At 66.9% G+C, this 57,240-nt stretch carries 50 protein-coding genes and 1 tRNA gene (1 of these 51 only partly in view); 23 read left to right on the top strand and 28 right to left on the bottom strand.

All coding sequences use genetic code 11. The features are described from left to right. The 3 genes from G8O29_RS11895 to hflX form a co-directional block, all read left to right on the top strand. Positions 1-208 carry the 3' end of a potassium transporter TrkG gene (locus G8O29_RS11895; RefSeq protein ID WP_207623792.1) on the top strand. 1,307 nt of this gene lie to the left of the window's left edge, so the window shows 208 of its 1,515 coding nt (coding positions 1,308-1,515); its start codon lies off the left edge, out of view; the stop codon is at positions 206-208. Between the two features lie 171 nt (positions 209-379). Then, the gene (gene hfq, locus G8O29_RS11890) at positions 380-613 is read left to right on the top strand and encodes an RNA chaperone Hfq (RefSeq protein WP_008028786.1); all 234 of its coding nucleotides are present in this window, start codon (positions 380-382) and stop codon (positions 611-613) included. Between the two features lie 32 nt (positions 614-645). After that, the gene (gene hflX / locus G8O29_RS11885) at positions 646-1,944 is read left to right on the top strand and encodes a GTPase HflX (protein WP_242679094.1); all 1,299 of its coding nucleotides are present in this window, start codon (positions 646-648) and stop codon (positions 1,942-1,944) included. Here the strand turns inward: hflX and G8O29_RS11880 are convergent. The 3 genes from G8O29_RS11880 to G8O29_RS11870 all read right to left on the bottom strand — a co-directional run bounded on the left by G8O29_RS11880 (position 1,941) and on the right by G8O29_RS11870 (position 6,520). Next, complete coding sequence (locus G8O29_RS11880; protein WP_166403463.1) at positions 1,941-3,149, bottom strand: CoA transferase; 1,209 nt, start codon at positions 3,147-3,149, stop codon at positions 1,941-1,943. The genes hflX and G8O29_RS11880 overlap by 4 nt on opposite strands. Beyond that, positions 3,146-3,964 (bottom strand): HTD2 family dehydratase, encoded by an 819-nt coding sequence (locus tag G8O29_RS11875; RefSeq protein ID WP_166403462.1) that lies wholly within the window; start codon positions 3,962-3,964, stop codon positions 3,146-3,148. Before G8O29_RS11875 ends, G8O29_RS11880 begins: the two co-directional genes overlap by 4 nt. 93 nt (positions 3,965-4,057) lie before the next feature. Continuing rightward, positions 4,058-6,520 (bottom strand): penicillin acylase family protein, encoded by a 2,463-nt coding sequence (locus G8O29_RS11870; RefSeq protein ID WP_166403461.1) that lies wholly within the window; start codon positions 6,518-6,520, stop codon positions 4,058-4,060. A gap of 93 nt (positions 6,521-6,613) precedes the next feature. Between G8O29_RS11870 and G8O29_RS11865 the strand changes: the two genes are divergently transcribed. Continuing rightward, a complete protein-coding gene (locus tag G8O29_RS11865) occupies positions 6,614-7,477 on the top strand; it encodes an NAD(P)-dependent oxidoreductase (protein WP_166403460.1) in 864 nt (287 codons plus the stop codon). Between the two features lie 213 nt (positions 7,478-7,690). Here the strand turns inward: G8O29_RS11865 and G8O29_RS11860 are convergent, their stop codons facing one another. Both G8O29_RS11860 and G8O29_RS11855 read right to left on the bottom strand, forming a co-directional pair. Next, on the bottom strand, positions 7,691-8,260 hold the full coding sequence (locus G8O29_RS11860; protein ID WP_437440807.1) for a lipid-binding SYLF domain-containing protein: 570 nt from the start codon (positions 8,258-8,260) through the stop codon (positions 7,691-7,693). 108 nt (positions 8,261-8,368) lie between these two features. Next, positions 8,369-8,959, bottom strand: coding sequence for a sulfotransferase family protein (locus G8O29_RS11855; protein ID WP_166403459.1), 591 nt, complete (start codon positions 8,957-8,959; stop codon positions 8,369-8,371). Positions 8,960-9,164: 205 nt separating this feature from the next. Here G8O29_RS11855 and recA point away from each other — a divergent pair, with 205 nt between their 5' ends. The 6 genes from recA (at position 9,165) to G8O29_RS11825 (ending at position 16,201) form a co-directional block, all read left to right on the top strand. Continuing rightward, positions 9,165-10,235 (top strand): recombinase RecA, encoded by a 1,071-nt coding sequence (recA, locus tag G8O29_RS11850; protein ID WP_166403458.1) that lies wholly within the window; start codon positions 9,165-9,167, stop codon positions 10,233-10,235. A 26-nt stretch (positions 10,236-10,261) separates the two neighbouring features. Beyond that, the gene (locus tag G8O29_RS11845; protein WP_166403544.1) at positions 10,262-10,780 is read left to right on the top strand and encodes an MOSC domain-containing protein; all 519 of its coding nucleotides are present in this window, start codon (positions 10,262-10,264) and stop codon (positions 10,778-10,780) included. A gap of 102 nt (positions 10,781-10,882) precedes the next feature. Continuing rightward, positions 10,883-13,537 carry an alanine--tRNA ligase gene (gene alaS / locus G8O29_RS11840; protein ID WP_166403457.1) on the top strand — a complete coding sequence of 885 codons (2,655 nt, stop codon included), beginning with the start codon at positions 10,883-10,885 and terminating at the stop codon, positions 13,535-13,537. Positions 13,538-13,540: 3 nt separating this feature from the next. Continuing rightward, the gene (locus G8O29_RS11835; RefSeq protein ID WP_166403456.1) at positions 13,541-13,831 is read left to right on the top strand and encodes a DUF1330 domain-containing protein; all 291 of its coding nucleotides are present in this window, start codon (positions 13,541-13,543) and stop codon (positions 13,829-13,831) included. 111 nt (positions 13,832-13,942) lie between these two features. Then, positions 13,943-14,737, top strand: coding sequence for a class II glutamine amidotransferase (locus G8O29_RS11830; RefSeq protein WP_166403455.1), 795 nt, complete (start codon positions 13,943-13,945; stop codon positions 14,735-14,737). A 183-nt stretch (positions 14,738-14,920) separates the two neighbouring features. Continuing rightward, positions 14,921-16,201: a DUF3422 family protein gene (locus G8O29_RS11825; protein ID WP_166403454.1), complete on the top strand. Its 1,281-nt coding sequence runs from the start codon at positions 14,921-14,923 to the stop codon at positions 16,199-16,201. A 64-nt stretch (positions 16,202-16,265) separates the two neighbouring features. Here G8O29_RS11825 and G8O29_RS11820 read toward each other — a convergent pair whose 3' ends face one another. The 5 genes from G8O29_RS11820 to G8O29_RS11800 form a co-directional block, all read right to left on the bottom strand. Then, positions 16,266-17,177 carry an ABC transporter permease gene (locus G8O29_RS11820; RefSeq protein WP_166403453.1) on the bottom strand — a complete coding sequence of 304 codons (912 nt, stop codon included), beginning with the start codon at positions 17,175-17,177 and terminating at the stop codon, positions 16,266-16,268. After that, positions 17,170-18,177, bottom strand: coding sequence for an ABC transporter permease (locus tag G8O29_RS11815; protein WP_166403452.1), 1,008 nt, complete (start codon positions 18,175-18,177; stop codon positions 17,170-17,172). Before G8O29_RS11815 ends, G8O29_RS11820 begins: the two co-directional genes overlap by 8 nt. Before the next feature lie 68 nt (positions 18,178-18,245). Further along, entirely contained in the window at positions 18,246-19,949 is a 1,704-nt protein-coding gene (locus G8O29_RS11810; RefSeq protein WP_166403451.1) for a peptide ABC transporter substrate-binding protein, read from the bottom strand. Then, positions 19,946-21,007, bottom strand: a complete 1,062-nt coding sequence (locus G8O29_RS11805; protein ID WP_166403450.1) for an ABC transporter ATP-binding protein — start codon at positions 21,005-21,007, stop codon at positions 19,946-19,948. Before G8O29_RS11805 ends, G8O29_RS11810 begins: the two co-directional genes overlap by 4 nt. After that, positions 21,000-22,022, bottom strand: coding sequence for an ABC transporter ATP-binding protein (locus G8O29_RS11800; RefSeq protein ID WP_166403449.1), 1,023 nt, complete (start codon positions 22,020-22,022; stop codon positions 21,000-21,002). The genes G8O29_RS11805 and G8O29_RS11800 overlap by 8 nt, the downstream gene beginning before the upstream one ends. A gap of 250 nt (positions 22,023-22,272) precedes the next feature. Between G8O29_RS11800 and argE the strand changes: the two genes are divergently transcribed. Continuing rightward, positions 22,273-23,430, top strand: coding sequence for an acetylornithine deacetylase (gene argE, locus G8O29_RS11795; RefSeq protein WP_166403448.1), 1,158 nt, complete (start codon positions 22,273-22,275; stop codon positions 23,428-23,430). Next, positions 23,427-24,767: an NAD(P)/FAD-dependent oxidoreductase gene (locus tag G8O29_RS11790; RefSeq protein ID WP_166403447.1), complete on the top strand. Its 1,341-nt coding sequence runs from the start codon at positions 23,427-23,429 to the stop codon at positions 24,765-24,767. Before argE ends, G8O29_RS11790 begins: the two co-directional genes overlap by 4 nt. Here G8O29_RS11790 and G8O29_RS11785 read toward each other — a convergent pair. Then, positions 24,764-24,961 carry a heavy-metal-associated domain-containing protein gene (locus G8O29_RS11785; RefSeq protein WP_166403446.1) on the bottom strand — a complete coding sequence of 66 codons (198 nt, stop codon included), beginning with the start codon at positions 24,959-24,961 and terminating at the stop codon, positions 24,764-24,766. The genes G8O29_RS11790 and G8O29_RS11785 overlap by 4 nt on opposite strands. Before the next feature lie 237 nt (positions 24,962-25,198). Here G8O29_RS11785 and G8O29_RS11780 point away from each other — a divergent pair, with 237 nt between their 5' ends. The 7 genes from G8O29_RS11780 to G8O29_RS11750 all read left to right on the top strand — a co-directional run bounded on the left by G8O29_RS11780 (position 25,199) and on the right by G8O29_RS11750 (position 38,000). Beyond that, a complete protein-coding gene (locus tag G8O29_RS11780; RefSeq protein WP_242679080.1) occupies positions 25,199-27,607 on the top strand; it encodes a glycogen/starch/alpha-glucan phosphorylase in 2,409 nt (802 codons plus the stop codon). A 30-nt stretch (positions 27,608-27,637) separates the two neighbouring features. After that, positions 27,638-29,809 carry a 1,4-alpha-glucan branching protein GlgB gene (glgB, locus tag G8O29_RS11775; RefSeq protein WP_166403444.1) on the top strand — a complete coding sequence of 724 codons (2,172 nt, stop codon included), beginning with the start codon at positions 27,638-27,640 and terminating at the stop codon, positions 29,807-29,809. A 37-nt stretch (positions 29,810-29,846) separates the two neighbouring features. Beyond that, positions 29,847-31,118, top strand: a complete 1,272-nt coding sequence (gene glgC, locus G8O29_RS11770) for a glucose-1-phosphate adenylyltransferase (RefSeq protein ID WP_166403443.1) — start codon at positions 29,847-29,849, stop codon at positions 31,116-31,118. Between the two features lie 63 nt (positions 31,119-31,181). Continuing rightward, on the top strand, positions 31,182-32,606 hold the full coding sequence (gene glgA / locus G8O29_RS11765; protein WP_166403442.1) for a glycogen synthase GlgA: 1,425 nt from the start codon (positions 31,182-31,184) through the stop codon (positions 32,604-32,606). Next, on the top strand, positions 32,603-34,738 hold the full coding sequence (gene glgX / locus G8O29_RS11760; RefSeq protein ID WP_367890168.1) for a glycogen debranching protein GlgX: 2,136 nt from the start codon (positions 32,603-32,605) through the stop codon (positions 34,736-34,738). The genes glgA and glgX overlap by 4 nt, the downstream gene beginning before the upstream one ends. After that, positions 34,735-36,366, top strand: a complete 1,632-nt coding sequence (locus tag G8O29_RS11755; protein ID WP_166403440.1) for an alpha-D-glucose phosphate-specific phosphoglucomutase — start codon at positions 34,735-34,737, stop codon at positions 36,364-36,366. Before glgX ends, G8O29_RS11755 begins: the two co-directional genes overlap by 4 nt. A 101-nt stretch (positions 36,367-36,467) precedes the next feature. After that, entirely contained in the window at positions 36,468-38,000 is a 1,533-nt protein-coding gene (locus tag G8O29_RS11750; RefSeq protein WP_166403439.1) for a trimethylamine methyltransferase family protein, read from the top strand. Between the two features lie 39 nt (positions 38,001-38,039). On the opposite strand, the gene G8O29_RS11745 is transcribed toward G8O29_RS11750, so the two are convergent. The 3 genes from G8O29_RS11745 to G8O29_RS11735 all read right to left on the bottom strand — a co-directional run bounded on the left by G8O29_RS11745 (position 38,040) and on the right by G8O29_RS11735 (position 40,262). Then, a complete protein-coding gene (locus G8O29_RS11745; RefSeq protein WP_166403438.1) occupies positions 38,040-38,861 on the bottom strand; it encodes a metallophosphoesterase family protein in 822 nt (273 codons plus the stop codon). Then, positions 38,858-39,631 carry a diacylglycerol/lipid kinase family protein gene (locus tag G8O29_RS11740; protein WP_166403437.1) on the bottom strand — a complete coding sequence of 258 codons (774 nt, stop codon included), beginning with the start codon at positions 39,629-39,631 and terminating at the stop codon, positions 38,858-38,860. The genes G8O29_RS11745 and G8O29_RS11740 overlap by 4 nt, the downstream gene beginning before the upstream one ends. Positions 39,632-39,797: 166 nt before the next feature. Then, a complete protein-coding gene (locus tag G8O29_RS11735) occupies positions 39,798-40,262 on the bottom strand; it encodes a lytic transglycosylase domain-containing protein (protein ID WP_166403436.1) in 465 nt (154 codons plus the stop codon). Between the two features lie 313 nt (positions 40,263-40,575). On the opposite strand from G8O29_RS11735, the gene G8O29_RS11730 reads away from it, so the two are divergent. The 4 genes from G8O29_RS11730 (at position 40,576) to pgi (ending at position 44,979) form a co-directional block, all read left to right on the top strand. Then, positions 40,576-41,160 (top strand): HNH endonuclease, encoded by a 585-nt coding sequence (locus G8O29_RS11730; RefSeq protein ID WP_166403435.1) that lies wholly within the window; start codon positions 40,576-40,578, stop codon positions 41,158-41,160. A 102-nt stretch (positions 41,161-41,262) separates the two neighbouring features. Next, the gene (zwf, locus tag G8O29_RS11725; RefSeq protein ID WP_166403434.1) at positions 41,263-42,711 is read left to right on the top strand and encodes a glucose-6-phosphate dehydrogenase; all 1,449 of its coding nucleotides are present in this window, start codon (positions 41,263-41,265) and stop codon (positions 42,709-42,711) included. Beyond that, entirely contained in the window at positions 42,708-43,379 is a 672-nt protein-coding gene (pgl, locus tag G8O29_RS11720; RefSeq protein WP_166403433.1) for a 6-phosphogluconolactonase, read from the top strand. The genes zwf and pgl overlap by 4 nt, the downstream gene beginning before the upstream one ends. Before the next feature lies 1 nt (position 43,380). Beyond that, positions 43,381-44,979 carry a glucose-6-phosphate isomerase gene (gene pgi / locus G8O29_RS11715; RefSeq protein ID WP_166403432.1) on the top strand — a complete coding sequence of 533 codons (1,599 nt, stop codon included), beginning with the start codon at positions 43,381-43,383 and terminating at the stop codon, positions 44,977-44,979. A gap of 75 nt (positions 44,980-45,054) precedes the next feature. Here pgi and G8O29_RS11710 read toward each other — a convergent pair whose 3' ends face one another. The 14 genes from G8O29_RS11710 to G8O29_RS11645 form a co-directional block, all read right to left on the bottom strand. Continuing rightward, the gene (locus G8O29_RS11710; protein WP_166403431.1) at positions 45,055-45,408 is read right to left on the bottom strand and encodes a RidA family protein; all 354 of its coding nucleotides are present in this window, start codon (positions 45,406-45,408) and stop codon (positions 45,055-45,057) included. A gap of 61 nt (positions 45,409-45,469) precedes the next feature. Then, complete coding sequence (locus G8O29_RS11705; RefSeq protein ID WP_166403430.1) at positions 45,470-45,778, bottom strand: hypothetical protein; 309 nt, start codon at positions 45,776-45,778, stop codon at positions 45,470-45,472. Positions 45,779-45,880: 102 nt separating this feature from the next. Further along, positions 45,881-45,954, bottom strand: a tRNA-Gly gene (locus tag G8O29_RS11700). Positions 45,955-46,029: 75 nt separating this feature from the next. Next, positions 46,030-46,353: an ArsR/SmtB family transcription factor gene (locus G8O29_RS11695; RefSeq protein WP_166403429.1), complete on the bottom strand. Its 324-nt coding sequence runs from the start codon at positions 46,351-46,353 to the stop codon at positions 46,030-46,032. Positions 46,354-46,374: 21 nt separating this feature from the next. Continuing rightward, the gene (locus G8O29_RS11690) at positions 46,375-46,578 is read right to left on the bottom strand and encodes a YgaP family membrane protein (RefSeq protein WP_166403428.1); all 204 of its coding nucleotides are present in this window, start codon (positions 46,576-46,578) and stop codon (positions 46,375-46,377) included. 54 nt (positions 46,579-46,632) lie between these two features. Beyond that, positions 46,633-49,845 carry an efflux RND transporter permease subunit gene (locus tag G8O29_RS11685; protein WP_166403427.1) on the bottom strand — a complete coding sequence of 1,071 codons (3,213 nt, stop codon included), beginning with the start codon at positions 49,843-49,845 and terminating at the stop codon, positions 46,633-46,635. Next, the gene (locus G8O29_RS11680) at positions 49,838-50,848 is read right to left on the bottom strand and encodes an efflux RND transporter periplasmic adaptor subunit (RefSeq protein ID WP_437440806.1); all 1,011 of its coding nucleotides are present in this window, start codon (positions 50,846-50,848) and stop codon (positions 49,838-49,840) included. The genes G8O29_RS11685 and G8O29_RS11680 overlap by 8 nt, the downstream gene beginning before the upstream one ends. A gap of 269 nt (positions 50,849-51,117) precedes the next feature. After that, the gene (locus tag G8O29_RS11675) at positions 51,118-51,981 is read right to left on the bottom strand and encodes a phosphatase PAP2 family protein (RefSeq protein ID WP_166403426.1); all 864 of its coding nucleotides are present in this window, start codon (positions 51,979-51,981) and stop codon (positions 51,118-51,120) included. After that, a complete protein-coding gene (locus G8O29_RS11670; protein WP_166403425.1) occupies positions 51,978-53,627 on the bottom strand; it encodes an ArnT family glycosyltransferase in 1,650 nt (549 codons plus the stop codon). Before G8O29_RS11670 ends, G8O29_RS11675 begins: the two co-directional genes overlap by 4 nt. Next, entirely contained in the window at positions 53,624-54,370 is a 747-nt protein-coding gene (locus G8O29_RS11665; protein ID WP_166403424.1) for a phosphatase PAP2 family protein, read from the bottom strand. The genes G8O29_RS11670 and G8O29_RS11665 overlap by 4 nt, the downstream gene beginning before the upstream one ends. After that, a complete protein-coding gene (locus G8O29_RS18280; protein WP_367890171.1) occupies positions 54,367-55,629 on the bottom strand; it encodes a glycosyltransferase family 39 protein in 1,263 nt (420 codons plus the stop codon). The genes G8O29_RS11665 and G8O29_RS18280 overlap by 4 nt, the downstream gene beginning before the upstream one ends. A gap of 3 nt (positions 55,630-55,632) precedes the next feature. Next, positions 55,633-55,848: a hypothetical protein gene (locus tag G8O29_RS11655; RefSeq protein WP_166403423.1), complete on the bottom strand. Its 216-nt coding sequence runs from the start codon at positions 55,846-55,848 to the stop codon at positions 55,633-55,635. Next, positions 55,808-56,131 carry a lipid-A-disaccharide synthase N-terminal domain-containing protein gene (locus G8O29_RS11650; RefSeq protein WP_166403422.1) on the bottom strand — a complete coding sequence of 108 codons (324 nt, stop codon included), beginning with the start codon at positions 56,129-56,131 and terminating at the stop codon, positions 55,808-55,810. Before G8O29_RS11650 ends, G8O29_RS11655 begins: the two co-directional genes overlap by 41 nt. Further along, positions 56,124-56,957, bottom strand: a complete 834-nt coding sequence (locus G8O29_RS11645; protein WP_166403421.1) for a glycosyltransferase family 2 protein — start codon at positions 56,955-56,957, stop codon at positions 56,124-56,126. Before G8O29_RS11645 ends, G8O29_RS11650 begins: the two co-directional genes overlap by 8 nt. Positions 56,958-57,240: the final 283 nt, after the last annotated feature.

Below are 57,240 nucleotides of genomic sequence, written 5' to 3'. Positions count from 1 at the left end.
CGGGGTCAAGTTCGAGCCCGCCATGGTCCTGGCCATTGCCAGCCTGACGACCACCGGCCCGTTGGCCGAGATCGGCGCCGCCCAGCCGATCGCCTATGCCACGCTCTCGGACCCGGTGAAGCTGATCCTGGGCTTTGCCATGGTTCTGGGGCGGCTCGAGACGCTTGCCCTTCTGGCGCTGATCCTGCCCGGAACCGACCGGCGCTAGGTCGGCACCGGGACCGGGGCCGGAAGGCTGCGTTCAACAGCCTGATTTTTGCGCTGGAAACTCCCGTGCCGCCGCTACATACTCGACCTGCCGTTCCGGGCGGCAAAGACAGGGCAACAAGAACGACCACGACGCGACAGTGAAGCGATAGAAAAACAAGGCAAAACACTGATGGCCGCTGACAAGCAAAACCTGCAAGACGCCTTTCTCAACCATGTCCGCAAAGCCAAGGTACCGGTCACGATCTTCCTGATCAACGGCGTCAAGCTTCAAGGCGTGATCACCTGGTTCGATAACTTCTGCGTGCTGTTGCGTCGCGATGGTCAATCGCAGCTTGTCTACAAGCATGCGATCTCGACCATCATGCCCGGCGCGCCGATCAGCCTGTACGAAGGGGAAGACTGATCGCACAGGATCCGCAGGATGCGACCGATCTGCTGTCCGACCGGACGGGAAAACGCCTGCGCGATACGGCCACCGCGGCCACCCGGACCTGGGTCCTGCATCCGGCGCTGAAATCGGCTTATTCCCGCCGCCTGCCCGAACATGGTCTGGCCGAGGCCGTGGCGCTGGCCGCCGCGCTGCCCGAGCTTCAGGTCTGCGGCTCCGAGGTCATCCGCCTTTCCCGCACCCATCCCGGCACGCTGCTGGGGTCGGGCAAGCTGGCCGAGCTGAAGGCGCGCTTCAAGGCCGACCGCATCGACCTGGTGATTGTCGATGGCGCGGTCTCTCCGGTGCAGCAGCGCAATCTGGAACGGGAATGGGGGGTCAAGCTGCTCGACCGGACCTCGCTGATCCTTGAAATCTTCGCCGACCGGGCCCGGACGCGCGAGGGCGTGTTGCAGGTGGAACTTGCCGCGCTGTCCTACCAGCGCACGCGGCTGGTGCGCGCCTGGACGCACCTTGAACGCCAGCGCGGCGGCTTCGGCTTTGTCGGCGGCCCGGGCGAGACGCAGATCGAAAGCGACCGCCGGGCCATCGACGACCAGGTGGTGCGGCTGCGCCGGCAGCTGGACCAGGTGGTCAAGACGCGCGAACTGCACCGCGCCGCCCGCGCCAAGGTGCCGTTTCCGGTGGTGGCGCTGGTGGGCTACACCAACGCCGGCAAGTCCACGCTGTTCAACCGCATCACCGGGGCCGAGGTCATGGCCAGGGACATGCTGTTCGCCACGCTCGACCCGACGATGCGCGGGGTGGTGCTGCCTTCAGGGGCCAAGGTGATCCTGTCGGACACCGTGGGTTTCATCTCGGACCTGCCGACCCAGCTGGTCGCCGCCTTCCGCGCCACGCTGGAAGAGGTACTGTCGGCCGACCTGATCCTGCATGTCCGCGACATCAGCCACCCCGAGACTGTGGAACAGGCCGCCGATGTGACCGACATCCTGGCCAGCCTCGGCGTCAAGGAAGAGACGCCCGTCATCGAGGTCTGTAACAAGCTTGATCTCGTCGATGCCTCGCAGCGCGAGGCCCTGACCGCGCAGGCGGCGCAACGGCCGTTGGTGCTGCCGGTCTCGGCCCTGACTGGCGAGGGGGTGGAGTCCCTGCTTACGCTTGTGTCGCGCGTCCTGGACGAAGAGCGCAGCGAGGCCCTTCTGCGCGTGCCCTTCGACCAGGGCCGTCGCCGCGCCTGGCTGCACGACCAGAACGTCGTGCAGCAGGAAACCCAGGGCGAGGACGGCTGGCAGATCACGGTCCGCTGGACGGCACGGCAGGAAAACCGCTGGCAGAGGCTCTAGACGGCTGCCACCACGCCCGCTGCCACCAGCCGCCCGATCTGTCCGGTCGTCATCCCCAGCACATCGGCCAGCACGGCCTCGGTGTGCTTGCCCAGAACCGGCGCCGGGGCAGGGGGCGTGCGCGGGCAGGCGCCCCAGTTCACCGGCGAACCGGGCACCGGATAGGGCCCGATCCCCGGCTGGTCCAGGATCGAGAACATCGGATTGTCCGGTGACAGGTCCGGGTCCTCGTGCACCGCCTCGGCAAAGCTGCGAAAGACCGACCAGGTCAGCCCCGCCGCATCGAACAGCGGGCCGACCTCCTCCAGCCGGCGCGCGGCGAACCAGGGGGCGAACAGCGCCGTGATCGCCTCGCGTCCGTGCCAGCGGTCGCCTTCGCGGGCGAAGTCCAGCCCCAGCCGCGCGGCCAGTTCCGCCAGCGGTGCGGCCATGTCCAGCACCCGCACCAGCTCGCGCCATTGGCGGTCGGTCAGGCCGACGACCATGACCCGCCGCCCGCAGGCCAGCAGGAAATCCTGCCCGTAGGCCCCGTAAAGCGCATTGCCGACCTTGGGCCGGTCCACGCCGTTCACCGCCACTTCGCCGATGATGCCCAGATGGCCCAGCAGGGCCGCCGCCACATCCTTCAGCGCCAGTTCCGCCAGTTGGCCCCGCCCGCTGCGCAGCCGCATCCGCTCGGCCGCCAGCAGCGTGCCCACCAGCATCTGTCCGGCGATACAGTCGAAGGCGGGCAGCACATGCGCCACCGGCTCGCTGCCCGGACTGCCGGTCGCCATCGGAAAGCCGATGCCGGGGTTGACCGTGTAGTCCACCGCCGGCTCGCCGCGGCGCGTGCCGGTCAGGCTGACCATGATCAGGTCGGGCCTCTGCGTGACCAGCGCCGGGTAATCCATCCAGCCGCGTACCCGCAGATTGGTCAGGAACAGCCCCGCATCGGGACCGGGCGCGGTGATGAGCGCGGTCACGATCTCGCGGCCCTCGGGGCGGGACAGGTCCACCGCCACCGACCGCTTACCCTTGTTCAGCCCGGCCCAGAACAGGCTTTCGCCGCTGGCCGTCACCGGCCAGCGCTTCGCGTCAAGCCCGCCCTTCAGCCGGTCGAAGCGGATCACGTCGGCGCCCATCTCGGCCAGGGTCATCCCGGCGAAGGGCACCGCCACGAAGGCCGAGCCCTCGACCACCCGCAGTCCCGCCAGGGGCTTCATGCCGGCCACCCGATCTCTGCCTGCATGCAGACCCAGCCTTCCGCCGTGACCGTGCTCAGCCGGTTGCTCGCGCCCTGCAAGTGCAGCCGGTCGTGCAGGAAGGCCGGCCGGACGCCACGGAAGCGATAGCTCTGCGGCAGGGTATCCTTCCGAGCCAGGGCCGCCTGCATCAGCAGCATCGCCTGGAGGGGACCATGCACCACAAGACCCGGATAGCGTTCGACCTCTGTCGCATAGGGCAGGTCGAAATGGATGCGATGCGCGTTGAAGGTCACGGCCGAAAAGCGGAACAGGCGCACCGTATCGATGGCCACCGGCTCCTGCCAGTCGGGCGCTTCGGCCGCCACGGGCGGCGGCGGGACATAGGTCTCGGGCATGGCGACATAGACGATGTCCTGTTCCTCGCGGATCGCCAGCCCTTCCGCGCCGTGCACCTCATGGCCCACCGTGACAAAGACCATGCGCCCGGTGCTGCCCGTCTTTTCGGCTACGTTCAGGATGGTCGAGCGCCGCAGCATCGTCTCGCCGACATGCAGGGGGGCGAGAAACTCCAGCCGCCCGCCGGCCCACATCCGCCGTTCCAGCGGCACCGGCGGCAGAAAGCCCCCACGTGCCGGATGCCCGTCGCGATCCAGCCCCGACATCGGCGTCTCGGGCGTCCAGCCGATCCAGTGCCACAACGGCGGCAGGGGATCTCCCGCCGCAAACCGCCCCGGAACTTCCAGCGTCGCCGCCAGTTGCCAGGCCTGACGCAGCGTCACGCAGTCCTCGGCCTCTTCCGTGCGCCCCACCCAGTCGCCGAAGGTTTCGGTCATTTTATTTCCATTCTGCGCCGCAATTTGGAATTTGGTTGCGCCAACAGAATATCGATTCTCCCTCCGGTCAAGCGTCCATCGCGGGCTGGGCGATTACGTCGCAGGTTTAAGCACCATCACCCCCGCCGCCGCCGCGCGGGCAAGGTCGGGATCCAGCGACATCGGGATGTATTCGCCCCGCCGCCACAACTCTCCCAGATCGTCGTAATGCCGGCTCAACGGATGCCCGGACTGGCCTGTCGCGGTGATGAAGACCGAACTGTCGGGATCGGCAAAGTCATAGACCCCGCGATAGCCGGCCGAGTGCACGTTCTGATAGGGCTCCTTCCCCTCGCCCCGCGTCACCCCCCGCATCAGCGTATCGTCCCCGCCGCTGGTCGATTGCCGGATGTTCACGAAGTACTTGATGAACGGCACATCCCCCAGCACCGGATGGTCATGCACCGCCTGGTGCGCGTCCCCCCAGCGCCAGCTTTCCAGGTTGGGTCCGTAGCGTTCCGTCAGCTCCACCAGCGCATCGTCCAGCGCGATCCGCGCGATGTCGGTGCAGCTTTCCACCGCCGCCGACTGGATCACGTCGCACCACACGCTCGCCCCGCCGACATTGCGGTAGACCCGCTCGATGAAGACCGGAGAGATATGGGTGAAGCTCTCCGCCATCGCGCCAAGCTCGTCCAGGATCAGCCGCTTTTGCAGCGCGCGCAGCCAGGCCTCGGCGATCAGCGGCTCGGGCAGATGCTCGTTCATCTCGCCGTTCCATTCCGCCAGCAGGATCAGCGCCCGCTGCCGCAGCCTCTCCGGCGTGCCCTCGGGCGCCGCCTCGCCGGTGAACCACAGATCCGCCCCGATCAGCGGCAGAAGCGCCCGCGCCGTCGGGTTCACCGTGTCCAGCTGCGCCTCGATGAAGCTTTCCCGCGTGTGCACCTCGCGCGCCTTCATCAGGGCCAGCCAGCGCTGGATGCGCTGCGTGTCGCCCCAGTCGAAACTGACATGGTTCGGAAAGGGTCGGTCCACCGTCTTGTTGTTGGTGTTGCCCAGAAGACCCGAGGCGGGATCGCGGAAGCTCGGGTTCTCCTCATAGGGCAGGATGCCCTTGAACCCCACCGCCGGGTTCGACCCCAGCGCCGGAAGCCTGCCCTTCGACGGATGATCCGGGTCGCGCGCCGGGATTGCCCCCATCACCTGCATCGCGATGCCTGACCCATCCGCCAGCATCACGTTCTGCGCCGGAGCGATGACCTTCCGCCCCGCCTCCATGGCCTCGGGGATCGACCGCGCCTTCATCAGCGCCATCGCGCCGCTGATCGAGGTATCGGCCCCCGACAGCGCCGTCCAGCTGATCGCCGCCACATGGCCCGCCGGCGTGATCGAGCCAAGGTCGTAATGCCCGCCCGGCAGGATCGGCCCGTTGTGCGACCAGCGCAGCGTCAGCGTCACCGGATCGGCCCCCTTGACCTTGATGATCGACTGGCGGCTTTCGAACCGGGCCCAGCCGTCCGGGGTGCGGTATTCCTCGGGGTTTTCCGGGTTCAGCGCCTCGATCACCACGTCCTGGTCGTCCACATAGGCCGTGGTCAGCCCCCAGCCCAGGGCTTCGGACCGGCCGACCAGCACCAGGGGCGTCCCCGGAATCGTGCCGCCGATCACGCCGCCCGATTGCAACTCCAGCCGCGCCAGGTACCAGATCGTCGGCGCGGTCAGACCCAGATGCGGGTCGTTGGCCAGGAGACTGCCCCCCGCCGCCGACCGGCCCGGCATCGCCGCCCAGGCATTCGAGGCCCCCGCCATGCCTGGGTCCGCGACGGGCGACAGGGGGCCAAGCGCGAAATCGACCGGGGCGAAACTCGGCTGCACGCCAGGGACCAGGCTGGCATAATCGGGCAGGGCGGCCACCCCCTGTCCGGGATCGTCGGGCAGGATGTCGGCCAGCCGGTCGGCCGACAAGAGCAGCGAGACCCGCGCCCGCAGCACCTCGGATTGCAGCGCGCCCGACAGTTGCAGCGCCATCAGCTTCAGGATCGCGATCGAATCCGCCGGGGCCCAGGCGGAAATCTCCGGCTCGAACAGGAAGAACTCCGGCGCCCCCCGGCCGCGCGCGCCCTTGTTCACCTCGCCGATCCAGGCATTGACCCCCGCGGCATAGGCCTCCAGCGCGCGGCGCGTGGCCGGGTCCTGGGCCGCGACCGATTGCAGCGCCAGCCCGTAAAGGTCATAGCGGCGCATCAGCTCGTCCACCTTGACGGTGGCCGGGCCGAACAGTTCCGACAGCCGTCCCTGTGCCGTGCGCCGCAGCATCGTCATCTGCCACAGCCGGTCCTGGGCATGGGCAAAGCCAAGGGCGAAGAACACGTCCTCGTCGGTCTGGCCGAAGATATGCGGCACGCTGTCGTTGTTGCGCACCACCTCGACCGGGGCCGAGATCCCGGCCAGGGTGAAATCCTCGTCATAGTCGATCAGCGACCGCGACAGGATGTAATAGGCCAGAAGCGCCGCGACCAAACCAAGAACGGTCAGGCCGGTGACGATCCGGATCAGCCAGCGAAAGGCGGTCAGCATCTGGGCCTGCTCCTGGGCACCTGTCCTTGACGAAAGACTGCGGATCGGTCCTAGTCCAAGCGCCGGTCAAGGGCAATGCGCAGGGGGGCGTCGATGGCGAAAGTGTCATTTCTGGGTCTCGGGGTCATGGGCTTCCCGATGGCGGGGCATCTGGCCGCGAAGGGGCATGAGGTGACGGTCTACAACCGCTCGCCGGCCAGGGCCGAGGCCTGGGTCGCCCGCCATCCGGGCCGCCTTGCCACCACTCCGCGCGCGGCGACCGAGGGGGCCGAGTTCGTCATGGCCTGCGTCGGCAATGACGATGACCTCGCCCAGGTCTGCCGCGGCCCGGACGGTGCCTTCGCGGGCATGTCGCCCGGTGCGCTCTTCGTCGATCACACGACGGTGTCCGCCACCATCACCCGCAAGCTGGGTGCCGAAGCCGCGGCGCTGGGGCTGGGCTTCGTCGATGCGCCGGTCTCGGGCGGGCAGGCGGGGGCCGAGAACGGCCAGCTGTCGATCATGTGCGGCGGCCTGCCCGAGGATTATGCCCGGGCCGAGCCGGTGCTGGCGTCCTACGCCCGGATCTGCCGCCGGATCGGCGATCTGGGGGCCGGGCAGCTGGCCAAGATGATGAACCAGATCTGCATCGCGGGCCTGATGCAGGGCCTGTCCGAGGCGCTTGCCTTCGGCCAGAAGGCGGGCCTGGACGGCGAGAAGGTGGTCGAGGTCATCAGTCAGGGTGCCGCGGGTTCGTGGCAGATGGTCAACCGCCACAAGACCATGCTTAGGGATGAATTCGACTTCGGCTTTGCGGTGGACTGTATGCGCAAGGACCTGGGCATCTGCCTTGCCACCGCCGACGAGATCGGCGCGCGTCTGCCGGTCACCGCGCTGGTGGATCAGTTCTACAAGGACGTGCAGCTGATGGGCGGCGGGCGGAACGACACCTCCAGCCTGATCCGGCGGCTCAGGTAACCCCTGGCCACCCTCTTGCCCATGTCCCAAATACTCCCGCCGGAGGCGCAGATGCGTCGCGACGGGGCCAACGGCAGATCATTGGAAGCGGCCGGTCGGACGGCGCGCATCGCCCCGCCTCCCGACCAGCGGCAAAGCTTAACCGTTCCTGAACGCCCGCAGGCAACCCATTGACGACAAAGGCTGCGCAAGACTGTCCACGCGTGGTCAGGCTCAGGGGATGATCCGGGTATACTTGACGCCTGCCAGCGAGGCCCCCGCGATCAGGCCCTGCTGGCCGAAGACCAGGGCGATCACGTCGTCCAGCTCGGTCGTCTGCTTGCCGATCGAGGCGCCTTCCTCGGGGCTGGCATAGCGGATGTCCCCGCTGACCGCCCAGCCCGAGGAGCGGCGGAACTTCTCCAGCGCGGCGGGGGTCATGAAGAACAGGGCATGGGCATATTGCTGCGCCCCGATCTGCAAGCCGAACGAACCCTTTGCGGCGGAATAGTAGTCCACCGTGACCCCCTGGATCCGCAGCGCACCCCGTCCAAACGCTCCGCCGAAGCCGGCGCCGACCTCGGTCATCAGCGGCATGTACAGCACGCCCGCCGCGCGGGAAGCCAGGTCGCGCGTCCCGGGATACTGCGCGAACAGGAAGCTCTCCGTCGCCGAAACCCGCGCCTCGATCTGGCTGGCCCCGTTCGAGCCGACCCCGTTGTTGCACCCTGCCAGCCCGCCGGTCGCGACAGTGGCCCCCGCGCCAAGCAACAACCCGCGCCGCGTCATCCTCGTGTCGGTCATCTGATCCGCCCTCTCATGCCTCATGGGGTCTCAAGGCCCCTTGCCGCGCAGCCTAACCGCTTTCCGGCCGCCTGTCATGCCCGTTGCGACGAGCCGGCGGCCGCCTGCCTAGCCGCACAGCGTGGCGTAGAGGGCGAAATCCTCGGCGGCCACCTGCCGCAGCAGCTCTGCCGTTGCGACCGACAGCCGCGTCGAACCGCTGGGCGAGACGTTCAGGCGGGGCAGGGTGATCTCGCAGTCCAGCCGCTCTTCCAGGAACCGGACGAAGCTGTCGATGTCTTCATAGCGGAACAGCCGGTCCACGCCGACCCCCTGCCGGGGCCGTAGAAATCTGGCCTGGCTGCCCACATCCGCGAAATCGGGCCGCGGATCGGAACACCAGGCGCGGACAAAGTCGTCAAAGCTCATGTCCCGCGTCGATTTTCCCGCATCCGTCTCCTCCCGCTGGCGGAAACGGTACCACGATCCCAGCCAGTCGGTCGGCTCGCGCATCAGGGCGACGAGAGTGAAGGTGTCCTTGGAGGCGGCCTCGAGAAAGGGGCCGATGAAGCGGCGGTAGCGATGGACAGTGGTGTGCTTCAACAGCGGAGGACGCTGGATCGACACCGCCGCCAGCGATTCGAGCGCCGCCGCAATCGCGGTGGAGCCGGTCTTCGGCGTGGCCAGAAACGCCAGTCTTTGCTCCCAGAAGACCAACATGATCGCCTCATTCACCAGAATTATACGCGCCGCGCCAGGTTGCCGCGGCCTTGCGTCAACACTCCCTTAACCAAAGCCGTAAAAAACTGCCATCAGGAGATTAAGGTTGAAATGTTCCCTGTTTGTGCGCATAAGTGCAAGAACACTTGGGGAACAAAGGCTGTGGATTGCCGCCATGTTGCGGCTGTGAAATAAGGAGAACGACATGGCAGTGGCGAACCTTCTCGACCTCGGGGGCAAACGGGACATGGACAAGTCGAAGGCGCTTGAGTCGGCGCTGGCACAGATCGAACGGCAGTTCGGCAAGGGCTCGATCATGCGGCTTGGCGCCGACAGCCCGGCGATGGATATCGAGGCGACCTCGACCGGGTCCCTGGGTCTGGACATCGCGCTGGGGATCGGCGGCTTGCCGAAGGGCCGGATCATCGAGATCTACGGGCCGGAATCCTCGGGCAAGACCACGCTGACCCTGCATGTCGTCGCGGAAGAGCAGAAGAAGGGTGGTGTCTGCGCCTTCGTCGATGCCGAACACGCGCTTGACCCGCAATATGCCAAGAAGCTGGGCGTGAATCTGGACGAGCTTCTGATCTCGCAGCCCGACACCGGCGAACAGGCGCTGGAGATCGTGGATACGCTGGTGCGCTCGGGCGCGGTCAGCCTGGTGGTCGTCGACTCGGTCGCGGCCCTGGTGCCGAAATCGGAAATCGAAGGCGACATGGGCGACATGCAGATGGGGTCGCAGGCCCGCCTGATGAGCCAGGCGATGCGCAAGCTGACGGCCTCGATCGGCCGGTCGAACTGCATGGTGATCTTCATCAACCAGATCCGCCAGAAGATCGGCGTGATGTTCGGCAACCCCGAAACCACCACCGGCGGCAATGCGCTGAAGTTCTACGCTTCGGTCCGCCTGGATATCCGCCGGATCGGCGCGATCAAGGACCGCGAAGAAGTCGTCGGTAACACCACCCGCGTCAAGGTGGTGAAGAACAAGGTCGCCCCGCCCTTCAAGCAGGTGGAATTCGACATCATGTATGGCGAAGGCATCTCGAAGATGGGCGAACTGGTGGACATCGGCGTGAAGGCCGGCGTCGTGGAAAAGTCGGGCGCCTGGTATTCGTTTAAGGACGAACGTATCGGCCAGGGGCGCGAAAACGCCAAGGCCTTCCTCAAGCAGAACCCTTCCGTCGCGCTGGAGATCGAGGACAAGATCCGCGCGGCCAACGGGCTCGACTTCACCATGGCGGGTGAGGATTCGGGCGATGTGCTGGACGAGTGACCGGCCCGGTCACCCATGACGAGCTGATGGCTGCGCTGCCGGGGGTGCTTTCGGCCCCCAAGACCGGCAGCGCGGTCGAGTACCTGTGCCTCCGTCCCGACTATGGCCAGCGCCGCTTTGTCGAGGCGATTGCTGTGACGAAAGCGCAAGGCATCCCCGGCGAACGGTGGGGCAAGGCGCCGTGGCTGAAACTGCCCGACGGCGCCGGCCACCGCGGTATCCAGGTCTCGATCCTGCCGCGCCGGGTGCTGGACCTGATCTGGCGCGACCGGGCAAACGTCGTCCATCCCGGCGACACCTTTGTCTGCGACCTTGACATGACCGAGGCGAACTTGCCGGCCGGAACCCATCTGTCGGTCGGCACGGCGGTCCTTCGGGTGTCGGAGGTCTGGAACGACGCCTGTGCCAAGTGGAAGGTCCGCCACGGCGCGGCCGCCTTCGATTGGGTGCGCGCCCACCCCGAGCTGCGCCTGCGCGGTGTTCTTTGCTCGATCGAACAGGACGGCGTGATCCGCAACGGCGACGCGGTGGAAGTGCTGCGCTAGACGGCTTTTTTCCCCGCGCGAAGTCCCGCCTGTGGACAGGCCCCGCACGGGGGGCTACATGGGGGACCGAATTTCCGCATCCTTCCCAAGGACCGCCCCGACATGCCCTCGCTGAACGACATCCGCTCCACTTTCCTCGACTTCTTCCGCCGCAACGATCACCGGGTGGTGGAGTCAAGCCCCCTGGTGCCGCGGAACGACCCGACGCTGATGTTCACCAACTCTGGCATGGTGCAGTTCAAGAACCTGTTCACCGGGGTCGAGACGCGGGACTACAAGCGCGCCACCACCGCGCAGAAATGCGTCCGTGCGGGCGGCAAGCACAACGATCTTGACAACGTGGGCTATACCGCGCGGCACCATACCTTCTTCGAAATGCTGGGGAATTTCAGCTTCGGCGACTATTTCAAGGACCAGGCCATCGCCTTTGCCTGGGAGCTTCTGACCAGGGACTTCGGTCTGTCCAGGGACAAGCTGCTGGTCACGGTCTACCACACGGACGACGAGGCGGCGGCGATCTGGAAGAAGGTCTCGGGCCTTTCGGACGACCGGATCATCCGCATCGCCTCCGACGACAACTTCTGGCGGATGGGCCCCACCGGACCCTGCGGCCCCTGCACCGAGATCTTTTACGACCATGGCCCGCACATCTGGGGCGGGCCTCCGGGCAGTGCAGAGGAAGACGGCGACCGCTTCATCGAGATCTGGAACAACGTCTTCATGCAGAACGAACAGTTCGCCGACGGGCGGCTGGTTCCGTTGGAGATGCAGTCGATCGACACCGGCATGGGGCTGGAGCGGATCGGGGCGCTCTTGCAGGGTAAGCACGACAACTATGACACCGACCTCATGCGCAGCCTGATCGAGGCCAGCGCGAATGTCACCTCGCAAGACCCTGACGGGCCGGGGAAAATCCACCACCGGGTGATCGCCGACCACCTGCGCTCGACCTCGTTCCTGATCGCCGATGGCGTGATGCCCTCGAACGAGGGGCGCGGCTATGTGCTGCGCCGGATCATGCGGCGCGCGATGCGCCATGCCCATATGCTGGGTGCGCAGGACCCGGTGATGCACCGCCTGGTGCCTGCGCTGGTGCGGCAGATGGGCGGGGCCTATCCGGAGTTGTCGCGGGCGCAGGCGCTGATCGAAGAGACGCTGCGGACGGAGGAGACGAAATTCAAGCAGACGCTCGACCGTGGGTTGCGGCTTCTGGACGACGAGCTTGCGGGCCTTCCCGAAGGCGCCGCGCTGCCGGGCGCCGCGGCGTTCAAGCTCTATGACACCTACGGCTTCCCGCTGGATCTGACGCAGGATGCGCTGCGCGAGAAGGGGCGCGAGGTGGACGTTCAGGGCTTCGACGCAGCGATGGCGGAACAGAAGGCCAAGGCGCGGGCGGCCTGGTCGGGCACCGGCGCTGCGGGCGACGCGAAGATCTGGTTCGATCTGGCAGAGGAGCACGGGGTCACCGAGTTCCTCGGCTATGACACCGAGACCGCCGAGGGCGTCATCACCGCGTTGGTCCGCGACGGGTCTGTCGTGGGGCAGGCCGAGACGGGCCAGACCGTGCAGGTCGTGGTGAACCAGACCCCGTTCTATGCCGAAAGCGGCGGTCAGGTGGGGGATGCGGGCCTGATCCGCACCCAGACCGGTCTTGCCGAAGTGACCGATGTGAAAAAGGCCGCAGGGGTCTTCATTCACATCGCAAAGGTCATGGAAGGCACGGTCATCAAGGGACAACCTGCGAAGCTGGAGGTGGCGCATGCCCGCCGCGCGGCGATCCGCGCCAACCATTCGGCGACGCACCTGCTGCACGAGGCGCTGCGGCGGAAATTGGGCGAGCATGTCGCGCAACGCGGTTCGCTGAACGCGGCCGACCGTCTGCGCTTTGACTTCAGCCATTCCGCGGCCATCGCCCCGGATGACCTTCATGCGATCGAAGCCGAAGTGAACGCCTTCATCCGCCAGAACGCGCCCGTCGAGACCCGGATCATGACCCCCGACGACGCCCGCGCCATCGGGGCGCAGGCGCTGTTCGGCGAGAAATACGGCGAGGAAGTCCGCGTCGTCTCGATGGGGGTGCTCGAAGGCTCGGGCAAGGGCAGCGATGGCAAGACCTACAGCATCGAGCTGTGCGGTGGCACACATGTCAGCCGCACGGGCGACATCGGCGCCATGGTGATCCTGTCGGAAAGCGCCTCCAGCGCGGGTGTCCGCCGGATCGAGGCGCTGACCGGGCAGGCGGCGCTGGACCACCTGCGTCAGCAGGACGCGCGGCTGAACGACATCGCGGCGATCATAAAGGCCCCGCCGGCCGAACTGGCCGAGCGAATCCGCGCGCTGTTCGAGGAGCGCAAGGCATTGGCGAACGAGGTCGCGCAACTGCGCCGGGAACTGGCGATGGGCGGCAAGGCCGCTGGCCCGGAGGCCAGGGAAATCAACGGGGTGAAGTTCATTGCTCAAGTCTTGTCCGGCGTTTCGGGCAAGGATCTTCCGGCGCTGATCGACGAGATGAAGGCCCGGCTCGGGTCGGGGGCTGTCCTCCTCATCGCCGACACCGGCGCGAAGCCTGCCGTTGCCGCAGGTGTCACGCAGGACCTGACCGGGAGGCTTTCGGCCGTCACGCTGGTCAAGGCCGCGGCCGAGGCGATGGGCGGCAAGGGCGGCGGTGGCCGTCCCGACCTTGCCCAGGCCGGGGGCGCAGACATCGGCCGGGCCGAGGCAGCGATCCAGGCGGCCGAAGCCGCGATGGAGGCGTAGACCGTGCCGACCGCCCTCTGGATCGCCCATGTCCACGTCACCGACGCCGAGGCCTACGCGAAGTATGCCAAGGGCGCGACCGAGGCCATCGCGGCCCATGGCGGCGTCTTCCTCGCGCGCGGCGGCCGCTATGTGCAACTGGAAGGCAACGGCCGCCCGCGCAACGTGGTGGCCCGCTTCCCGAGCCTCGAAAAGGCGGTGGAGTGCTACAACTCTCCCGCCTATCAGGCAGCCCTTGCCCATGCGAAGGGCGCAAGCGTGCGCGACCTGATGGTCGTCGAGGAGATCGAGTAGGGTTTTCCTTGAATTGATTGGATTTTCACTCCCGACTCTGCGGATTTCTGCTAGGTTTCGTGCAAAAGAAGGCATGAGCAGATGATCCAGTCCATCACGGGGACGGGCTAGATGTGCCGCTGGGCCGCCTATACCGGCGCACCGATCTTCCTGGAGGAGATCGTCAGCCGCCCCGGTCATTCGCTGATCCACCAGTCGCACTGCGCGACGCAATGCCATACCGCGATCAACGCCGACGGGTTCGGGATCGCCTGGTATGGCGCCAGGCCGGAACCGGGCCTTTTCCGCGACGTCCTGCCTGCCTGGTCCGACCCGAACCTGAAAAGCCTGACCGCGCAGGTCCAGTCGCACCTGTTTCTCGCCCATGTCCGCGCCTCGACGGGCACGGCGACCAGCCGCAACAACTGCCACCCTTTCACCCACGGCCGGTGGAGCTTCATGCACAACGGCCAGGTCGGGGGATACGAGGCGTTCCGCCGGGATGCCGACATGATGATCCCCGAGGATCTCTACCCGTACCGCAAGGGCGCCACCGACAGCGAGGCTCTGTTTCTCGTCGCCCTTGCCGAAGGGCTGGAGGATGATCCCAGGGGTGCGCTTGAACGTGCGGCGGCGCGGTTCATCCGTCTGGCGCGCGACAAGGGCGCAGCCCCGCATCTTCGCATGACCGCGGCCTTGTCGGACGGCCAGCGCCTCTATGCTGTCCGCTATGCCACAGATGCCGCCGCCCCTTCGCTGTATCATCGCTGGTCCGACAGCCGTCGGGGCCGGGCCGTGGTGTCCGAGCCGCTGGAAGCCGAGGAGGGGGGCTGGGAAGAGGTGCCCCCCTACAGCTTCTGCACCTTCGACGGCGAAGCCGCGCGGGTGGAGGAATTCATGCCCTGCCGGCTGGCGGCAGCGGCCTGACACGAAGCCGCGCCCAATTTCCGGCAGAGGGCGGATCGGGCAGTCCGTCGGCTGGTCGGCCCGGAAATCGGGCATATTCGGCCCGGTCGCACCGGTATGCGGCGGCATGCCGATAAAACCATGGAGTTCCAAGGAAAATCTCGGTATGCGCGAAGCGATCCCTTTTGCGCCGGACCTCGAAAGATGCCGATTATCGACCATCCTCTGCGCTATGCCACAGTGAACGAGCTGCATGCGCGGCCCTTCCCGTCGCTGGAAGTGCCATCGACGGCCGTCTATCTGGCGATCAAGGAACCCGTCCAGGCCCATAACCGCGACCGGGACCGCGACCGTGCGCATCTGCTGGCGCTGCTGGACCGGTACGGCTCTGCCCATCCCCAGCCTGGTGCGACGCATTTCCATGGGCCGATTGGCCGCGCCGAACTGAAATGGGAAAGCCATACCGAATTCGTGACCTATACTGCCTTTACCAAGGGTTTGTCGGCCCGACCCTTCGACCCGGCCGAGGCCGAAGTCCTGCCCGAAGACTGGCTTGCCGCCGCCCCGGGCAAGCGGCTGACGTCGGTGCTGATACGGGTAGAGCAGATGCCGTCGAGCCAGGACGAGCTTCTGCGCAGGCTGGATGAGTGGTTCGTGCCCGAAAGCCTGGCGGTCAGCCAGGTCGTGGAAGGGGCCGCCGTGGTGGCGGGCGATTTCCGGATCGATCCCGGCGGCCATATGCGCTTTGCCGTCTTCGTGGCGCCGGGGATGGGGCCGCGAAGGGTGGGACGGATCGTGCAGCGGCTGTGCGAGATCGAGACCTACCGGGCGATGTCGATGCTGGGGCTGATGCGGTCGCGCGACCTTTCGGGACGGCTGAATGCGCTGGACCCGAAGCTTTCGGCGCTGGTCTCGGGCCTGGAAAATGCCGAACCGGCGCCCGAGGCGGCGCTGCATGATCTGTTGTCCATCGCGGCCGAACTGGAGAGCCTTGCGGTGCAGTTCTCGTTCCGCTTCGGGGCGACGGCGGCCTATGAGGCGATCGTCAACCAGCGGATTCAGGTTCTGCGCGAGCAGCAAATCGAGGGACGCCAGACCTTTGCCGAGTTCATGATGCGCCGCTATGAACCGGCGATGCGGACGGTGAAATCGGCCGAGAACCGGCTGGCCGCCATGGCCGAGCGGGCGGAGCGCGCGGCAGAGCTGTTGCGGACCCGGGTTGACGTGGAACGTTCCGCGCAGAACCAGAAGCTCCTCGAAAGCATGGACCAGCGCGCCGATCTGCAACTGCGGCTGCAACGGACGGTCGAGGGGCTGTCGACCGTGGCGATCAGCTATTACGCGGTGAACCTGGCCGCCTATCTGCTGGAGCCCGCGGCCCATGCCCTGCACATCAGCCATGGGGTGCTATTGGCCGGTCTGGTGCCCGTGGTGGTCCTGGCGGTCTGGCTGATGGTGCGGCGGATCCGCAAGACCCTGCACTGACATTGCTCCTCGTGCGCCTTCGGCTTCTCGTCGCAGCGAAGAGCGCCGAAGGCGGCGACGCGCGTCACCGCCCGCGGATGCGGGGGTCCAGCGCGTCGCGCAGGCCGTCGCCGATGTAATTCACCGACAGCACGGTCAACGAAATGGCAAGTCCGGGCCAGATCACCCGTTCCGGGTAGACCTGCATGTATTGCAGCCCGTCGAACAAGAGTCGGCCCCAGGTGGGGAAGTCGGGCGGAAAGCCCAGCCCGAGAAAGCTGAGCACGCTTTCGGTGATGATCGCCTCGGCCACGCCGAGGGTTGCCGCGACCATCACGGGTGAGACCACGTTCGGCAGGATGTGGCGCAGGATGATACGGTTCGGCCGCGCCCCAATAGAGCGGGCGGCCAGCACATATTCGCGTTCCTTCAGCGTCAGCACCTCGCCGCGGACGATCCGGGCGGTGGCCATCCAGGAGGTGATGCCGATGGCAAAGACGATCAGGGTGAAGGCGCCGAGTTCGGGGCCGATCATCCCGGCGATGCGGTCACGGAACAGCATGACCATGACAAGAAGAAGCGGGATCAGCGGTAGCGCCAGGAACATGTCGGTCAGCCGCATCAGCGGACTGTCGAGGCGGCGGAAATAGCCGGCCAGGATGCCGATGAAGGTGCCGAAGACGATGGCGATCGTCATCGCGACCAGGCCCACCGCCAGCGAGACGCGGCCCGCCAGCAGCATCCGGTACAGCATGTCGCGTCCAAGCTGGTCGGTGCCAAGCGGGAAGCGCAGGCTTGGTCCCTGGTTCTTCAGCTTGATCGCCTCGGCCACGGTCAGCTTCTCGGGCACCCAGAGATAGGGGCCGATCAGGACGGCCAGGATCAGGCTTCCCAGCACGATCAGCCCGAACAGGGCGCCCTTGTGGGTGCTGAACTGGCTCCAGATGTCGCGCAGCTGACTGGCCGGTTTCGGCGGGGTGCTGCTGGCGTCAGTCATAGCGGATCCGGGGATCAAGAAGGCCGTAGAGGATGTCGGCGATCAGGTTGAACAGCACGATCAGCACCGCGAAGATGAAGGCCAGCGTCTGGACCATGGGCAGATCGCTGGCGCGGATCGCCCCGATCAGCGCCGCGCCGATGCCGTTCACGCCGAAGAGGTTCTCGGTGATGATCGCGCCGCCGAAGATCGAGGGGATGCCCAGCGCGATCACCGTCACGACAGGGATCAGCGAATTGCGCAGCACATGCTTCAGGACGACCGTGCGTTCGCTCATGCCCTTGGCGCGGGCGGTGCGCACATAGTCCATCGTCATGTTGTCCAGCATTGACGAGCGCATGTAGCGGCTGATCGCGGCCGCATTGGCCAGGCCCAGCGTCATCACCGGCAGGGCCATCTGCTTGACCTGCTTGACGAAGCTTTCCCAGTCGTTGACCACCAGCTGCGTGTCGTACTTGGTGGGAAACCAGCCAAGCCAGACCGCGAAGATGATGATGAACAGCGTGCCCGAGAAGAAGGTCGGGACCGAGAAGCCGATCATCGCGAACAGGGTCCCGCCCTGGTCGAACAGCGAATACTGGCGATAGGCCGAGTAGATGCCGATCGGCAGCGCGATCAGGATACCGACGAGATAGGCGGTGCCGATGACGGTCAGGGTCTGCGGCAGGCGCTGGCCGATGATGGTGAAGACGGGGCTGCGCGACTGCCAGGACAGGATGCGCTGCTCGCCTGCGGCGAGGCTGGTGCCGAACCAGTGGTCGATGACATAGGCGGGCTCGACCCAGAAGAACTGGCGCAGCCAGAGGAAATAGCGCACGAAGACCGGCTGGTCGGCCCCGAGCGCCTCGATCATCTTCTGGCGCACGTCGGGCGGTACGGTCAACGGGATCTCGGACATCGGCGAACCGGGGGCCAGATCCACAAGCAGGAAGATCACCAGGCTGATCACCAGCAGGGTGGGTATGGCCAGGAGAAGCCTGCGAAGCGTGAAGGTGAGCATGCGGCTGGAGTCCGGGGGGGGCGAACGAAGCTGCGGGGCCGGGCGGTTCCGGCCCCGCGGGGATCAGGTCACTTGACGCGGAACCAGTCGGCGACGTTCCACATCTCGGTGTCCCATGCGTTGATCTGCACACCGCCAAGGGCCAGCGAATGGGCCGACAGCGTCCCGCGGTGGACCAGCGGGATGACGATCATGCTGTCCTTCGTCACCATGTCGTTCAGCTTCTTCGCGATCGCCTGCCGTTCGGCGATGTCGGTGGTGGTGGCAAGCGTAGCATAGAGCGCGTCGTATTCCGGGTTGCAGAAGCGGTTGATGTTCTCGCCCTGCCACTGGGTTTCCGGGGTCGGCGCGTTCTTGCACTGGTACTGGCCCAGATAGCTTTCCGGGTCCGGGCTTTCCGAGTTGTTGGCATACATCTCGATGTCGGCGTAGAACTTCTGGAAGGTGTCGGGCGAACCCGGGTCACCGCCGAAGAAGACGCCCGGGTCGATGGCCTTCAGCTCGACCTCGACGCCCAGTTCGGTCCACCAGTCCTTGATCAGCGCCTGGAAGTCCTGCCGGATCGGGTTGACCGTGGTCTGATACAGCAGTTTCAGCTTCTTGCCGTCCTTGTCGCGCACGCCGTCGCCGTTGGTATCGATCCAGCCGGCCTCGTCCAAGAGCGCCTTGGCGCCTTCCATGTCCTGCGCGATGCAGCCGTCGTTGTCCGAAGCCCAGCCCTCCGGCCCGGGGATCACGTTGCAGGTCGGCTTGCCGCCGGCGCCGTAGCCGACCTCGACCAGGATCGACCGGTCGATGGCCTTGGACAGCGCGGTGCGTACGCGGATGTCCGACAGGATCGGATGGGGGTGCTTGGCAGTCGAACGTTCGCCTTCCGGCAGGGCCGGATCCGGGTCGGTGGTGTTGGTCTCAAGCCGCTCGACCAGGGTGCCGAAGGCCACCACGAACTGGCCCTTGCCGGCGGCGGCCATCGCGGCCTGGCTGTCGGGCGGGATCTGGGTGTTCCAGGCATAGTCGAACTCGCCCGTCTCCATCACCGCGCGGGCCGAGCCTTCGGCGTCGCCGCCGCCCTTGATGACAGCCGTCGCGAAGGCAGGCTTGGCCGGGTCGCGGTAGTTCGGGTTGGCGGCCAGCGACACGGTGTCGTTCACCGCAAAGCCGGTCACCATGAACGGGCCGGTCCCGATCGGCATGTTGTTGGCATCGGTGCAGGTCGGGGCCGCCGCGCCAAGGCAGGACTCGAACTGGGACTTCTGAAGAACCGGCGACAAGGCCGAGACGAAGGCGGTGTAGGGGTTTGCCTTCGGACCGTCGAAGGTGACCTTGATCGTCGAGGCGTCAAGGGCCTCGACCGACGCCACGCCTTCGAACTTGGTGGCCTGCGAGCAGCCCCCTTCAGGATGGGTGCAATACTGCCAGGTGAAGACGGCGTCCTCGGCGGTGACGGGCGTCCCGTCCGACCATTTCAGGTCGGGAAGGAGTTTCCAGGTGATCGAGGTGCGGTCCTCCGACACCCCGCCGTTTTCCAGCGTCGGGATCTCGGTCACGAGCTTCGGGATCAGCACGCCTTCGGGGTCGAGGCCCGCCAGCGGTTCCAGCACCATCGAGGAGGCATAGATGTCCTTGGTCCCGCCCGAGAGGTAGGGGTTCATGATCGACACGGCCTGCGGGAAGGTGAGCTTCACCTCACCATCGGCGCCGCGTTCGGCAAAGGCCGCGGGGGCAAGCCCCAGCACGGCCACGGCGCCCATCAGGGCGGTTCTCAGTTTCATCGGTTCTCTCCTTGTTGGTTGCGCTCTTGATTCTTGCGTTCGGGTGCCTCGGACGCGCCGGTTGATCCGGCGGCTGTATATAGGTGGCAGGCGACCATGCGGCCCGGTTCGACCTCGACCAGGTCGGGCTTCACGGTCTTGCAGATGTCCATGACCTTCGGGCAGCGGGTGCAGAAGTTGCAGCCCTTGGGCGGATTGGCGGGGGAGGGGACATCGCCCTTCAGGATGATCCGCTTGCGACGGAGGGCGAGTTCCGGGTCGGGCTCGTTCACCGCCGACAGCAGAGCCTCGGCATAGGGGTGCAGCGGACGGCTGTAGAGGTCCGTCGAGGGCGACAGTTCGGCGATCCGGCCAAGATACATTACCGCCACCCGCTGCGCGAGATGGCGCACCATCGACAGGTCGTGGCTGATGAAAAGATAGGTCAGGCCCAGCTTTTCCTGAAGGTCTTCCAGCAGGTTCACAACCTGCGCCTGGATCGAGACATCCAGCGCCGCGATGGGCTCGTCGCAGACGATGAAACGCGGTTTCAGCGCCAGCGCACGGGCAATGCCGATCCTCTGGCGCTGCCCGCCCGAGAATTCATGCGGAAAGCGGTTCACGAAGCGGCGGTTCAGGCCGACCTGGTCCATCAGCTCGTAAACCCGCTCCAGCTTCTGCGCGCGAGTCCAGTCGGTATGTTCGTGCAGCGGCTCGCTGACGATGTCGGCCAGTGTCATGCGGGGGTTGAGGCTGGCCTGCGGGTCCTGGAAGACCATCTGCATCGAGGGCCGCTTCTTGCGCAGGGCCTCGGGCGGAAGGCTGGCCACATCGTCGCCGTCGATGATGACCCGCCCTGCGGTCGGCTCGTACAGCCGCAGCATGGTTCGGCCTACGGTGGACTTGCCGCAGCCGGATTCGCCGACCAGTCCCAGCGTCTGGCCCGCCTGGATCTGGAATGACACCCCATCGACCGCCTTCACGTCCCCGGTGTGCCGCCGGAAGAGGCCAGTGTAGATCGGGAAATGCATCTTCAGGTCCTGGACCTGAACCAGCGGTGCCGGACCGGCGTCAAGCATGGGCCGCCTCCCGGCCTGCGGGCGCGTGCCAGTGGCAGGCGACATCGTGGCCCTGACCCACCGGCAGGCCGTCGATGGCGCGGCGCGGGGGATTGGCCGCGTCGCAGGCATCGTGGCGGAACTCGCAGCGCGCGCGGAACGGGCAGGCCGTCAGCGGCGCGTTCAGGATCGGCGGCTGGCCCTCGATCACCTTCAGCCGCGCTTCTCGCGGGCCGGAAATGCGCGGGATCGTCTGCAACAGGGCCCGGGTATAGGGATGCTGCGGGTTTGCGAACAACTCGCGCACCGGCGCCTGTTCGACCACCTGGCCGCCATACATCACCATCACCCGGTCGGCGATGCCCGCGATGACGCCAAGGTCATGCGTGATCCAGATGATCGCCATGCCCAGCTTCTGGCGAAGTTCCTGCACCAGTTCCAGGATCTGCGCCTGAATCGTCACGTCCAGCGCCGTCGTCGGTTCGTCCGCGATCAGCACGTCCGGGTCGCAGGCCAGCGCGATGGCGATCATCACCCGCTGGCGCATGCCCCCGGAAAACTGATGCGGATACTGATACAGCCGGCTGCGCGCATCGGGGATGCCCACGAGTTCAAGCAGTTCGACCGCCCGGGTCTCGGCCTGGGCTTTCGACATCCGCAGGTGCTTGATCAGCGGCTCCATGATCTGGTTGCCCAGGGTGAACACCGGGTTCAGGCTGGTCATCGGATCCTGGAACACAAAACCGACCCTGGCGCCCCGGACCGAGCGCAGGTCCTCGTCGCTCATCGACAGAAGGTCGCGCCCGTCCAGCAGCGCCTGACCGCCGCGAATCTCGGCCGGTGGCATCGGCAGAAGGCGCAGCAGCGACATCATCGTCACCGACTTGCCCGACCCGCTTTCACCCACCACGCCCAGCAGCTCTCCGCGGCGCAGGTGGAAGCTGACGTCATTCACGGCGTGGATTTCGCCACCGCGGGTGCGGAAAACGGTCCTGAGGCCCCTGACTTCAAGGACAGACGCGGCCAGATCGGCCATTCAATACTCCCCGCGACGTTCTTGGGTCTTGTTATTGTTGGCTGATTTCTCAGCCATTCAGCTTGTGGTTGCCGCCGTTCCAACAACTCTTTCCGATTCTCGGGCTTCTATCAATCCCGATTTGGCGCGCGATTCCAGACTGTTCATCCGGCAGAATGACCGAAGCTTTCGTCACTTTGCCAGATATTGACTTGCCCGCGACCCGGCGACAGGCTGGCCACAACATCTAGTCGGGGCAAGGGAAATCGCGATGACCACGCTGACGCCGCGTCAGATTCTGGATGGGCTGGTCAGCTTTCCGACCGTCAGCCGCGATTCGAACCTGGCGCTGGTCGATTGGCTGGAAAGCTATCTCGCAGGCCACGGTGTCCGCTGCTTCCGGCACTGGAATGAGGACCGCTCGAAGGCGGCCCTGATCGCCCATGCCGGCCCCTGGGTGCCCGGGGCGGTGGTGCTTTCGGGCCATTCGGACGTGGTGCCGGTCGACGGTCAGCCATGGTCAACCGATCCCTGGACGGTGGTCGAACGCGACGGTCGGCTCTATGGGCGCGGAACCTGCGACATGAAGGGCTATGTCGCGCTGGCCGCCTGGGCGCTGGCCGAGGCTCTGGCGCGAGGAGTGGCGCGGCCGCTGCAACTGGCGCTGTCCTATGACGAGGAGGTGGGCTGCACCGGCGCGCCGCCGATGATCCGGACCATGCAGGCGGTGGTGCCGAAAGGCGAGATCGCGCTGATCGGCGAACCCTCGCGGATGAAGGTGATCACCGGGCACAAGGGCGGCACGGGCTATGCGGTGCATGTGAAGGGCCATGAGGTCCATTCCTCGCTTCTGCCCGAAGGCGTGTCGGCGGTGATGGAGGCCGCGCGGCTGATCGGCTGGGTGAACGACCGGAACGACCAGATCCAGGCCCGCCCTCCCGGCCCGGTCGGTGCGCGCTTTCATCCGCCGTTCACCACGCTGCATGTCGGGCGCATCCAGGGCGGAACGGCGGACAACATCACGGCGAGGGATTGCCGCTTTGCGGTGGAGATGCGCTGCGTGCCGGATGACGACATCGAGGCACATGCCGGGGCGTTTCGTGACGCCGCCATGGCGCTGGACCGGGCGCTGAAGGCGCGGCGGCCCGGGGCGGGGGTGTATCTGGACAGGTTCTTCGATGTCTCTCCCCTGCGGCCGGAAGCGGACGGGGCGGCCGAGGCGCTGGCCCGGGCCCTGACCGGGGACAATGCGACCGGGGTGGTGTCCTATGGCACCGAGGCCGGGCAGTTCCAGGATGCCGGCTATTCGGCGGTCGTGGTCGGGCCGGGCGATATCGCCCAGGCGCATCAGGCCGACGAATATCTTGAGGTTTCCCAGTTTCAGGCCGGCCAGCGTTTCATGGAGAGGCTTCTGGAGCGATTGGCATGAGCTTTCCGATCTCTGAGACCGCGCCGGTCCGGTTTGCCGCCGCCCTGCCGGCGCGCGCGGATGTGGTCGTGGTGGGCGGCGGCGTGATCGGGATCATGACGGCCTGGTTCCTGCGCGAGCGCGGCCTTTCGGTCGTCGTCTGCGAGAAGGGCCGCATTGCCGGCGAACAGTCGGGGCGGAACTGGGGCTGGGTCCGGCAGCAGGGCAGGGACCCCTCCGAACTGCCGATCATGGTGGAAAGCCTGTCGATCTGGAAGGCGCTGGCCGCCCGGATGGGCGATGGTCTGGGGTTCCGGCAGACCGGGGTCCTGTATCTGGCAAAGACCGAGAAAGAGATCGAGGGCTTCGAGGCCTCGATGGAAAATGCCCGCGCGCATCAGCTGGACACCCGACTTTTGACCTCGGGCGAGACGCTGGCGATGCTGAAAGGGGCGGTCGCGCCTTGGAAAGGCGCGCTCTGGACCGCCTCTGACGCGCGAGCCGAGCCCTGGGTCGCCGTTCCGGCGCTGGCGGCAGTGGCCGAGGAAAAGGGCGTGCTGATCCGCGAGGCCTGCGCGGTGCGCGGGCTGGACCTGGCAGGCGGAAAGGTCGCGGGCGTGGTGACGGAAGCCGGGCGGATCGCCTGCGATCACGTCGTCGTGGCCGCGGGGGCCTGGTCGCGCCTGTTCCTTGGCGCGCAGGGAATCGGGATTCCGCAGCTTTCGGTCCTCGCTTCGGTCGCGGCGACCGAACCCATGCCAGAGATCTTTCCCGGCAATGCGGCGGATGACGACTTTGCCTTCCGGCGGCGGACAGACGGAGGCTACTCGATCGCCCCCGGCGCCCGGCACGACTTCTACATCGGCCGGGATGCCTTTCGCAGCATTGGCGTCTATCTGCCTGTGCTGAAAAAGGATTTCCGATCCACGACCTTCCGCTTGGCCGCCCCCGCCGGCTTTCCGGACGCTTGGGGCACACCCCGTCGCTGGGCCCTGGATCGACCCACGCCGTTCGAACGCCAGCGCGTCCTGAACCCGGCTCCGAACATGGCCACGCTGGCCGAGGTGCAGGACAGCTTTGCCAAGGCCTTCCCCGCCCTGGGCCGCCCGAAGCTGAAATCCGTCTGGGCGGGGATGATCGACAGCCTGCCCGATGTCGTGCCCATCGTCGATCACGCGCCGGTCGCGGGCCTGACCATCGCCACGGGGATGAGCGGGCACGGCTTCGGCATCGGCCCCGGCATGGGCCGCGTGATTGCCGATCTCGTCACCGGACGGGCGGTCGGCCATGACCTGTCCCGCTTCCGTCTGTCGCGGTTCACCGACGGCAGCCCGATTCGGCCGGGGCCGAGCCTTTAGACGACCTGCGCCGGGTAGCCGGCCCGATCCAGCGCCTGCAAGACATCGGCCAGCGGCGCAGGGCCGGACAGGGTGACAGTCCGGCTGGCAAGGTCGATCGATACCGCGCCGATCTGCGGTACGGCGGAGAGTGCTGCTTCTACCGCGGCCTTGCAGTGGCCGCAGCTCATGTCGGGGACGGAAAGTGTGGTCATGGGATGGCTCCTTGGCCCCCTGATAGACCCAGACCTTCGCCCCCGGGTCAAGGGTGCCCCGGCATCCTGTGGCTTCCCCGGCGATCTGGCGGAATTTTTGGCGAATCACGTTCTCAAAACGCTTTAAAGCGCCTATTCATGGCCAATGTTTGCGGTAACGGCCGCATTCCGACCCGCCGACCCGAAAGCCCGCTTGACCGCCGCGATGCGGCGCTTAGGCTTTCCAAGGAGATGACCTTGCTGGACAAAGCCGTGACCGACCTCAGCGTGACCCCGAACCTTCTACAGGCCGATATCCTGCGCCATCTGACCTTCACGGTGGGGAAGGATGCCCCGCATGCCTCTGTGCATGACTGGCGTCTGGCGCTGTCGCATGCGATCCGCGACCGGATCGTCGAGCCCTGGTTCGCCTCGACCCGGCGGACCTGGGCCGAGGACCGGAAGCGTGTCTATTACCTGTCGATGGAGTTCCTGATCGGCCGCATCCTGGAAGATGCGACGATCAACCTGGGCCTCTACGACGCCGCGGCCGAGGCGATGGCCGCAGTCGGAGTCGACCTCCGCGCGGTGATCGACGACGAGCCCGACGCGGCGCTGGGGAACGGGGGGCTGGGGCGGCTGGCGGCCTGTTTCATGGAATCGATGGCGACGCTTGGCTGCCCGGCCTACGGCTACGGCATCCGCTACGAACACGGGTTGTTCCGCCAGCATTTCGACCATGGCCGCCAGATCGAGACACCCGAGAACTGGCTGGCCCAGGCGCATCCGTGGGAATTCGCGCGGCCGGAAAGCGCCTATACTGTGGGTTTCAAGGGGCATGTCGAAAGCCGGGACGGGCGCGAGATCTGGTATCCGCAGGAAACGGTGACCGCCGAGGCCTTCGACACTCCGATCATCGGTTGGCAGGGGAAATGGGCCAATACGCTGCGGCTCTGGGGGGCAAAGGGGACGACGAACTTCGACCTCGAACGCTTCAACCGGGGCGACTATACGGCAGCGGCAGAGCCCGAGACCCTGGCGCGGACGCTCAGCCGGGTGCTGTACCCCGATGACACCACCTATCAGGGCAAGGAGCTGCGGCTGAAGCAGGAATTCTTCCTGACCTCGGCCGCGCTGCAAGACATCCTGCGGCGCTACCTTTCCAGCCACTCCGACCTGCGTGCCCTGCCGAAACATGTCGCGATCCAGATGAACGACACGCACCCGGCCATCGCGGGGCCCGAACTGATCCGGCTTCTGGTGGACGACCACGGGCTTGCCTTTGACGAAGCGCTGACCATCGCGCGGGCCTGCCTGGGCTACACGAACCACACCCTTCTGCCGGAAGCCCTTGAAAGATGGGCGACTTACACCTTCGGCAACGTCCTGCCGCGCCACATGCAGATCGTCGAACGCATCGACAGCTGGCACCGCCGCGCCTATCCGAACCGGCCGCATTATGTGGGTATCGTCAAGCACCAGGAAGTGCGGATGGGGGAACTGGCCTTCATCATGAGCCACAAGGTCAACGGCGTCTCGGCCCTGCATACCGACCTTGTGAAGCAGACCCTGTTCCCGGAGCTGAACCGTCTGCATCCGGGGCGGATCATCAACCTGACGAACGGGGTGACGCCGCGACGTTGGCTGCGGATGGCCAACAAGCCGCTGGCCGGCCTGATCACCGACAGCATCGGCGCAGGATGGGAAGCCGATCTCGACCGCCTGCGTGGGCTGGAGCCGCATGTCGAGGATGCCGGGTTCCGGGAGCGGTTTGCCGCCGCCAAGCGCACGAACAAGGTCGCGCTGTCGAACTGGATCGGGCGCGAGATGGGGGTCCGGGTCTCGCCCGATGCCGTGTTCGATGTGCAGATCAAGCGGATCCATGAATACAAGCGCCAGCTTCTGAACATCCTGGAAACCATTGCGCATTGGCATCGCCTGCGGTCCAGCCCGGCGGCCGGCTGGATTCCGCGGGTGAAGATCTTTGGCGGCAAGGCCGCGCCCGGCTATGCTGTTGCCAAGGAAATAATCCGACTTATCAATGATGTGGCAGAGGTTGTTAACAATGACCCGGTAACGGGCGATCTGTTGAAGATCGTGTATCCGCCAAACTACAACGTCTCGATGGCGGAACGGGTCATCCCGGCGGCGGATCTGTCGGAACAGATCTCGACCGCTGGGAAAGAGGCCTCCGGCACCGGCAACATGAAGTTCATGATGAACGGCGCCCCCACCATCGGGACGCTGGACGGTGCGAACGTGGAGATCCTTCAGGAAGTGGGGGCAGAGAACTTCTTCCTGTTCGGTCTGACCGCGGAAGAGGTCGCGCGGCGACGCGAGGATCCCGACCATGCCAGGAAGGCGATCGAGGCCAGCCAGCCCTTGATGGATGTCCTTCAGATGATCGCGGAAGGGCGCTTTTCGCCGGATGAGCCGGAGCGGTATCATCAGCTGGTGCACCGGGTCTGGCACCACGACTATTTCCTGGTTGCCTCGGACTTCGAGGCCTACCATGTGGCGCAGGCAGAGGTGGACAAGGCCTATGCCGACCCCGCCCGCTGGTGGCGCATGGCGGCACTGAACACCGCACGGAGCGGTTTCTTCTCCTCTGACCGGACGATCCGGAGCTACATGGATGAGATCTGGCAGGTGACATCCGCGCTTTAGGCGCTCCGGCAGGCTTTCGGGGAGGAGAGCATGGCTGAGACGACACTCGACAGGGGCGCAGCCGAGGCGATTGCCGGGGGATGGCACGGGGATCCGTTCGGCGTTCTGGGGCCGCACAAGGTGGCCAGGGGGTGGGAGGTCCGCGCCTTCGTGCCCGGGGCCGAGCGGTTGTGGCTGGTCACCGGCAGGACCGAGGTCGAGGCGATGCCCTATCCGGGCCTGCCGGGCCTGTTCACCTGCACCCTGGCGCGGAAGGCAACTTACAGGTTCCGCGCGGAAGGCCATGGCAATACCTGGCAATTCGACGATCCCTATCGCTTTGGCCCGGTTCTGGGCGAACTGGACGAATATCTGCTGGGCGAGGGCAGCCATCGTCGCCTGTGGCAGGCGCTTGGCGCGCATGTGATGTGCCATGAGGGCGTCGATGGCGTGCACTTCGCCGTCTGGGCGCCGAATGCCGAACGGGTTTCGGTGGTGGGGGATTTCAACGTCTGGGACGGGCGCCGCAACCCGATGCGGCGGCGCGGGGCGACGGGGGTCTGGGAGATCTTCATGCCCGGCCTCGGCGAGGGTGTCGCCTACAAGTACGAGATCAGGGGGCCGGGCGGCGCGGTGATGCCGCTCAAGGCCGATCCGGTTGGGTTCGGGTCTGAACATCCGCCCGCAACGGCCTCTGTTGTCAGGACAATCCGGGGTGACTGGCACGACAAGGTCTGGATGGACAGCCGGGCTGCCAGACACGGCATCGACGCGCCGATTTCCGTCTACGAGGTCCATCTCGGCTCGTGGCGGCGCGCGCCCGGGAACCGGATGCTGAGCTATCTGGAACTGGCCGACCAGCTGGTGGACTACGCCGCCGAAATGGGCTTTACCCATATCGAATGCCTGCCGGTCAGCGAATATCCCTTTGACGGCTCCTGGGGCTATCAGCCGGTGGGCATGTTCGCCCCGACGATCCGCCACGGCACGCCATCCGAATTCCGCGCCTTCGTCGATGCGGCGCACCGCAGGGGGCTGGGGGTGATCCTGGACTGGGTGCCGGGGCATTTCCCCACCGACCCCCATGGCCTGGGCCGGTTCGACGGCACCGCGCTTTATGAACACGAGGACCCGCGCGAGGGGTTCCACCAGGACTGGAACACGCTGATCTACAATTACGGCCGGGTCGAGGTGAAGAACTACCTCGTCAGCAACGCCTTGTATTGGCTTGAGGAATACCACATCGACGGGCTGCGGGTCGATGCGGTGGCGTCCATGCTTTACCGCGACTACAGCCGCAAGCCTGGCGAATGGATCCCGAACAAGGACGGCGGCCGCGAAAACTATGAGGCGATCGATGTTCTTCGCAGCATGAACGTTACGGCCTATGGCGACTGTCCCGGCATCATGACCATCGCCGAGGAATCGACGGCCTTTCCAGGCGTGTCCCGGCCCGCGAACTGGGGCGGGCTGGGCTTCGGGTTCAAGTGGAACATGGGGTGGATGAACGACACCCTGTCCTACATGCAGAAGGACCCGATCTACCGCAAATACCACCATCACCAGATGACCTTCGGCCTGGTCTACGCCTGGTCCGAGAATTACATCCTGCCGATTTCCCATGACGAGGTGGTGCACGGCAAGGGCAGCATGCTGTCGAAGATGCCGGGCAACGCCTGGGAAAGGTTCGCCAACCTGCGCGCCTATTACGGCTTCATGTGGGCGCATCCCGGCAAGAAGCTTCTGTTCATGGGGCAGGAGTTCGCGCAAGGAGCCGAGTGGAACCACAACCGGAGCCTTGACTGGCATCAGCTTGATATTGCGGAACATCGCGGCATGCAGTCCCTGGTGCGCGACCTGAACCGGATCTACCGCGAAACCCGCGCCTTGCATGTGAACGACACGCGGCCCGAAGGTTTTGCCTGGATCGAGTCGAACGATGCCGAGGCCGGGGTCTATGCCTGGGTCCGCAAGGGCGAAGAGGGCGACAGGCCGGTGGTGGCGGTGGTCAACATGACTCCGCTGGAGCGGCAGTATCGGCTGGGTCTGCCGCATCCCGGCAAATGGACCGAGATCCTGAACACCGACGCCGCAATCTACGGCGGGGGCAACCGTGGCAACCTGGGGGGGGTGACCACGGAACCGACGCCCTGGCACGGCCTGCCGCAATCGGCGCTTGTCACGCTGCCGCCGCTCTCGGCAGTGTATCTGCAACAGGGATGAGAACCGGCGGTTGCACCGCCCTGGGGGAGGGACGTCGATGAAAGCAAGACCGAACCAGCGCCTGTCGTCGCAGGCCATGGCCTTTGTCCTGGCAGGCGGTCGGGGGTCGCGGCTGAAGGAACTGACCGACCGCCGCGCGAAGCCGGCGGTCTATTTCGGCGGCAAGACGCGGATCATCGACTTTGCGCTCTCGAACGCGCTGAACTCGGGCATCCGCAAGATGGCGATTGCGACGCAGTACAAGGCCCACTCCCTCATCCGCCACGTCCAGCGCGGCTGGGGCTTCTTCCGGGCGGAACGCAACGAATATCTGGACATCCTTCCTGCCAGCCAGCGGATGGACGAGGTGAACTGGTATCGCGGCACCGCCGATGCCATCGCGCAGAACATCGACATCGTCGACAGCTACGGCGTGAAGTATGTGATCGTCCTGGCGGGCGACCACATCTACAAGATGGATTACGAGGTGATGCTGCACCAGCATGTCGAGGCTGGGGCCGACGTGACCATCGGCTGCCTGACCGTGCCGCGGATGGCGGCGACGGCCTTCGGCGTGATGCATGTGGACAAGACCATGCGGATCACCGCCTTCCTGGAAAAGCCGAAAGATCCCCCTGCAATTCCCGGCGACCCGGATCACGCGCTGGCGTCCATGGGGATCTATGTCTTCGACTGGGCCTTCCTTCGCGACCTTCTGATCCGCGACATGCAGGACGACAATTCGACCCACGACTTCGGCTTCGACCTGATCCCCGAGATCGTGAAAAAGGGCAAGGCCGTCGCCCACAGGTTTTCCGACAGCTGCGTGACCAGCGGGCTGGAAACCGAACCCTACTGGCGCGACGTAGGCACCATCGACGCCTTCTGGCAGGCCAACATCGACCTGACCGATTTCGTGCCGAAACTGGACCTCTACGACAGTTCCTGGCCGATCTGGACCTATGCCGAGATCGTGCCGCCCGCCAAGTTCATCCACGACGAGGACGGGCGGCGCGGCTCGGCGGTGTCGTCTCTGGTCAGCGGGGATTGCATCGTGTCTGGTTCGGCGGTGTCGAACAGCCTGCTGTTCACCGGATGCCGGACGCACAGCTATTCGACGCTGGAATATGTGGTGGCCCTGCCGCAGGTGACGGTCAACCGCAAGGCCCAGTTGAAGAACTGCGTGATCGACCGGGGGGTCGTCATCCCCGAGGGGCTTGTGATCGGCGAGGATGCCGAGGAAGATGCGAAATGGTTCCGACGATCGGAAGGCGGGATCGTCCTGGTCACGCAGGACATGCTGGATGCGCGGGCAAGGGCGCTTGGCTGAAAGGATGGACAAAGGCGCCTGTCCGTTTAACTTCGGGCGGTAAGCTTTTGAAAGGCAAGGGAAATGGGCGGACGTGTCCTGTCGGTGGCCTCGGAATCTGTCCCGCTGGTGAAAACCGGCGGGCTGGCGGATGTGGTTGGCGCGCTGCCGGCAGCCCTGGCCGCGACCGGCTGGGAGATGCGGGTGCTTCTGCCGGCTTACCGCGCCCTACGACCGCGTGCGGCCGACTGGCCCGTGGTCTGGCAGGAGCCCGATCTCTGGGGCGGTCCCGGCCGGGTGCTGGCCGGAGAGGTCGCGGGCGTGCCGCTTCTGCTGCTGGACGCGCCGCATCTCTATGACCGCGAGGGCGGCCCCTATTCCGGGCCGACCGGCGATCACCCCGACAATGCGGTGCGCTTTGCCGCGCTGTCCTGGGTGGGGGCGCAGATCGCGCGCGAGGGGCTTGCGGACTGGAAGCCGGATGTCCTGCATGCGCATGACTGGCAGGCTGGGCTGGCGCCGGCTTATCTCGCCTATCATGGCAATGGCGGGTGCAGGTCGGTCATCACCGTGCACAACATCGCCTTCCAGGGCTGGGCGCCGGCGCACATGCTGGGTGTGCTGCGCCTGCCGGGGCACGCCTTCCACCCCGAGGCGCTGGAATATTACGGCGGGATCTCCAGCCTCAAGGCCGGGCTGGTGACGGCGGACTGGATCACCACGGTCTCGCCGACCTACGCGGCCGAACTGATGCGCCCCGAATTCGGCATGGGTCTGCAAGGTGTGATCGCGGCGCGCGGGCCGGTCGTCTCGGGCATCCTGAACGGGGTTGACACGGCGCTCTGGGATCCGGGGGCCGAGGATCCGCCCTTCGGGCGGAAGGCGATGGCGGGCAAGGCAGCGGCGCGGACCGCGCTATGCACCGAGTTCGGGCTGGAGGTGCCGGGCCCGCTGGCCATCGTGGTCAGCCGGCTGACCGACCAGAAGGGCATCGACCTGCTGCCCGAGGTGGTGCCGGATTTCGTCGTCGCTGGCGGCGGGCTGATCGTGCTCGGCTCGGGCGATCCGGCGCTGGAAGGGGCGGTGCGCAATCTGGCCGACCGCTTCCCCGGCAGGGTGGCCGCGCGCATCGGCTATGACGAGACGCTGAGCCACCGGCTTTTCGCCGGTGCGGATGCGGTGCTGGTGCCCTCGCGGTTCGAACCCTGCGGTCTGACGCAGATGTACGGCCTGCGCTACGGCACGCTGCCGGTCGTGTCGCTGGTCGGCGGGCTGGCCGACACGGTGATCGGCGCGAACCCCGCCGCCCTCGCCGGCCCGGTCGCCACCGGCATCACCTTCCATCCGGTCGATGCGCTGGCCTTTGGCCGGGCGCTGTCGCAGCTGGTGCAGCTCTACCGTCAGCCGAAGCTCTGGGCGAAGCTGCGCGCAAACGCCATGGCGCAGCCGGTGGGATGGGAGACCTCGGCCCGGACCTATGCCGCACTTTACGAAAGGCTTGCCGCGTGACACCGCAGACCGTCTCGCCGCCCGCGCGGCTTCAGGGCCATGCGGTGGCGCCGGGCCGGCCCTGGCCGATGGGGGCAAGCCTGACCGGCGACGGGGTCAATTTCGCCGTCTTCTCCGCCCATGCCGAACGGATCGAGCTTTGCCTCTTCACCCCTGACGGCCGCAAGGAGATGGCGCGGCTGCCGATCACCGAACGCGACGGCGACATCTGGCATATCCAGGTCGGCGGGTTGACGGTCGGCACGGTCTACGGCTTTCGCGCCCATGGGCCCTATGCGCCCGAACAGGGCCACCGCTTCAATCCGAACAAGCTGTTGCTCGACCCCTACGCCCGGGCGCTGGAAGGTCGGCTGAAATGGTCGGACGCACTGATGGGCTACAAGATCGGCAGCCCCCGCGGCGATCTCAGCTTCGATACCCGTGACAGCGCCTTCGCCGTGCCGAAGGCGGTGGTCACCGACCCCTCCTTCACCTGGGGCAACGACCAGGCGCCGCGGACGCCGCGCAGCGACACGCTGATCTACGAGGCGCATGTCAAGTCGCTGACCGCGCTGCATCCGGGCGTCGAGAAGGGTCTGCGCGGCACCTACCTTGGCCTGTGCTCCGACCCGGTGATCGAGCATCTGCTGAAGCTCGGCGTGACCGCGATCGAGTTGCTGCCCGTCCACGCCTTCATCGACGACCGCTTCCTGGTCGCCAAGGGCCTGCGCAACCACTGGGGCTACAACACGCTGTGCTTCTTCGCCCCCGAGGCCCGCTACATGAGCCAGGGCGCGCTGTGGGAGTTCCAGACCATGGTCCGCCGCTTTCATGCGGCCGGGATCGAGGTAATCCTTGATGTCGTCTACAACCACACCGCCGAGGGCGACGAATGGGGGCCGACGCTCTGCTACCGCGGGCTGGACAATGCCAGCTACTACCGGCTGGCCGGGGGGGGGCGGCACTATGTCAACGACACGGGCACCGGCAACACGCTGAATATCACGCATCCGATGGTGCTGCGCATGGTGATGGATTCCCTGCGCTACTGGGTGGAAGCGGCCCATGTCGACGGCTTCCGCTTTGACCTCGCCACTGCCCTGGGGCGCGAGTCGCATGGCTTCGACCCGAACGGCGGCTTCTTCGATGCGATCCGCCAGGACCCGGTCCTCAGCCGCGTCAAGCTGATCGCCGAACCCTGGGACATCGGTCCCGGCGGCTATCAGCTGGGCGCCTATCCGCATCCCTTCCACGAATGGAACGACCGCTTCCGCGACGGGGTGCGTCGGTTCTGGAAGGGCGATGCGGGCATGACCCGCGACCTCGCCGCGCGGCTTCTGGGCAGCGCCGAGCGCTTCGACCATTCCGGCCGCGCGGCGACCTCGTCGATCAACTATGTCACCAGTCACGACGGTTTCACGCTGGAGGATCTGGTCAGCTACACGATCAAGCGCAACTTCGCCAATGGCGAGGACAACCGCGACGGCCACCACGAGAACCATTCCGACAACCTTGGTGTCGAAGGCCCGACCACGGACCCGAAGGTTCTGGCCGCCCGCGCCCTGCGCAAGCGCAACCTTCTGGCCACCCTGATGCTCAGCCAGGGCGTGCCCATGCTTCTGGCCGGAGACGAGATCGGCCACAGCCAGGGCGGCAACAACAACGCCTACGCTCAGGACAACGAGACCACCTGGCTCGACTGGTCCAAGGCCGATTCAGCCCTGCTTGCCTTCGTGCAGCGACTGAGTGCCTTGCGCAAATCCCTGACGGTCCTGCGCCAGCGCCGGTTCCTGCATGCGCGCCCGCGTCCCTCGGACGGGATCCCTGACGTGATCTGGCGCCGCGCGAACGGCACTGTGCCGCACAACGAGGACTGGCACGATCCGGCCTTCCGCTGTCTCTGCGTCGAGTTGCGCATGGCCGCCGAAGGCGGGGATCCGAACCCCGAAGCCGTCTTTGCCGTGTTCAACACCGGCTCTGCCACGACGCTGCACCTGCCCGATACTGCGCCGGGCTGGACGCTGATTCTGGATACCACGCGCCCGGACTTGCCCGAGGCCGGACTTCCCGCCCAAGGCTTCGCCGAGGCCCCGGCCCATTCCGTCCTGCTTTTCCGCTCTGTGACCGACACACCAAGGGAAACCGCGCCATGACCCAGATCACGACTGTCCTGACCGAGGCCATCGCCGGGCAAAAGCCGGGCACCTCTGGCCTGCGCAAGAAGACGCCCGTGTTCATGGGGCGGCACTATCTGGAGAACTTCGTCCAGTCGATCTTCGACGTGGTGGGGGCGGCGGGAAAGACCTTCGTTCTCGGCGGCGACGGGCGCTATTTCAACGACCGCGCCGCGCAGGTGATCCTGCGGATGGCGGCGGCGAACGGGGCGGCCCGGGTGATCGTGGGGCAGGAGGCGATCCTGTCAACTCCGGCCGCCAGCCATCTGATAAGGTTGAATAAAACCGATGGCGGGATCATCATGTCGGCCAGCCACAACCCCGGCGGACCGAACGAGGATTTCGGGGTCAAGTTCAACATGCCGAACGGCGGGCCTGCGCCCGAAGGCGTGACCGAGGCGATGTATCGGCGGACGACCGAAATCACCGACTACAAGGTGCTCGAGGCGCAGGACGTGGATCTGGGTCGCATCGGTCGGCACCAGCTGGGGGCAATGGTGGTCGATGTGGTCGATCCGGTCGCCGACTACGCGGCGCTTATGGAAAGCCTGTTCGACTTTCCCGCGATCCGCGCGATGTTCGCGGGCGGCTTCCGGATGCGGATGGACTCGATGTGTGCAGTCACCGGGCCCTATGCCGTTGAAATCCTTGAAAACCGTCTCGGGGCGCCGAAGGGGACCTGCGTCAACGCAACCCCGCTGCCGGACTTCGGCGGCATGCATCCTGACCCGAACCCGACCTGGGCCAAGGCGCTGATGGACGAGATGTTCGGCCCGGACGCCCCCGATTTCGGCGCGGCTTCGGACGGAGACGGCGACCGAAACATGGTGGTCGGGCGGGGGATCTATGTCTCGCCGTCCGACAGCCTCGCCGTGTTGGCCGCGAATGCGCAGCTCGCGCCGGGCTACAAGGCGGGGCTGAAGGGCGTGGCGCGGTCGATGCCGACTTCGGCAGCGGTGGACCGGGTGGCCGAGGCTCTGGGGATCGCAAGCTTCGAGACCCCGACGGGCTGGAAGTTCTTCGGCAACCTGCTCGACGCGGGCCGCGCCACGATCTGCGGCGAGGAATCCTTCGGCACCGGCTCCGACCATGTCCGCGAGAAGGACGGCCTCTGGGCGATCCTGTTGTGGCTGAACATCCTTGCGGTGCGCCGGCAGTCGGTGGCCGAGATCCTGCGCGAACACTGGGCGAAATACGGCCGCAACTACTACAGCCGCCACGACTTCGAGGCGATCGAGACGGCCAAGGCCGACGCGATGATGGCCGCGCTGCGCGGTGCGCTGGCCGGTCTGCCGGGACAGCAGATCGAAGGGATGACGGTCTCGACCGCGGACGATTTCGCCTACACCGATCCGGTCGATGGCTCGGTCAGCAGGCAACAGGGTGTGCGGGTCCTGTTCCAGGATGGCAGCCGCATCGTCTATCGTCTTTCGGGAACAGGCACTGAAGGCGCGACCCTGCGGGTCTATCTGGAGCGCTACGCGGCGGGTCCCGACGGCCTTGACCTTGACGCCCAGGCGGCCCTTGCCCCGGTGATCCGTGCGGCTCACCGGATTGCCGACATCGCAACCCATACCGGCCGCAGCGCGCCGGATGTTGTGACCTGAAGGCGTTCGGGCGTTTCCCGACCTTCAGGGGTCGCGGTTTGACCAGACCCGTCGCCCGAAAGCGACAAACTTGACACATATGTCGAGTTTCGGGGGCGGCGATGGGCGAAGTCAGGGTCAGGGCGGGACGCCAGGCACGGCAGGCCGAGCGGGCGCATAAGGGGCAGGGCGTCGGGCGTCCCTATATCCTGCGCAACATCCCGACCTATGATGTCTTGTCCGAGGAGAACCTGATCCGTATCGAGGCCGCCGCCGACCGTGTGCTGGCCGAGACCGGGATCGAGTTCCGCGATGATCCGGTGGCACTGGACCACTGGAAGACGGCCGGGGCCAAGGTGGAGGGGGTGCGTGTCCGGTTCGAGCCGGGGATGCTGCGCGAGATCCTGAAATCCGCGCCGTCCGAGTTTACCCAGCACGCGCGGAACCCGGCCAAGTCGGTGCGGATCGGGGGGCGGAATGTGGTGTTCTCTCCCGCTTATGGCAGCCCCTTCGTGATGGATCTCGACCGCGGCCGCCGGTTTGGGACCATCGAGGACTTCCGCAACTTCATCAAGCTGGCACAGTCGAGCCCGAACCTTCACCACTCGGGCGGAACGATCTGCGAGCCGACGGATGTCGCGGTGAACAAGCGCCATCTCGACATGGTTCTGGCCCATATCGAACTTTCGGACCGGCCGTTCATGGGGTCGGTGACGGCCGAAGAGCGGTCCGAGGACAGCATCGAGATGGCGCGCATCCTGTTCGGCGCCGGGTTTGTGAACGATCATTGCGTTATTCTGGGGAATGTGAACGTCAATTCGCCTTTGGTCTGGGACGGCACGATGACCCGGTCCCTGCGGGCCTATGCGCGGGCGAACCAGGCGGCGGTGGTGGTGCCCTTCATCCTGGGCGGGGCGATGGGGCCGGTCACGAACGCGGGCGGGATCGTGCAGAGCCTGGCCGAGACGATGGCCGGCTGCGCCTTGACCCAGCTGGAGCGGAAGGGGGCTCCGGTCATCTTCGGGAACTTCCTGTCGTCGATGTCGCTGCGGTCGGGGTCGCCGACCTTCGGGACGCCGGAGCCGGCCATCGGGTCGCAGGTGATCGGCCAGCTCGCCCGCCGGCTGAACCTGCCGCTGCGCTGTTCGGGGAACTTCACCACCTCGAAGCTGCCGGACGGGCAGGCGATGATGGAAGGCACGATGTCGATGCTGGCTGCCATCCATTGCGGAGCGAACTTCATCCTGCACTCTGCCGGGTTCCTCGACGGGCTTCTGTCGATGTCCTACGAGAAGTTCATGCTGGATGCCGACCTCTGCGGGGCCTTGCATGCCTATCTGGACGGGATCAGGATCGACGACGATCAGCTGGCCGTGGAGGCCTTCGCCGAGGTGGGGCCGGGGAACCATTTCTTCGGGTGTTCCCACACGATGCGGCACTATCAGACCGCCTTCTGGGACAGCGAATTGTCGGACAACGAGCCCTTCGAAAAATGGGAGGCGGCGGGGTCGGCGGACGCGGCGAGGCGGGCCAACCGGCTCTGGAAAAAGCGGCTGGCGGAGTATGAGGCCCCGCCTCTGGATGTGGGGGTCAGGGAGGCCCTGCATGACTTCGTGGGGCGGAAGAAGGCCGGGGTGGCGGATGCCTGGTACTGAGGTGCGCCGCGCGTGGTCAGTTTTTCTGACCCAATGAAATCAATGTGTTGGCTGTGGGCGTTCAGATTTCGTTAACTTCTGCCACGCGGTCCCGGGGCGGGTGTAGCTCTGGCTTGGGCCGGGGGTGAGACCGGGTTGCCCGGGGGAAGCGAGCCAGCTTTCGACGGTCACTTTGCCGGGTTCCAGCGTCACCAGCGCGACGTCGTTGCTGTCGGTCTTGCGCCGGGTCGAGATCGCGGTGCCGACCTGAAGGAAGAGAACCCCGGCGGCGGTTTCGGCAAAGCCCGTGTGCGGCATGTGGGTATGGCCCGACAGCACGATGTCCGCCCCGGCCTGCGCCAGGGCGGCCAGCACCGCAACAGGGTCGGCGATGTCGGCGGCCGTGCCGTCGGCGGCAGGCACCGGGGCGTGGTGCATCACGACCATGCGCCAGAGGCCGGGAGGCGCGGCAGCGAAACTGTCGGTCAGGCGCTGCAAGGACCGTCGGCGCAGGAGGCCCGATTTCCAGGCGAAGGGATTGGCGGTGTTCACGCCCTGCACCACGGCATCGGAGAGGTGGGCGAGGGGTTCCAGCTTGGGCCCGAAGGCGCGGCGGTAGGCCGCGAAGGGGGCCAGCAGCCGAAGGGGCAGGTTCCGCAGCGGCATGTCGTGGTTGCCGGGCACGATCAGGGCGGGGGCAGGCAGCCGGTCCACGAAGGCGCGTGCGGCCCGGAACTGGCCGGGGCGGGCGCGCTGGGTCAGATCGCCCGAGATCACGCAGAGGTCGGGCTTAAGCCGGTGGGCCAGGTCGATGAGCGGCGCTACCAGCCGGTCATCCACCGCGCCGAAATGCACGTCCGAGAGATGCAGGATGCGGCTCATTTCAGCGCACCGGCCTTGTCCGGGGGCAGGATCACCCGCAAGGCGTGATCGTTCAACTGGATGCGCAGCGGCAGCTTCATCTTCAGCTTTTCCCCGTCCAGCGCCACCGGGATCTGCCGCCGCCCGCGCACCGCCACAGCCAGACGGCGGGGCGTGGAGACGATGACATCGCGGCCATGGTCCACCCGCTTGCGGATCAGCCGCCAGGCCAGACGCAGAAAGCCCAGACGGGTCTGCTGATGCGCCAGAAAGACGACGAAACGGTCGTCCGAGATCGCCTCGCCGCCTTCCGGGCCGAACTGGTCCAGCTGATAGGCCGAGCGCGCGACGAACAGCATCGGCGTGCGGATGCGCATCCGGGTTTCGTCCTGATAAAGCTCCATCCGGTGCGGCGCCTGAAAGCGCAGGATGGTGCGCAGGGACGCAAGATGCGCCAGCAGGCGATAGCGGCCGAAGCGGGCATAGCTGGCCTCGCGTTCCTCGAGGATCGCGGGATACAGGCCGATGGCCACGTTGTTCAGGAACACCCGCCCGTTCAGCGTGCCGACCCTGATGTCATGCGGCTGGCCGTCAAGGATGGCGCGGGCGGCGGCCTCGGGGTCTTCGGGCATGTTCAGGCCGCGGGCGAAGTAGTTGAAGGTGCCAAGCGGCAGCACCGCCAGGGCGGCCTGCGTTCCGGCCAGGGCATGGGCGACGCCTGCGACCGAGCCATCGCCCCCCCGCAGCCACGACGATGCGGAAGCCGTCGCGCACCGCGCGGGCGGCCTCATCCGCCGGATCGCCGGAAAAAGGGCGCAGCCGGGCGCGGGGGCCGAAGACGGCCATGGCGCGGTCGACGGCACCGGGATTGCGCAGCGAGGTGCCCGCGCGGGGGTTGGCAAGGACGCAGATGTCGGGTGTGCGGTCGGTCATGCGTCCCCCTTCGGTCAGGGGGACTTAGGCGCGCAGGCCGGTCTCTTCCAGAAGGCCCATGCGCTTGGCCTCGTAATAATAGCCCTTGGAATACCACATGACGGCCCGGTCTTCGGAGCCGCGCGCGACGAGCCAGGCCCCGCGCAGGTATTTGCCCGCATACATCAGGTTGGTTTCGGCATCGAGCAGCCCCTCGGGCGGGCCCTGATAGCCCATGGTCCGCGCGGTCTGCGGATGGATCTGCATGAGCCCGTAATAGGGGCCGTTGCGGGCGGCGGGGTTGTAGCCGCTTTCGCGCCGGATCACGCGGTGCAGGAGGCTTTCGGGGATGTCGTGGACATGGGCATATCGGTTGACCAGGGCCATCATCTCGGGCGTCGCACCCGGTGCCATCGGCGCGCGGGTGACGGGCGGAGAGGGCGCACGACCGCAGGCGGCAAGCGCGGCTGCGGCCGGAAGCAGCAGGAGGTTGCGGCGGGTCAGGGGCATCGGCGGCTCCGGTTCCTTTGCGCGTCTGATAGCGGCGCAGGGCAGGGGGGTGCAAGCCCGGGCGGCGCGATCGGGGCCGGACTGCGCGGCAACCGGCCTGTCCTGCCGGCCGACGGCACTGCGCGGGAAAGGCGGCGGATGTCACCTTGATGTTACCCGGATCGGGCAGAAGACCTGTGGAAAACCCGCTGCGACACTCTGGCGCTTGGGGGTTGCCACGGACGAAACGCCAGATATAGTTTCACGTAACGGGGCGGGACTCCCCGCCCTGTCGCCGGGAAGCTGACGGGCGCAAAGCGGAGTCTTGGACGGAATGGACGGCGATTTCAGAACCCAGTTCGTGCGCGATCCGGCGGCACTGAAGCACTATCCCGCGCTGGTGCTGAATGCCGATTACCGCCCGCTGTCCTATTACCCGCTGAGCCTCTGGCCATGGCAGGAGGCGATCAAGGCTGCGGTGCTGGACCGGGTGCAGATCGTCGCGGAATACGACGCGGTGGTGCACAGTCAGAGGCAGGCGTTCAGGATACCCTCGGTGGTTGTCCTGAAGGAATTCGTCAAACCCCAGAAGCGCGTGGCCTTCACGCGCTTCAATCTTTTTCTGCGGGACGAATTCTGCTGCCAGTACTGCGGCGCGAAGGGGGATCTGACGTTCGACCATGTGGTGCCGCGGTCGCGCGGCGGGGTCACCAGCTGGGAAAACGTGGTGGCGGCGTGCAGCCCCTGCAACCTGCGCAAGGGGTCCAAGACGCTGAAACAGGCGGGCCTGTCCCTGCGCCGCCCGCCACGCGCGCCGACGGCCGAGGAGATGCAGGCCCATGGCCGCCGCTTTCCGCCGAACCATCTGCATGACAGCTGGATGGATTTCCTGTACTGGGATGCCGAGCTGGAGGCGTGATCGCGCCTTCGGTTGGCCCTTGGCGCCCGGACTGCTAGACATGGGGCCGGGCAGGCTGTAGAAGGCGCCCGTTAGCGCTAACAGCCCTCCGAGGAGTAACCCATGGTCTCGCGCGTCATTCCGGTGGATGTCTTCGATCTGGTGATCTTCGGCGGCACGGGCGATCTGGCCCGGCGCAAGATCCTTCCCGGGCTCTACCGGCGTTTCCTGGCCGGGCAGATGCCGGCCGAGAGCCGCATCATCGGCGCGGCGCGAGGCGAGTTGTCGGAGGCGGAGTACCGGGAGCAGGTGCGCGCGGCGATTGCCGAGTTCGTGCCGAAGGCGCGGCAGGACACGGCGATCGAGGGGTTCCTGTCGCGGTTGCAGTATGTGGCCATCGACGCGACGGGGACGAACGGCTGGGCGCAGCTGAAGGGCCTGATGCGCGAGAATGTGGTGCGGGCCTTCTATTTCTCGGTCGCGCCGGGGCTCTTCGGTGACATCGCGCAGCGGCTGTCGGAACACGGGATCGCGGATGCCTGGAGCCGGATAGTGGTGGAAAAGCCCTTCGGGCGGGATCTGGCCTCGGCCCGCGCGCTGAACGCGGTGCTGGCCCGGCATTTCAACGAGACGCAGATCTACCGGATCGACCATTACCTGGGCAAGGAAACCGTCCAGAACCTGATGGCGGTGCGCTTTGCCAATATCCTGTTCGAGCCTTTGTGGAAGGCCGAATACATCGACCATGTGCAGATCACCGTGGCCGAGACCGTGGGGGTCAACGGGCGCGGGGCCTATTACGACAAGTCGGGCGCGATGCGGGACATGGTGCAGAACCATCTGATGCAGCTTCTGTGCCTGATCGCGATGGAGCCGCCCTATCACTTCGACCCCGACGCGGTGCGCGACGAGAAGCTGAAGGTGATCCGCGCGCTGAAGCCCGTCCCGCCGGAGGACATCGTGCGCGGGCAATACGGGCCGGGCAAGGACGAGCCGGGCTATCTGGTCCATGCCGAGAACCCGGCCAGCCGCACCGAAAGCTACATCGCGCTGAAGGTGCAGATCTCCAACTGGCGCTGGCAGGGGGTGCCGTTCTACCTGCGCACCGGCAAGCGGCTGCGGGCGCGGGCGAGCGAAATCGCCATCACCTTCAAGCAGCCGCCGCATGCCATCTTCGACGATGCGAGCGGCTGGCACGAGAACGTGCTGGTGATCCGGCTTCAGCCCAATGAGGGCATGAACCTGATGGTGATGATCAAGGAACCCGGCCCGGGCGGGATGCGCCTGATGCAGGTGCCGCTGGACATGTCCTTTGCCGATGCCATCGAGGATGCCGAGGATGTGCCGGACGCCTATGAGCGGCTGATCATGGATGTGATCCGCGGCAACCAGACGCTGTTCATGCGCGGCGACGAGGTGGAGGCGGCCTGGGCCTGGACCGACCCGATCATTGAAGGCTGGGAGGCGCGCGGCGACAGGCCGCAGGTCTATGATCCCGGATCCTCGGGGCCGGAAGATGCGTTGATGCTGATGCACCGCGACGGGCGGCGCTGGCGGGAGATACGCGAATGAAGCTGGAAACCTACCCCGACCGCGAGATGATGATGCTGCAAGTGGCGAATGTGATCGCCGGGCAGCTGGCCGATTTCCTGCGGCGCGAGGGCAGGGCCACGCTGTCGGTGCCGGGCGGGACGACGCCGGGGCCGATCTTCGACACTCTGTCGGGGGTCGATATCGACTGGGCCAATGTCGCGGTGGTCCTGAACGACGAACGCTGGGTGCCGGAAAGTTCCGAGCGGTCGAACACGCGGCTGGTGCGGCAGCGGCTTCTGCGCGGTCGGGCGGCGCAGGCGCGGCTGGTGCCGCTGTATGCGCCCGCCGAGACGCCCGAGGAGATGCTGGCGGCGCTGGAGGATGGTCTGCGCCCGCATCTGCCGATCTCGGTCCTGTTGCTGGGCATGGGGGCGGACATGCACACGGCAAGCCTTTTCCCCGGCGCCGACCGGCTGGAAGAGGCGCTGTCGGCCGATGCGCCCCTGCTGTTGCCGATGCGCGCCGAGGCGGCGGGAGAGCCGCGCGTCACGCTGACCGCGCCGGTGCTGCGCGAGGCGTTCAACATCCACATCCTGATCACCGGGCCGGAAAAGCGCGAAGCCCTGGACCGCGCGATGAGCCTGACGCCGATGGAGGCGCCCGTGCGGGCGGTTCTGGACAACGCAACCGTGCATTGGGCGGAATGAGATGAGCAAATGGTCTGATCTTCAGCGGCTTCACGAGGTGAAGAAGGGCCGCCATATCCTTGATCTCTTTGACGAAAGCCGGGCCGGGGAGTTCTCGGTCACGGCGGACGGGATGCTGTTCGACTATTCCAAGACCAACATCGACGGCGAGACGCGGGCGGCCTTGCTGCGGCTGGCCGAGGTCTCGGGCGTGGCGGAAAAGCGCGCGGCGATGTTCTCGGGGGCGAAGATCAACGATACCGAAGGCCGGGCGGTGCTGCATGTCGCGCTGCGGGCCGGGGAGGAGGCGCGGATCGAGGTGGACGGCAAGGATGTCCTGCCCGAGGTCCGGCGGATTCGGGCGGCCTGTGCCGCCTTTGCCCGCGACGTGCGCTCGGGGGCCTTCCGGGGCGCGGGTGGCCGGATCACCGATGTGGTGAACATCGGGATCGGCGGGTCGGACCTGGGGCCTGCGATGGCCTGTCTGGCGTTGGCGCCCTATGCGGACGGGCCGCGCTGTCATTTCGTGTCGAACGTGGACGGCGCGCACATTCACGACGTGCTGCAAGGGCTTGATCCGACGACGACTTTGGTGATCGTCGCCTCCAAGACCTTCACCACCATCGAGACGATGACCAATGCCGATACGGCGAAACGCTGGATGGCGGCGAAGGTGGCGAACCCGGCGGCGCAGTTCGCGGCGGTGAGCACGGCGGGGGACAGGACCGCCGCCTATGGCATTGATCCGGCTCGGGTTTTCGGGTTCGAGGACTGGGTCGGCGGGCGCTATTCGATGTGGGGGCCGATCGGGCTGAGCCTCATGATCGCCATCGGGCCGGAGGCGTTCGATCAGTTCCTGGCGGGGGGCCGCGCGATGGACCGGCATTTCCTGACCGCGCCTTTCGCGGCGAACATGCCGGTGATGCTGGCGCTGGTGGGGGTCTGGCACAACCAGATCTGCGGCCATGCGACGCGGGCGGTTCTGCCCTACGATCAAAGGCTTGCGCGGCTTCCTGCCTATTTGCAGCAGCTGGAGATGGAAAGCAACGGCAAGCGGGTGGCCATCGACGGGTCGGACCTGGAAACCCATTCCGGCCCCGTGGTCTGGGGCGAGCCGGGGACGAACGGGCAGCATGCCTTCTATCAGCTGATCCATCAGGGCACGCGGGTGGTGCCCTGCGAGTTTCTGGTCGCGCGCAAGGGTCATGAGCCGGACCTGGCGCATCAGCATCTTCTGCTGGTGGCAAACTGTCTGGCGCAGGCCGAGGCTTTGTTGCGGGGCCGCTCGCTGCAGGAAGCCCGGGCGATCCTGGCGAAGAAGGGGCTGACGGGGGCAGAGCTGGAGCGGCAGGCGCGCCATCGGGTGTTCCCGGGCAACCGGCCTTCGACCGTGCTGGCCTATGAGCAGCTGACGCCCTTCACGCTGGGCCAGATCATCGCGCTTTATGAGCACCGGGTCTTCGTGGAAGGCGTGATCCTGGGGATCAATTCCTTCGACCAGTGGGGGGTGGAGCTGGGCAAGGAACTGGCGCTGGCCTTGCAGCCGGTGCTGGAGGGCAGGGCGGATACGGGCGGCAAGGACGGGTCCACGGCGGCGCTGGTCGCGTTCCTGCGGGGCTAAGCGCGCGATTTCCTTGCGGAAATCGGACCGGAGCCTGTGAAGGCTCCGATCCGGAAATTCCGGAATTTCCGGCGCTTACTTCAGCGCGGCGGTGACGATGATCTCGACCTTGTAGTCGGGGCTGGCCAGTTTCGCCTCGCCCGTGGCGCGGGCGGGGGTGTGGCCCTGCGGCACCCATTCGTCCCAGACCGAGTTCATCTCGGCGAAGGTGGCCATGTCGGCCAGCCAGATCTGGGCCGACAGGATCCGGGTCTTGTCGGTGCCGGCCTTGGCGAGGATCGCGTCGATGGCGGCGAGCGCCTGGGCGGTCTGTTCGGCGACGGTGCCGCCCGGCTGGCCGAGTTGCCCCGCGACCCAGAGGATGCCGTTGCAGGCCACGGCCTCGGACATGCGGGGGCCGGTGCCGTAACGGGTGATGTCGGTGTTCATGGGTGTCTCCCTGTTTGCGTCGCCGGGCTGGTTAGCCGGTTCCGGCGCGGAACGGAAGCTGTCAGAGGCGGCGGCAGTTGAACTGGTCGCCCGTGGCGCCCGAGATCCAGGTCAGGCCGGTATCGGTGACAGCGGCCAGCGTGATCCTGTAGCCATCGGCAAAGGTCAGCAGGTAGCTGCGGTCCCGGCGGACCACGGAGCTGATCGGGTAGGTCCTGCTGCCGTTGTTGTAGGTCGAGTTGGTAAAGCTGAAGGTCGCCACGCCGCAATCCCAGCGGCCGACGAAGGGATAGGATTCGACCGGACCCTGGTCCTCGACGCAGGCGGCGAGGCCGAGGGACAGGCAGAGCACATGAGGCAGGCGGGTCATGACGGGATTGCGTCGCGGCGGGTCAGGGACCACCGACTGCACCCGAACCGCAGCGGTTTGTCAACGGCTGCGGCGGCAGTGGCAGGAGAGGCCGGGAGAGGCTGGAGCGGGTGAAGGGAATCGAACCCTCGTCGTAAGCTTGGGAAGCTTCTGCTCTACCATTGAGCTACACCCGCGCGGCTTCCATTTAGCCAGTCCGCCCGACGAAGGCAAGGCGGCAAATCCTGCCGCGCCGCCCGGGCCGGGACGGCCTAGCCGGCGGCCCTGGGACGGCAGAAGGTGTCGCGCAGCGCGGTGACGATGCTGGCCACCTCATCGCGCGCCAGGCGGTAGATGACGCTTTTGCCTTCCCGCCGGGTCTGCACGATGCCTTCCGCCCGCAGCCGCATCAGCTGCTGCGAGACGGTCACCGGGCTTGTCCCCAGCGCCTCGGCCAGTTGCGTGACGTTCATCTCGCCATCGACGAGAAGGCAGAGGATCTGCAATCGCCCCTCGTGCGACAGCGATTTCAGCAGCGCCACGGCGCGGCTGGCCTGTTCAGCCGTGCCGCCAAAGCCTTCCAGGATCTCTGCCATCTTGCTCTCCCATACGGCTGCCTATTCGAACGCGCAGCCCTTCCTGACGCCCATCGCCTTGAACAGCCTTGCCGCAGGACAGAAGCCGGTAAAGGACGATTGCACGAGGTTCAGGCCGATGAAGACCGTGAACCAGACGAACAAGGGCGATACATAGGCCGTCAGGACGGTGCTGAGAAGCACCATCACCCCGGCAAAGCGCAGAACGGCGGAATCAAGAGTCATTTCGGACCTCATCTTGCAGGTGGGTTGGTCGGGTTGGTAGCCGGTTGCCGGCCGTCATGTGCGATACACGCGATAGATGGCCGGGATGACCAGCACGGTCAGCAGGGTCGAACTGAAGAGACCGAACAGAAGCGAGATGGCGAGACCCTGGAAGATCGGGTCGGCCAGGATCACCACCGCGCCGATCATCGCGGCGATGGCGGTCAGCAGGATCGGCTTGAACCGGATGGCTCCGGCCTCGATCAGGGTCTCGACGGCGGGAAGCCGGCCTTCGGGCGTGGCATGGCGGATGAAATCGACCAGCAGGATCGAGTTGCGCACGATGATTCCCGCCAGCGCGATGAAACCGATCATCGAGGTGGCGCTGAACGGCGCGGCAAAGAGCCAGTGGCCCAGGATGATCCCGAGGAAAGTCAGCGGGATCGGCGTGAGGATCACCAGCGGCAGCCGGAACGAGCCGAACTGGGCCACGACAAGGATGTAGATCCCGAGAAGCGCGATGCCGAAGGCGGCCCCCATGTCGCGGAAGGTGACGAAGGTCACTTCCCATTCGCCGTCCCACAGGAGGGTGACCTCGCCTTCGTCCTCGGGCTGGCCATGCAGGGCGATGACGGGTTTCGTGCCCTCGGGCCAGTCCATCCTGTCGATCTGATCCGCCACGGCCAGCATGCCGTAGAGCGGCGCCTCGAAAGCGCCGGCCAGTTCCGCCGTCACCATCTCGGCGTCACGGCCGTTGTGGCGGAAGATGGGATAGCTGGTCCGGTCCTCGGTCACGCGGATCACGTCGCCCAGTTCCACCACGCCGCGCGCGCCGGGCAGGGCATTGGCGGGAATGGGCGTGGTCAGGAAGCGTTCGTCCAGCACGCGGTTGGACTTGTCGCGCCCGACGACCAGCGGGATCGGCAGCCGGCCTTCGCCCCGGTGCGAGTAGCCCACGGTCTGCCCACCGTTCAGCAGGGCGAGCGTGTCGAACACGTCCTGTTCCTGCACGCCGTAGAAGTCGAGTTCGTCGGTGGACAGCGTGGCGCGCAGGCGGCGGGGCTGCGTGCCGAAGCTGTCGTCCACATCGACGATGAAGGGGACGGCTTCGAAGGCCTGGCGGATCAGGCCCGCGGCCTCGCGCCGGGTGTCGGCGTCGGGGCCGTAGACCTCGGCCAGAAGGGTCGAGATCACCGGCGGGCCGGGCGGGGGTTCGACGACCTTCAGGCTGGTGCCCGGGGGCACGGGAAGGGCGGCCAGCCGCTGGCGGATGTCCAGCGCGATGTCGTGGCTGGCGCGGGCCCGGTCGGTCTTGGGCGTCAGGTTGATCGCGACCTCGCCCAGCTGCGGTTCGGACCGCAGGTAGTAGTGCCGCACCAGCCCGTTGAAGTTGAAGGGCGCGGGCGTGCCGGCATGGGTCTGCACGCTGGTCACTTCCGGCAGGTCCATCACCGCCTCGGCCACATCGCGGGCGACGCGGTCGGTCGCCTCGACCGAGGCGCCTTCGGGCAGGTCGATCACCACCGAAAGCTCGGACTTGTTGTCGAAGGGCAGAAGCTTCACGGTGACGTCGCGGGTGTAGAGCGCGGTCAGCGAGCCGAAGGACAGGAGTGCCGTCAGAAGGAGGAAGGCGAGGCTGCGGCCCTTGGACTTCAGCACCGGGCGGGCGATGGCGGTGTAGCTGCGTTCCAGCCAGCCGCCATGGTGGCCGCCGTGCACATCGTCATGGGCGTGCGCCTTCATGTCGGCGCGACCGGCGATCTTGACCATCAGCCAGGGTGTGATGATGACCGCGACGAAGAAGGAAAAGATCATCGCCGCAGAGGCATTGGCCGGGATCGGCGACATGTAGGGGCCCATGAGGCCGCTGACGAACAGCATCGGCAGCAGCGCCACCACCACGGTCAGCGTGGCGACGATGGTCGGGTTGCCGACCTCGGCCACCGCCTCGATGGCGGCCTGGATGCGGGGCTTGCGGCGGTCCATGCCCCAGTGGCGGTCGATGTTCTCGATCACCACGATGGCGTCGTCGACGAGGATGCCGATGGAGAAGATCAGCGCGAACAGCGAGACCCGGTTCAGCGTGAAGCCCATGATCCAGGCGGCGAAGAGGGTCAGCAGGATCGTGACCGGGATCACGATCGCCACCACGCCCGCCTCGCGCCAGCCGATGGCCAGCCAGACGAGTGCGATGATCGAGACCGTGGCGAGGCCGAGGTGGAACAGCAGTTCGTTGGCCTTTTCGTTGGCGGTTTCGCCATAGTCGCGGGTGAGGGTGATCTCGACCCCATCCGGGATCAGCCGGGACTCCAGCGCATGGACCCGGTGCAGCACGGCCTCGGCCACGACGACCGCATTCGCCCCGGCACGTTTGGCGATGGCCAGCGTCACCGCGGGGCCGGAGGTGATCCTGCCGTCCTCGGCCTTGGCCAGATGGGCGACGATGGTGTCGCGGGTGTTCTGGACATAGGCCACGCGGGCCACGTCCGAGACATAGACCGGCCGCCCGTCGCGTGTGGTCAGCAGGAGGTTCGCCACTTCGGACGGAGCGGTGAGGGTTTCGCCTGCCACGAGATCGACCATCTCGCCACCATCGCGCAGCTTGCCGGTGTTCAGCGTGCGGTTCGCCTGGGCGACCTTGCCGGCCAGCTGTTGCAGCGTCACGCCGTACAGGGCCAGCCGGTCGGGGTCGGGTTCGATGCGGATGGCGTCCTGGGCGTCGCCGACAAGGTAGGTCAGGCCCACGTCCTCGGTCTTGGCGACCTCGGTTTGCAGCGTGCGCGCGATCCGGGTCAGGTCGCTTGCGGTGGCCGTTTCCGACGACAGCGTCAGCGTCAGGATCGCCACGTCGTCGATGCCGCGCCCGACGATCAGCGGTTCGGGGATGCCGACCGGGATCCTGTCCATGTTGGCGCGGATCTTGTCGTGGACGCGCAGGATCGCGTCTTCCGAGCGGGTGCCGACCTTGAAGCGCGCCGTCACCATCGCCGCGTCGTCGCGGGTGGAGGAATAGACGTGTTCGACGTCGTTGATCCCCTTGACCAGCACCTCGAGCGGTTCGGTCACCAGCTTGACCGCATCGACGGCCTTCAGGCCCTGGGCCTGGACATGGATATCGACGAGGGGGACGGATATCTGCGGCTCTTCCTCGCGCGGGAGCGAGACGAGCGCGACAAGGCCTGCGGCCAGGGCGGCCAGGATGAACAGCGGGGTGAGGGCCGAGTTGATGAAGGCCCGCGTCAGGCCGCCGGCAATGCCCAGCGGGTGCTTCGGGGACGGCTCAGTCATGGCTTGCCCTGACCTGGGCTGCCTCAGAAGCGGGCAGGACGACATCGCCCGGGACGAGGCCGGTGACGACCTCGACCATGGGAATGCCGTCGATGCGGTGCGTCTCGCCCGGGACGACGCTGCGCAGCACGGGGCCGGAGGCGGTTTGCAGGGTCACGAAATCCAGCCCGGCGCGGGTGAATAGCGCGGCTTGCGGCACCATCAGCGCCGCGCGTTCGCCGACCGGCAGGCTGACCAGCATCCGCTTGCCGACAAAGCTGTCGGGCAGGTTCTCGATCTCGACATCCGCGGTGACGCGGCCGCCCTCGATCAGCGGATAGAGGCGGGCGAGCCTGCCCTCGCGGTCGGCGCCGCCTTCGGTGATGCGGATCCGGTCCCCGGCCTCCAGTGCGGTCGCATGGCGTTCGGGCACGGCAAGGCGCAGGAAGGTTCCGCCGCCGCCGACCACGGCCACGACTTCGCCCGGCATCAGGACCGCCCCCCGGGTGACCGGCACGTCCAGCACGCAGCCCGCGACCGGCGCCAGCACCACGCCCTCTTTCGCCTGCTGGGCCACGACGTCGGCCTGGGCGGAAAGCGCCATGATCTGGCCCTTCAGCACATCGACCTGGGTGCGCAGCGCATCAACCCGTTGCAGGGTGGTGACGCCGTTCTTCAAGAGATCCTCGCCGCGTTGCAGGTCGGTCTCGGCATTGGCCAGTTGCGCCTCAAGCGCCTCGCGCTGTGCGGAAAGGGCGGCCAGCTGGAAATCCAGCTTGTCATCGACGATGCGGGCGATTTCCTGACCCGCGGTCACGCTGTCGCCTTCGCTGACCGAAAGGTCCACCAGCGTGCCGCCGATGCGCGAGCGCGCCGGGATGCGGTCACGCGCCTCGACGCTGCCATAAACGGACTTCCAGACCGTGACCGGCATGGGGGCGACGGTGAAGGGGTCGGCCAGAAGCGGGCCGGCCGGCAGAAGCGAGAGGAGAAGGAGCCTGGGCAGCAGAGCGGTTCGCAACATGGGATTCGGGCCTTCGATTTTCAGGTTTCATTTATATCGTAAAGTTCAAAGCTATGACAATAACAAAATGAAAAGACCGGCGACCGGCGCGGATTGGCTTGGCCCGGCACGGTGACGGCAAGGCCGGGCCTCTGCGGCCCTGCGTCGCAAGGCTGCCGGAAGCGGGTGCGATGGTCCTTTGCATCAGCGGGTGCCGCACAAGGCGGGCGCCGGGCGCCGGAGAGGGTCTGGCAAGGGCCCTTGCCGAATGGTGGAAAGCGTCTGGCGCCTCAGCGTCCGGACTTGAGGGCCGAGAGTCGCTGGCTGACCCAGAGGCCTGCGCGTCTTGCGGCACGTCCGGCATGAACCCACAAGGCGGAGAGGCCGATCCACGCCCCTCTGCCCAGAACCTGCGGCAACAGGGCCGGATCGATGCGGAACCGGTGCCCGCGTCGTTCCATCCAGTCGCGCAAGGCAAGTGTGACCAGTGTCCCCAGCGCCAGACCTGCCAGGCAGTCCGACAGCCAGTGGACGCCGAGGAAGGCCCGCGACAGCGCCGTGAGAAGTCCCAGCGCCAGCCAGAAGAAGGCCTGTCGCGGCAAGGCGACAGCGAGGGCAATCGCGCAGGCGATGGCGGTGGTGGAATGGCCCGACGGGAAGGCGGCCCATCCGGCGCGGAAGGTCATGGCGGCGAACTCGAACACCTGTGCGTCACCTGTCGAGGGCCGGGCGCGGCCGATCAGGTTCTTCGTAAGGCTGGCAATCGTGCCGCTGATCGCCACCGACCCCAGCACCAGAAGCAGGGCCGAGCGCAGGTTCCGAAGCGCTTCACGCGGAAACGGGTTGGCCTGACGCGCGACGATGGTGACGGCGCCGAGAAGCAGCAGGGAAATGCCGATCGGCCAGGCCGAGTTGCCGAACTGGGTGACGCCCCGCAGCACCGCCACGACCGAAGGATCGAGGCTGCGCGCCAGATCGCGCACGGCGCCGTCCGCGACGACGGCAACCAGCAGGAGGGCGCAGGCGAAGGTTCCGAGCCAGGACAGCCGGCTTTGCCGCCTGACCGCAGCGGCCAGCCTGCGGCCCGGGGTCGGCCTGAGGCCTTCGGGACGGCCAGCGGCAAGGAACTGGTCGCGGGACCCGGCGTGTTTCATGGCCACCCCCGGCAGTCGAGGACATCGAGCGTGACCCAGCGGCCCATCCCGAGGCCAAGGCCGGTCGCGGTCTGTGCCGGGCGGCATCCCGGGATCAGGGGGATCGGGGCCGTGGCGCCGGATCGGGCGCGCACGACCACCTGGCAGGCGCCGGGTCGTACGACCTCGGCGGCGGTGGCCGAGGCGGGGTAGAGGGCGGTCTTCTGCCCGCCGCGCCAGACCAGCGAGGGCTCGCCATAGCCCCAGCCGGTCAGGATCGGTTTGTCGCATCCCTGGGCCTGGGCGATGCGGGACGCGGCGGCAATGGCGGTCTCGGTCGGCCAGAGGGCCGGGATGCGGGCTGCGGCCGAGATCAGCCCGGCATGCAGAAGCGCACCGGCAAGGGCGGCCTGCGCGGCCAGCGTCCAGGGCTTCGATGCCCGGGCGGAACGCAGCGCAAGGACCAGGGCGACGACCGCCCCCGCCAGCCCGGCAAGCGCAAGCATGGCGGCAGGCATGGCGTTCTGAGTGATGGCAAAGACGGCGACGGCGAGGCCAAGGGCAAGTCCCGGCAGGATCGCGACCGCCGCCAGCCCGCGGAGCAGCCGCGATGCGGTGGCGAGCCCTTCGGGCAGATGGGCCACGGCCAGCAGGGCAAGGGCGGGGTAGGCGGGCAGGGTGTAGTGGATCAGCTTGGTCGGGACCGCCTCGTAGACCAGCCAGACCGGGACGATCCAGGCCAGGCAGAACCGGGTGGCCGGTTCGCTCCGCGCGCGCCAGATTGTTGGCAGGGCGAGGAGAAGCAGCGGTGTCGCGGGCCAGAAGGTCAGCCAGAGAAGCATCAGGTAGCTGCCCGGCGGCGCGCCCTTGCCTTCCTGTCCCGAGGTGATCTTGGGCAGGAGGTCGGCACCGACCGAGCCCAGCCAGAAGGCGCCCTCGCTGCGCAGGGTGATGGCGATGAACCAGGGCAGGACCACGGCCAGCGCCAGGACAATGGGCCATGGCGACCAGAGCGGGCGCAGCCAGTCCGCCCGGCGGTCAAGCGCGACCAGCGCCAGAACGGTCAGCGCCGGGACCATCGGGCCGATCGGTCCCTTGATCAGGGTTCCGGCCGCAATGGCCAGCCAGAAGGCGAAACCCGCGCCCTGACCGGAGACCTGTCGCAGGTAAAGCCGTGCCAGGACCGCCTGTGCGACAAGGATTGTCGCCAGCAGTGCCGCGTCGGTCTTGGCGATCCGCGCCTCGCCGCCGATCACCAGGCCGCCGGCAAAGACTGCCGCGGCCAGGAGCGCCGCCTGTCGTCCGAAAAGCGGCATCCCCACGACCGCAACCAGAAGCACCGACAGGACGGCGCCTGCCAGCGACGGCAGGCGGTAGACCCAGAGCGGGGCGTCCGGGCCGCCGCCCGATGCCAGGACGGCGGCGCTTTGCAGCCAGTAGATCCCGACCGGCTTCTTGTGGCGGGGTTCGTCCTGAAAGCGGATGTCGATGTAGTCCCGGCTGGCCACCATCTGCCGACTGGCCTGCACAAAGCGCGCCTCGTCCCGGTCCACCACCGGCAGCGCGGTCAGCGCGGGCAGGAAGGCCAGCAGCGCGAACAGGGTCAGGGCCAGCCAGCCTCGGGTCGCGCCAAGCCATGCGGGTCTGGCCGAAAGCGCAAGGGTCAATAGACGCCCCTCTGTTCGACAAGCTCGATCGCCGGTCTGCGGGACGCGCGGCCGGGCAGGCTGAGGCGCGCGCGGGCAATGCCGAGGACCGTATAGAGCGCGAGGGCGGCCGCTGCGGAGAAGAGCGTGGAAAAGACCACATCGGAGAGGAAATGCCGCCCAAGACCGACCCGGAGGGTCGCGGTCAGCAGGATGTAGGCCGCTGCAAGACCGACGGCCAGCACCCGGCTGTGGGTCCGCGTGAGGTGGGGCCAGAGGATGACGATGGTCGGGATGGCCAGGCCTGCGGCCAGCGCGACCTCGCCCGAGACGAAGGAACAGTTGCGCGCACATTCCTCGACCACCTGCCAGGGCGGCGTGAACTGCGCGGTTCCGCCGAAATCGGCCAGCGTAACGGGTCGGGCCCGGCCGACATGGGATTTCAACAGGACGTTGACCACCACGCCGCTGGCCAGCGCGACGCAAAGGAACGGATAGGCCAGCAGCCGGACATGATCGCGGGGTGTCTTTCCGGAGGTCAGCCCGTAGAGGATGCCGAGCAGCAGGAGGAGGGTGGCGACCTCTCCCAGGCGGCGCACCGCCAGATTGATGTCGGGCGCAATCCCCATGGTCCAGGGAAAGCCGCGACTGCCATCGGCAAAGAGCGCAGACACGGCCAGGTCGATGCCCGGGAACGCCGCGAAAAGCGTCTGCACGGTGACGAAGACCAGCAGGAAGGCGATCAGCAGGGTCTGCGGTGTCATGTCGGTCCCCCTTCGGATGCGGTTGCAGCCAGGCAGCCCGGGTCGGGTAGGCTGTAGAGCAGAAGCACGTCGCCTCCGGCAAAACCGGGCGGTGCAACGGTGCGGGCGATGATCTCGGCATCGGCGCAGGGAAGCGTTGCGCCACGCCGCAGAAGCAGGAGCGCTCGAGCCCCGTCCTCTGGCCGATAGGCGGCGGTCAGTTCCCAGTGATGGGCCGGAAGGCCGGTGGGCGGAACGGCGCGGATGGCCGGGCCGGAACCGGCGGCGAACCAGGACAGGTCGGCCAGAAGGTCGCGGTCCCTTGCGATCAGCACATCCGCGCCCTGTGCGGCGGCGATGCCGAGCGCCCAGTCGGCAATCCCGGCGTGGCCCAGATAGCGCGACAGAAGCGGGCGCCCGTCCGGCCTTTGCAGGTCGGTCCCGAAGGCTTTCGCCAGCGGCAGCGCGATCGAGACTGCCAGCCCCAGCGCCAGCGACAGACCGGCCAGCCAGCGCCGTCGCTCCAGCACCTGCGCCGCGAGGATGCTGCCCGGCACCAGGTAGAGCACCGCCCAGTTCGCCAGCACCGGCCCCTTGACCCCTTGCGCCAGGACGATCAGCAGCGGTGTCAGCGCCAGGGCGGCCAGCCCCGGCGTGGATCGGTCGCGCAGCGCGACCAGCAGGGCCGCGAAGGTGATCGGTCCGGCGACCAGGAACTGTTCGGCAAGAAACTGCATCGGGCGCAGCAGCGACAGGCCGTGGCCTTCGGTGATGGCCTCGATGTGCCGGAAGGTGACGAAGCCGTGCCGGGCAAGCCAGAGAAGATGCGGAGCGATCACCGCAGCCATGGTCCCGACGGCGACCAGGAGGTCGGTCCGGGCAAGCCGGAAAGCGGGCGCGACCAGCGCGGCGAACGTTGCCCCCAGAAGCCAGAACAGCATCGCGTGCTTGGCCAGAAGCCCCAGACCCAGCGCCAGCCCGAGGACGACCGCCGCGCCGGGGGCCCGCTGTCCCAGGGCGCGCGCCTTGCCGGCGGTCAGTTGCGCCAGCAGGGCCAGGGAGGCGGCCAGAAGCAGCGGCGTGTCGGTCGTCATCAGCGCAGAGCCAAGCGCAACCGCCGGCGCGACAAGGTAAAGCAGGGCCGCAAGCGCGGCGACAGACAGCGGCACGAGCTGCCGCGCGCAGGCGAAGATCACCGCGGCCGTGGCGGCATGCATGAAAACCGCCGGAAGCCGGACCGCAGCGACCGACTGGCCGAACAGCTCGGTCGAGGCCCGGATGATCTAGCCGATCAGCGGCGGTTTCGAATAGGCCCCGAAGTCCGGGGACTGGCCCCAGAACCAGTACTGCGCCTCGTCCGTCGAAAGCTCGGTCCGGTCCAGGGCGCCCAGCACCAGCCGACAGGCCACCAGCACCAGCGCCACCGCCAGCGCGGCATGCGCCGGCGCCGAGGTCCGGTCAGTGCTTGGCGCCGGCCGGGTGATGCTGGTGCTCGGCATGGATCAGCCAGAGATTGCGGATGTAGATCACCAGCCCCATCGACTGGCCCAGGATGAACACCGGATCGCGCCGCCAGAGCGCATAGCTGAACAGGACAAGGCCCCCCGCCAGGGAGAAGTACCAGAAGGCGATCGGGATCACCGACCGCTTCTCGCGCTCGGAGGCGATCCACTGGACCAGGAAGCGCGCCGTGAAGAGCAGCTGGCCGCACAGGCCGATCAGAACCCAGGTGAATTCGGTCCAGCTGTCGACATGCAGCCAGGCCCAGAGGGTTTCAGGCATCGATCCGTCCTTTCGTGAGGTTGGTTGCCTGAGCCGTGCCCTCCAGCGGGACGGGTCCGGGCAGAGGGGTAAGGCGCTCGGCCCGGGCGCGCTTGCGGCGGTGGATCAGCCAGGCGACACCGGCAAGGTCCAGGATCCCGGCAAGGGCGCGGTCAAGGTTGCGGTATTTCGACCGGCCGCTGCGGCGCGGGGCATGGGTGACGTTGACGTGCCGCACCTGCCAGCCCTCGCGGGCAAACAGCGCCGGCAGATAGCGGTGCATGTGGTTGAAATAGGGCAGGGCGAGGAAGGCCTCGCGCCGGAAGGCCTTGAGCCCGCAGCCCGTGTCGCGCGTCCCGTCGCGCAGGACGGCCGCGCGCAGGCCGTTGGCCAGGCGCGAGGCCAGGCGCTTGGACAGGCTGTCCTTGCGTCCGATGCGCTGTCCGGCAACCAGGCCGCAGGTCGGGTCGGCCTCCGGACCGATCAGCGGTGCGACCAGTCCGGGCAGGTTTTCGGGCGGGTTCTGCCCGTCTCCGTCCAGTGTCGCCACGACCGAGGCCCGGGCCGCCAGGACCCCGGAATGCAGCGCCGCCGACTGACCGCCCGACCGCGGATGCCCGAGCACCACGATCCGTGCATCCCGCCTGGCCAGCGCCAGACAGCGCGCGCGGGTGCCGTCGGTCGTTCCGTCATCCACCAGAAGCAGTTCATAGGACCAGCCCGCAAGCACTGTGGCGATTTCGGCGACCAGAGCGTCGATCGCGCCTTCCTCGTTGTGCAGCGGCACCACCACGGAAAGCCGGGGGGGCGGGGGCGACAGGGGAACGGGCGTTGCGCTGGAGAACATCGGACGGACCCGGACGAGAGCGGCGTCTCCGCTCTACGACTGGCGCATGACAGCTCGACGACAGTTTGTTTGCAGTCTTGCGTCAGACTGTGACGCGGACGCCGTAGCTCTTGCCACCGGCGCGGGATCGTGCAGTAATGCATATACCTTGCAAATGCATCGGTGAGGACAGGATGACCAAGGGCAAGTCTGACGGCTCTGTTGCGCAAATCTCCTGAAGGCCAGAGTTCCCCTTCCCCCAGACGGACTTATCCCTTGGCCTCAGTGATGGGTGTGCCGAGTG

The sequence above is a fragment of the Rhodobacter calidifons genome (assembly GCF_011174775.1).
Lineage (GTDB): Bacteria > Pseudomonadota > Alphaproteobacteria > Rhodobacterales > Rhodobacteraceae > Tabrizicola > Tabrizicola calidifons.
This window is presented reverse-complemented; position numbering and strand designations above follow the sequence as displayed.

Coding starts and splice junctions, on each gene's coding strand:
- hfq (WP_008028786.1), top strand. CDS start 380: ATGGCCGCTGACAAGCAAAACCTGCAAGACGCCTTTCTCAACCATGTC.
- G8O29_RS11880 (WP_166403463.1), bottom strand. CDS start 3,149: ATGAAGCCCCTGGCGGGACTGCGGGTGGTCGAGGGCTCGGCCTTCGTG.
- G8O29_RS11875 (WP_166403462.1), bottom strand. CDS start 3,964: ATGACCGAAACCTTCGGCGACTGGGTGGGGCGCACGGAAGAGGCCGAG.
- G8O29_RS11870 (WP_166403461.1), bottom strand. CDS start 6,520: ATGCTGACCGCCTTTCGCTGGCTGATCCGGATCGTCACCGGCCTGACC.
- G8O29_RS11865 (WP_166403460.1), top strand. CDS start 6,614: ATGGCGAAAGTGTCATTTCTGGGTCTCGGGGTCATGGGCTTCCCGATG.
- G8O29_RS11860 (WP_437440807.1), bottom strand. CDS start 8,260: ATGACCGACACGAGGATGACGCGGCGCGGGTTGTTGCTTGGCGCGGGG.
- G8O29_RS11855 (WP_166403459.1), bottom strand. CDS start 8,959: ATGTTGGTCTTCTGGGAGCAAAGACTGGCGTTTCTGGCCACGCCGAAG.
- recA (WP_166403458.1), top strand. CDS start 9,165: ATGGCAGTGGCGAACCTTCTCGACCTCGGGGGCAAACGGGACATGGAC.
- G8O29_RS11845 (WP_166403544.1), top strand. CDS start 10,262: ATGGCTGCGCTGCCGGGGGTGCTTTCGGCCCCCAAGACCGGCAGCGCG.
- alaS (WP_166403457.1), top strand. CDS start 10,883: ATGCCCTCGCTGAACGACATCCGCTCCACTTTCCTCGACTTCTTCCGC.
- G8O29_RS11830 (WP_166403455.1), top strand. CDS start 13,943: ATGTGCCGCTGGGCCGCCTATACCGGCGCACCGATCTTCCTGGAGGAG.
- G8O29_RS11825 (WP_166403454.1), top strand. CDS start 14,921: ATGCCGATTATCGACCATCCTCTGCGCTATGCCACAGTGAACGAGCTG.
- G8O29_RS11820 (WP_166403453.1), bottom strand. CDS start 17,177: ATGACTGACGCCAGCAGCACCCCGCCGAAACCGGCCAGTCAGCTGCGC.
- G8O29_RS11815 (WP_166403452.1), bottom strand. CDS start 18,177: ATGCTCACCTTCACGCTTCGCAGGCTTCTCCTGGCCATACCCACCCTG.
- G8O29_RS11810 (WP_166403451.1), bottom strand. CDS start 19,949: ATGAAACTGAGAACCGCCCTGATGGGCGCCGTGGCCGTGCTGGGGCTT.
- G8O29_RS11805 (WP_166403450.1), bottom strand. CDS start 21,007: ATGCTTGACGCCGGTCCGGCACCGCTGGTTCAGGTCCAGGACCTGAAG.
- G8O29_RS11800 (WP_166403449.1), bottom strand. CDS start 22,022: ATGGCCGATCTGGCCGCGTCTGTCCTTGAAGTCAGGGGCCTCAGGACC.
- argE (WP_166403448.1), top strand. CDS start 22,273: ATGACCACGCTGACGCCGCGTCAGATTCTGGATGGGCTGGTCAGCTTT.
- G8O29_RS11790 (WP_166403447.1), top strand. CDS start 23,427: ATGAGCTTTCCGATCTCTGAGACCGCGCCGGTCCGGTTTGCCGCCGCC.
- G8O29_RS11785 (WP_166403446.1), bottom strand. CDS start 24,961: ATGACCACACTTTCCGTCCCCGACATGAGCTGCGGCCACTGCAAGGCC.
- glgB (WP_166403444.1), top strand. CDS start 27,638: ATGGCTGAGACGACACTCGACAGGGGCGCAGCCGAGGCGATTGCCGGG.
- glgC (WP_166403443.1), top strand. CDS start 29,847: ATGAAAGCAAGACCGAACCAGCGCCTGTCGTCGCAGGCCATGGCCTTT.
- glgA (WP_166403442.1), top strand. CDS start 31,182: ATGGGCGGACGTGTCCTGTCGGTGGCCTCGGAATCTGTCCCGCTGGTG.
- G8O29_RS11755 (WP_166403440.1), top strand. CDS start 34,735: ATGACCCAGATCACGACTGTCCTGACCGAGGCCATCGCCGGGCAAAAG.
- G8O29_RS11750 (WP_166403439.1), top strand. CDS start 36,468: ATGGGCGAAGTCAGGGTCAGGGCGGGACGCCAGGCACGGCAGGCCGAG.
- G8O29_RS11745 (WP_166403438.1), bottom strand. CDS start 38,861: ATGAGCCGCATCCTGCATCTCTCGGACGTGCATTTCGGCGCGGTGGAT.
- G8O29_RS11740 (WP_166403437.1), bottom strand. CDS start 39,631: ATGAGGCCGCCCGCGCGGTGCGCGACGGCTTCCGCATCGTCGTGGCTG.
- G8O29_RS11735 (WP_166403436.1), bottom strand. CDS start 40,262: ATGCCCCTGACCCGCCGCAACCTCCTGCTGCTTCCGGCCGCAGCCGCG.
- G8O29_RS11730 (WP_166403435.1), top strand. CDS start 40,576: ATGGACGGCGATTTCAGAACCCAGTTCGTGCGCGATCCGGCGGCACTG.
- zwf (WP_166403434.1), top strand. CDS start 41,263: ATGGTCTCGCGCGTCATTCCGGTGGATGTCTTCGATCTGGTGATCTTC.
- pgl (WP_166403433.1), top strand. CDS start 42,708: ATGAAGCTGGAAACCTACCCCGACCGCGAGATGATGATGCTGCAAGTG.
- pgi (WP_166403432.1), top strand. CDS start 43,381: ATGAGCAAATGGTCTGATCTTCAGCGGCTTCACGAGGTGAAGAAGGGC.
- G8O29_RS11710 (WP_166403431.1), bottom strand. CDS start 45,408: ATGAACACCGACATCACCCGTTACGGCACCGGCCCCCGCATGTCCGAG.
- G8O29_RS11705 (WP_166403430.1), bottom strand. CDS start 45,778: ATGACCCGCCTGCCTCATGTGCTCTGCCTGTCCCTCGGCCTCGCCGCC.
- G8O29_RS11695 (WP_166403429.1), bottom strand. CDS start 46,353: ATGGCAGAGATCCTGGAAGGCTTTGGCGGCACGGCTGAACAGGCCAGC.
- G8O29_RS11690 (WP_166403428.1), bottom strand. CDS start 46,578: ATGACTCTTGATTCCGCCGTTCTGCGCTTTGCCGGGGTGATGGTGCTT.
- G8O29_RS11685 (WP_166403427.1), bottom strand. CDS start 49,845: ATGACTGAGCCGTCCCCGAAGCACCCGCTGGGCATTGCCGGCGGCCTG.
- G8O29_RS11680 (WP_437440806.1), bottom strand. CDS start 50,848: ATGTTGCGAACCGCTCTGCTGCCCAGGCTCCTTCTCCTCTCGCTTCTG.
- G8O29_RS11675 (WP_166403426.1), bottom strand. CDS start 51,981: ATGAAACACGCCGGGTCCCGCGACCAGTTCCTTGCCGCTGGCCGTCCC.
- G8O29_RS11665 (WP_166403424.1), bottom strand. CDS start 54,370: ATGACACCGCAGACCCTGCTGATCGCCTTCCTGCTGGTCTTCGTCACC.
- G8O29_RS11655 (WP_166403423.1), bottom strand. CDS start 55,848: ATGCCGAGCACCAGCATCACCCGGCCGGCGCCAAGCACTGACCGGACC.
- G8O29_RS11650 (WP_166403422.1), bottom strand. CDS start 56,131: ATGCCTGAAACCCTCTGGGCCTGGCTGCATGTCGACAGCTGGACCGAA.
- G8O29_RS11645 (WP_166403421.1), bottom strand. CDS start 56,957: ATGTTCTCCAGCGCAACGCCCGTTCCCCTGTCGCCCCCGCCCCCCCGG.